We start from the raw sequence: 51,755 nt of genomic DNA, 5'->3' as shown, positions 1-51,755 counted from the left end.
GGTACTTTTCCCCTGCTGGTGGAGGATTTCTAGCTTGCTGCGTTCGATTATGCTAAGATGTGTGTAGCTCATGGTGGATTCTCCTTGTGTGAATGTTTGTTGTGGTGACTTCATTCTACACGAATCCGGCCATGGGCCATTTTTTATTTATTTCCAGTAGGTGTCGCACTTCATATTACAATCCGTCATAAAAAAAGAAGCGATGATATTTGGTTAGAAATCATTTCATTTATATTTGTTAACTGTTTTGGATTTAAAGAGTTAGATATATGTGAAGATAACTTATGCTATATGAAAGAACTTAGTACTAAATTACATCTTATTAATAAAGACAATCAAAAACATGGGGAGATTATTGGTGAGGAAATTTTAAGTGTTGTTTCACCATTAATTAATACTAGGGAAGAAATAGACATCAAAAAATTGGTTGAAGATTATCTTATTATTTTATCTGAATTGCCTAATTTAAGCAAAAGCATCCTTTGCATGAAAATATTTGATGATGACTTTTTACAAGATTTAGAATATGAAGTACTTAAAAGAACTGAATTCCCCCAAATAAATCATGAAACAACAAATGAATTCAATAATCTTATAGAATTTTGTTTAGAGGGTGCAATTACTTCACAGTCTAAGCCTTACACTAACCACCATAAACACAAATTTCAGCAAACCTTAGTAAGAAAAATATATGATAAGTTTTATCCTAAACAATATTATGTTTTACAGGATGAAATGCATTTAAAACAAGAACTTGAAGAAATTCTTTATGAGAAAAAAGGATTTTTCTCGATCAAAGAATTTGATTTTATGTTTGATAACGATTTCAAAACACATTTAGAATTGATACAAATTAATATACATGACAAAAAAAGAGAGTTTACTACACATAATGACATGAATCTTTTGTACATCAAAGATATAGTAAATTATATTTGCAACCAAATGATGGATGTATGTCCTCAGAACAACATCAAATTCCTGAATACAGATTTAGAGAAATCTATAGAGGTAATTTATAAATGCATGTATGAGAATATCGAAAACCAAATAAGGTCAACTCAAGGAAAATTTAAATTAGTTTTTGATCTAAATGATATGGATGGAAAACAGCAACAACTCTTATCAAAGTGTTTAAAGACTGTTGCAACACCGATGATCAATTCTGGAATAAGGATTGACTCACTTACTTCTGTAATAAAAAAAGTAACGATATCTGATTCTTTTTCAAATAATTATGCTTTAATGCTTGATGATTTAGATATTCAATCATTAACTTTTATAGATACGCATGGACTTGATCACATTGAAAAAGGTGTAAGTAAAAAAAGATTGTTAAAAGATTTTTTTAGTGAACAAAAAGAGAACAGAGAGAAAAATTTATCCTCAGCAAAGCAAGGAATCGACGCAGTTTTTTATCTAAAGAAACTAGACGCTGGGCGTCCTACTGAGCTAGATTATATTGTACCTTTAATTTATGAAGTTGAACCTCAGGTCACTTTATACTGCGTTTTTACTGGAATTGATATATTTAACCTAGATAGCAATCAAGTTAGAACATCATGGGAATATGGTGATGTAACTGCTCCTAAAGCTGTACAGTACCTATTTTCATCTCAGCTAGAGCAAGTTTTAGACAGGAAACTTAAATTTAGTAATGGTAAAAAGAAGATTGTATACCATACACTTAGAAACAACATAGGAGCGTTTTGTGGTATTGATGCTTCAAAATATATTATTCTTAACCAAGAGAGGGTGAGGAAAATACTTATATCTATCCTCATTAGAGAAAAAAATAGTATAGATATTATCCCTAATAAACTAATCAAGGACATAAAAGGTGAATACTATGACAAACTAAAATTTGAAGTTAAACAACTCCTCTTAATGTTTTTTGATAAGGCCTCAATTACAAATTGGAAGGAAATTCCTTGGAACACTGCAAGAGCTAATGCTTCAAGAGTGAATAGTGAACAAAAAAGAAAAAAAGAAAATCAATTAGGCTACTTAGGAGCATACAGGCATAGATGGGACATGATCTTTCAAGAGAGTTATAACGAAATTTTTTCAAATGAAAGATATACTAAGAAATTACTAGAAGTCTTTACTAGCAATCGTGAGAAAGTAGAGTCGGTTCTTATTGCTATGAGAGATAAATTTCTAGGTAAAAACGATGAAATCTATAGTTTAAAAGCAAATTCAGATTCTCATTTCAAAAAACTGTTAATTCGTTTATATGATGGAGAAGAGAATAATCCTTTTAAACCGTCTAGTGTAATCGTGGGTAAAGATACAGATGAATCAAAAAAATATTTAAATAATGTACTTGATTTCCGTAGGCTAATCTCGAAAGATAATCATTTAGATAAATTCGCGGAACTCTATATTTTACGATTAATTGATTCATTACAAGATGACCGAACATCGAGCATAAAAAATGTTTTAAAGTATGGTGAAGGAATTCAAGAGAGTATACTTTCAGCTTACGATAAGGTTGGTCGTATTTTCAATTTTGAAGAGGATTCAAAAGAACATGAGGTTGTTTTTTTTGATATCGTGGAAAAGTTGTTGAACGAAGATAAATAAGAATAACTAAGATCATTTGACATTTATTTAAATTAAATGACAGATTGTCAAATTAAGTGTGACAGTTCCTCTGATAAGGATTAGTGAGCGGGTTTCCAACCTAAACATTTACGAGGTTTGTTATTGATTAAATCAAGTGAGTGGGAGAGGTCTTCATCCTCAACTACAGCAAGATCCATACCTTTCGGGAGAACTCTCAAAGTGACCCGTTCATATTCTCATTGGATCCCATTGCTAGGGATGAGTGTGGATCAGCAAAAAACGTCCAGGTCTGAGTGGATTCCACATTTGCATAGCAAGTAAACTCTTTGCCACGGTCTGCTGCCTTCGGGTACTTTGATATGGCTACACCGAGACCGCTTTCCATCGACAAGTCTGTTCGATCTGGATGAGTATGACGGTAGATAGATGTGTCTTTCGCTCAATGAACGTGCCGATGCATCCCCTACTTTTTCCACAACTCAAAACCATCGTGTCTAGCTCCCAATGTCCAAATGTTTCACGAGATCGAATCTCTTAGGGACGCTGAGCAAGGGTTTTCCAATCCTATATCTACGGGAGTTTGAGCCACTTTCTGACGCTTTGCTTTGTTACAGAGTACTGAAGCAAACCACACATTAGTCGGCCAGTGTATATCCATCGATAGATGGTTTTAAAGGAAACGACTGGCAAGCCGTCCCTTCGAAAACGTGCCATGATTTGCTCTGGAGACCACGTCTTGTGAAGTTTTTCCTCCAGCGAAGTCTAGACAAATTCCCTGTGGGTACCGAAGCCTTACGCCCCTCATGGTAGGCTTGCTGGGCTTGTTCTGCGTGGCACTCGGAAGCTGCTGTACGTTCTAACTCCCGGCAGATCGTCGAAGTATATCTACCGAGTTCCTGGGCAATGGCTCGTGAACTTTTCCCTGCTGATGAAGGATTTCTAGCTTGCTGTGTTCGATTACCCTAAATGTGTATAGCTCATGTTGGATTCTCCTTGTATGAAGGTGTATTGTGGTGACTTCATTCTACACGAATCCATCCATGGGCCATTTTTATTTATTTCCAGTAGGTGTCCTTTTCATATTACAATCTGTCTTATAGTAATGGGAGCCAGTAATACTTGTACCCTTTTCAGTTTATTTTACTTGGTAGATAATTTGAGTATCAATACTATAATACTATGTTTGCAATCCAGTGGCTAAGATAAGTAGCATATGGTCATGTATTTTGACGAGTATAGTATTGTCATATGCTTAATAGAACGCGACAATGACATTCTAAACTATTAACTTCATTATAAATATAATTAAACTAGAATTTTAAGCAACGTTGAGTCACAGGTTTCTATTAATTTTTTAAAGGATGATTCTGATGAAATTTCCAAGTGAACAAATTGAATTACTTCTACAAGAAAAGAATTTCGACGAAGCAGAGAGACTTTTGTTAGATATCAGAAAGAAGGACAAGAATAACTCTGCTAATAATTATTACTTGGGATTGCTGTACTCTAATTATTCTAATCCTAATGAATCGGAAGAAAAAGCCAAAGAATATTTTATAGATGTAATAAGTTCGGAATATGTTTATGAATATGCATATATTTACTTAGAACAAAGGGAAAAGAACAAGAATAAATCAATAAGATTACTAGAGGCAGGATTGAAAGTTTTTCCGAATAGTATTGGGCTCAATGAGAGGTTATTGTATCAACTAGACTCTGAAATAAAAGAAGAATTCTATAAGAAGTTGATGGCTAATGGAATATCATCGAATGAATTACATTATGTTATGGTGGACTATTATTATCGAAATGGTAAATATATTGAAGCCATAGATGCATCCAAAGAGATCATTATTAAGTTTGAAAATGATAAATTATTTATCGATTTACACAATTCATATTGTTTATATAGGATGGGAGAAATCGCAACAGCAAGTGAGAATCTTATTAATTTGATAAATATAGATTTAAAGCACGATTTGGACTATGCTCCTCATATTGCTCTTATTCTATGTTACCTACATGAGAATAAAAATAAAAATGCTTTTGAAATTTTCGGGGAAATTCCTGAAGATCATGAAATTGATATAAACATAATGTCTTATCCACATTTTATAATTAATTTCGAGACAGAGTTTAATGATGCCCTTTTAAAACTAGAGATGCTGAATAGTGACAGGTTATTATTAGCTAAATTGAAAGGACTACGTGGCTTGTCTCAATCGAGTTACCAACATAATAAGGCTCAAGAAAAAAAGATAATTAAAGATTTAGAATTCGCTCAAAAACATCTGAAAAACAATCTAACTTATACACAAAAACTAAAAGAGTTTGCAGAATTATCAAATAAAAGTTTGGAAGCTTTCAAATTTGCTATTTATACAATACGCCATGGATATGAAAAATATAAAGAGGATCTAGAAAGTAAATATTATTGGGAATTTATAAGTGACTGTAATGAAGACGAGATATTAGGTATGAAAGAAAGTCTAATTCAAGTTTTGAGGGAAGTGGCCTATCTTAAAGATGACTTCTCAGGGGAAATGCTTACACAGTTGATTGAAAGACTTTTTGACTTTGAAAAGTTTAAAGATATTACTGAGATTGCTGAGGAGTTAGGATATAAAAAATTAAACAAGTACATTTTATTTGAGGTAGCATATTCTTATTCCAAAATTGGTGAGATTGAGTTGTCTAAACAGTATTATGAAAGATACGAAGAGGAGAATGGAAAAACCAATGCTTCTTCAAATAACATTGGAGTCATTTTTGAAAAAATGGGATTGCTCTACGAAGCACAGGAAAGATATAAAATGGCAATGGAATTAGACCCACAAGATAATACTGCATCAGAAAATTATAGAAGTACAACTAAATTGATAGGTGAAAAAGAGCATGAACAAGAGGTCTTAATGAAAGCTGCTCATCAGTTTTTAAATGAGAACGCATGGATAAAAGGTAAACTCTTTTCTTTCTCAAAATATCAAGATAATAAGGGTTTTATCATATGTTCTTATAAAAAATTGCCTAATCTCTTAAACGTTTCTGAGATTAAAGCTAATGAATTAATGAAAAGTTTTCTGGAAAATAAGTATTTATTTAAAATTACTGACCACAATTTGAATACGACAAGTTCAGTTTACAGGATAAACTCAGATATTGCTCTCATATTAATGGATTTAGAGAAGGAAGGCGAAAAAGAGAGTGATTTGATTGAAATTGCTGAGAATATTACGTTAAGTAGTTTTCGAAATTTAGGGTATGATGAAAAATTAATATCAGCACTTGATAAAATTTCTAATCCGGTTCTAAAAGGTATGTTGGAACGAGATTTAAATGAAAATGTCTTTAGTTTAAGTACAAAATCATTTAAGTCGGCTTTAATATTGAGTGGTAGCATAATTGAGGCTATTCTCCTCGATCATATTTTAGCGAAAAATATTACTCAATATACTATGGAAAATGGGAGAAACAAGAGAGTGGCTCAAATGGATTTAAATGAGCTCCTCTACGTTTCTAATCAGGAGAACTTTATAGATATACAATTATATTATTTATCGCATGCAATACGTGGGTTTAGGAATTTAATACATCCTGGTGTTGAGCAAAGAAAACGTGCGGTAATAGTGAATGAAGAAAATGCAATGTTGGCATGGAGCATTGTGAAAAAAGTTATTCATGAGATTTAACAAAAAATTTTTTCTCAAGTGAGTTGTTAAAGGGAATTAGAGTGAAAAGGGCAACTTTATTCGTTCCTGATTAATTACACTTCGAGATTTGAGGAGACTATGTTCAATGAGTTCCTTGAAATAAGTGATCTCGCGTTTGTTCTTCGGGAGGGCGCATTGCAATTTCATAAAGCGCCTGCAGTCCTGTATTTTTGAAAGTGCAAAAATCAGACCCGAGTGTTGAGAACGCTTAAATGAACATGTGTTCCTATGATCGTCTAAAATCAAAGTGTTCCTCAAGCCAACGTAAATACCCGTCAGCGTCTTTGACTTGTTGCACAAGCTTGCGTTCGTCAAACGTTAATGCGTCAATCATTGTGTCGCGAACCGGATGGAGACGTTTTCCATTTTCAATTATCGCTTCGCCAGCCACACCTTCATATGTGTTAGTTTCAGCGATTAGCGTTGGGAGAACGAATGAAATTATAATGAAAAAAGCGTGAAATTTGAACGCATGTTTTTTGTGTTGATGTAACCGTTAGAAATGATATAATAGTTAAATCGTGGTAAGGTTTAGGAGGGAGGTGTAACCCTCTTTGACGACAGAAACGATTATAACTTTAGTTTTCGTAGCAATGACTTTTGTAGTAAATCTGTTTAATGCATTCATCAATCTTATAAATATAAAGAAAAAGTAGTCGACCCCGTCCAAGGAAACGACTACTAATTTAGAGCAGTATTCATTTAGAGATTGAAACCTTACCACGATTAACTTACTGAGTCTGAAAGTTTGTGTTTTAGACTGATTGTCAATCATGATTTACATTTTATTTTACACCTGTGTGTTAAATGGTTCAAGTATTATATTTGTTTAATTGAAACTACCCGCTCGGATTTAATCTCCGTTAGCGGGCTTTTTGTCGTTACAGGGATAATCACCAATTTCGAGGGTTCCAAATGGGGGGGATTCCTCCAGCTTGTTCCTCAATATAGCTGAAGAGCGTTATACATCATGTTTGAACGCTCGTTATAGTTACTCTTTCTTTTTCTTATCTTGTTCTAACTTCTCTTCCCAAAACAATCCCGACAGTATATCTATAACACGTTGGCGTTTCTCACCCTCAATAGGAATCCCATCAAATAAAACAGGCTGCTCATCCTCAAGCATTTTTCTAAAATCAGCTATATCTTCTTTGGTTGCCCATTCAGGGAAAGATTCATTTCGCATGTTATTGTTCTTATCATCATTTTGACGACCTAACAAATAATCTACACTCACATTGAAGTAGCCAGCTAGTTTAGAAGCGACATCAGATGTCAACGTACGTTTTCCAGTTTCAAGATTATAAAAAAATTGAGGAGAAATTCTCAAATACTGAGCTACTTCAACTCCGCTCTTATGTTGAGATTTTCTGATCTCTCTTATCCTATTAGGATAACTCGACATAATGAATAAACGCTCCTTTAAACTAATTGATTAATTAATCATATCAACAAATAGATTAAGCATCAAACATCAAATGGATTAATTACGAGCAAATGAGCGAAATAAAGAGTAAAACAATTAATCTATATGATTAATCTTATAATTCGAGTGGCTTTGAATCTATTTGGTTAATTTTTGGTTTGATTAAATTAATCAAATAGATTAATATTTATATCAGAGGTGAGACAAATGAATATTTCCGAACAGATTAAACCACTCATTAATGAGAAGGGAATAAATCCATCAGAATTAGCTAGTTTAGTCGGGTGTTCTCCTCAATATATGCATAATTTGCTCAAAGGAAGCCGTCGATGGAATGAAACAACTTTATCCAAAACTTGCAGGGCATTAAACATAGAAATCAAGCTAATGCCTAGAAAAAGTAATGAGGTGGAAAATGAGTAATCTTATATCCATCAACCTTGATGAAGATGAAGTGAAAAAAATCTGCCATGAAAAAATTGCTGATTTAATAAAAGAAGTTGATAACGAATTAATATTTTGGGATTCAAAACAACTAATGCGTCGTACTTGCCTAAGTTGGAACAGCATTCAAGCGTTGTTCTTTTTTGACTCAAGATTTCCTAAACACAAAGTAGGTGGTAAATGGTTGTTTCCAGCTAAGGAGACACGTGAATTCTTAGAACAATGGCTAAGGGAACAAAAATAAAATGATTGTCTATAAATTTTATTTGGGAGGTACTCTTATGGGAGCTGCATTTGCAATTCAAGTTATGACTGGCAAAGAAAACAATGTTAAAAAACTGATGGAGTGGGCTTTCTCTAAGTGTGAAAATGCACAGAAATGGGTCAAAGCCATACATAATGTCACTGAGTCTACGGTTCGTGTTTTAAGTGAAGGTGGACTTGGGAAAGTCAGAGAACGTGCAATCATGCCTGGGTACATCTTTTTGGAAATGAATTATGATGTGGATCAACATAACCAGTCAGCAGCCATCCCAGCAGATATATGGCATCTCATCAAGAGTATACCCGGAGTATTGAAGCAATTTACAAGTTCAGGGCAAGTTATCAGTGCCGATGAGTTTCAACAAATGCTTGGGCTGGAACCAGAAGAGCAAGTTGAGGTTGTCGTTTCTACGGATGAATCATCTATTGTAGAAACGGAAGCTACTCAGGTCAGTGAAGCAGAAGGCGCAGTGCAAAATGCGCTACATCAGGTGAATACAGCGAAGACCGTCGAAGAACGAGTAGAAGCAGAGAATGTTCTGGAGTCAGCCGAGAAAGAGCTGGAAAGCATGATTGAAAAATCATACGAAGAGTCAGTGGGTGCAACAGCTGTAGCATTGAGACGGATTCAAAAATCAGCTAAGGGATCATCTGAAAAAGGAATCATTGCATCGATTAAGGTTATGATCAAAAACGGCAAAGAACGGATATGTTTTCCCAAAACACTATTGGAAAAAATTATATCTTGTAACATTTCCGAATGCAAATCATCTCCTAACAACGTAATTAAGTTACTGTTGAAATATGTACGTCAGAAGATAGGCATAAGCTAATGGAGAATCGTGCTTTAGAGTCAAGTACGGGGCATATCGTGTATTACCGCTATCCTCGTGATGGAAATCTGACGGAGGAAAATGATTTTGGTATTGCTCAGTGGTTGCCAGAAGACAGTAATGGGGCTTTTACAATAAAAGGTTCACTTTTTGGTATGCACAAAAATGAGCGAATCAGAGTACATGGTACGTGGGAGACACACTCCAAACATGGTAAGCAATTTTTAGTCAGCCATTGGGAACGGCCATTACCTGAAACAAAAGATCAAATTGTATCCTTCCTCAGCTCTAAATTTGTAAAAGGCTGCGGGAAGAAAAAGGCTGAGCTGATTGTACAGAAGCTTGGTGAGCAGACATTGGAACGAATCATGAATGAGGGCGTAGTCTGTTTGACGGGGATCAAAGGAATTGGCCCTAAAAATGCAGTTAAGATTGCAGATAGTATTAAGGGCAATTTTGAGATTCAGCAAATGATGATGGCCCTGCTCCCCTATGGCATTTCTGCCGATACGATAACCAAAATGTACAAACAATGGGGGGCTGAGTGTGTAGACATTGTACGTCGTAATCCATATAAGCTCACCGAGATTCGTTTGATTGGTTTTCTCAAAGCAGACGAGATTGCTATGGCGATCGGCGTCAGTCCAGATTCGCCATATCGTCTGAATGCAGCGTTGCAATATGTTCTTAACGATATGTGCTACAGTGGCGGCCATTGCTTTGTACGTAAAGATGAGTTGATGAATCGTATAAGAGCACTTTTGAATGGTGTTCCAGAGCAGGATATTCTGACTGAATTACAATTGATGTCTGCTCACGAACAGGTCATTTGGGAAGAAGACAAAGTGTATCCGAAACACCTGTTTGTCTATGAAAAGAAACTTGCTTATAAACTGGCTTGCATGGCAAACCGGGGCGGCGGAGCTATGCCTTTTTTGGATCAGATGATTCGAGAATATCAGCTTCAACAGGGAATTGTCCTTGCTGAGAAACAACGTGAAGCCATTAGAGAGCTGTTTATACAGCAACTTGTCATTGTAACAGGCAATCCTGGCACAGGGAAGACGACTGTCGTTAAGGCTATGATAGATATCTACCGCAGGCATTATCCTGACTCAGCAATTGGATTATGTGCGCCTACAGGACGCGCAGCTCGCAAGCTGGGGGAATTGACGGGATTGGAATCCTCAACCATTCATGTGATGCTCGGCTTCCGTCCTGGCGCTGAGCCTGAGTACGGTGATGAGATGCCATTGCCATTTGACTTGATTTTCACGGATGAAGTTTCTATGAAGGATCTACAGCTTGCGTATCATTTGTTTCAAGCCATCGGACCAAACACAAAAGTGGTACTCATTGGGGATAGCGATCAGCTTCCGTCTGTGGGGCCGGGAAATGTACTGCATGATCTGATTTCTGCTGGCATCCCGCATGTTCGGCTAACTGAAATATTCCGTCAGGCGCGGGAAAGCCAAATTATTATGAATGCCCATCGAATTAATCGCGGTGAGCAGGTCGTTATGGATAAGAGTAAAGACGATTTCTTCTTTATTGAACAATCTGATCCGAAACGAATTGCCCATCTCGTAGTGCTCAGTGTACTTCGTTTTATGGATAAGGGGTACAAGCTGGAGGACATTCTTGTGCTGTCTCCCATGAAAAAGGGCATTATAGGCACGGAAGAGTTAAACAATGCGTTACAAGGAGCCGTAAATCCTCCAGCAGAGGATAAAGCCGAATTGACAGCAGTGGGACGTGTTTATCGCCAAGGAGATAAAGTAATTCAAGTTCGAAATGATTATAAGAAGAAGGTGTTGAATGGGGATATTGGTGTGGTCGTGGGCACTGCTTTTGTGGAAGATGAAGAGGGTGAGGAGACGAATGAAATCGGACTCGCTTGCCAGTTCCAAGGCAAAACCATTGTCTATAGCCGGCACGAACTCAAAGACCTTCTTCTGGCTTATGCCATAACGATTCACAAGGCTCAAGGTGGACAAGCTCCTGTGGTCATCATGCCTGTTTCAAGCACTCATTACGTGATGCTGGCTCGGAATTTGATTTATACAGGACTGACGAGAGCTGAGAGGGTCTGTGCCATGATTGGGACTCGAAAGGCTCTTCATGTGGCCATAAGTAATAATAAGCTAGTACAACGGAATACGGGACTAAAGGAACGAATCGAACATAATTTACGTGTCTATCAACATGATCAAGGAGTGAAGAAACATGTTAACTTATCCTAGACCGCCGTTTCTTCCTACGCAGCGAACACCTATGAGACAGGAGGTGTCTTTTTACGTTGTAGTGCTAAAAATTCAACGGACTCAAACGGTGTATTACCTCGTTGACACGCAACTGAATATATCACGTTCGAGACGTGATGCTATGATTTTTGCTGAGTACAGCTTAGCGAGTTCATTTGCGAATAAGGTTGAAGCGAGGTATAAGACCTTCTTTTACAATCCAGAAGCATCTGGACATGCGGAAGCCGTTCATCATTACAATATGTTTTAGGGATCAGAGCGAGGTTTAAACTATGGAGAGAGTTATGAAATTAAAGCAGACTATGCAAAAGGCTGAATTAGAGGCCAAGAGACGGTTAGAAATTGACCTGAGCACTGTAAATATGGAAGAGACCAAGGCCAATGAACAAGGATTTATGATTGTCCGAAAAAAACAGAAGCCTTCAAACCAGACTAGGTTTTCTCAAACCATTGATATGAACATATCGTATTTGTGTCAGGCACAGTATCTGACCAGTGCGGAGTTTAGTTTCATCTTCACACTTGCTCCTATGCTAAAGATAGGTGTAAATGCGATTGTGGACCCTCGAACGGGGCAATATTGCTCGGTATCCGAAATCGCCACATTCTTGAAACGTAGTCGGCAAAAGACAAGTGAAATGATCTCTGCATTAATTGAAAAAGGGATTATGTACGAGTTTGCGAACACGCATGAACTGAAAATCCACGGTCGCCATGTTACTCGGCGGCCGTTTTTCTTGAACCCGGAAATCCTTTGTTGTGGAGACAAAAATAAGTTAGAGAGCGGGATCACCCAGCTTATGATTCACTTCAATATTTTAGAAAAAGCCGGGATCAAGCTGCCAATCAAAGCAGTTGTTGAACCTCATAATAAGTATGGGAAATTGGTTAGGCGAAAGACGTACTTAGAATTGCAAAAGAAGTGGAATAAAAAATAAAACAGTTTGAGAATTCCTAGGTGTTGTGTGAGCAGGGGGTGTCACCAAAAAAGGACACCTGTGTCACGAAAAGGTGACACCCAAAAACGGCTAAAAAACGTTATGGGTCAAGGGTTTATGGTGTTTTGCTCGGTGGTCTTTCTTCTTAATCTATATAAATTACGAAGACGTTGGTGTGCTTACTCATTTGTCTGCTTCGAATACTGAGTAGAAACAGAGGGGATCAAACATGGAGATGACCAAAAATGTACGCATCTATTTCAGATTTGGTGAACCGGATATGGATGATGAGGATATTCACGAAGTTGATTTACAGATTTCTTGGAATGAAACTGCAGCTGGGCAATCTGCATTGCCATTAGATACAGCTATACAGAACTGGGTTCAACAGAATGTGAGCTATCATTGGGAAGAAGTCCAAGAGGAAGAGTAAGTAACAGGCGTTTATGGTATGCGCGTGCGAAAGCTAATCAGCTAGGAAGCGCCGGAAGTGGATGTTGTTACTATTGGTGAATGGGGCTGAAGGAATTGGGGAGAAAGATCAGAGACGGGAGCAGAACGCAGAATAGGGGCATCGCTTAACATGAAGCTATCCATTCTCCTGTTCCGTCAGCCCCTTTGCTCAGCGTAAGTCTGAATCTAACGTTCATTTGAATTGCCTGTGTATATGCAAGAAAGGGTTAAGGTATTAGCGGTGCAAGAACGATAAATATTTGAATTCCGAAAGTCTCTGCCATGATAAATCAGGTAGGGGCTTTGGCTTTCTATAGTATGAGGAAGGAAAAGTGAATGAAGGGGGAGCGTCGAAATGAATTTTGTAGATACTGAACATCAAACAAACTTTGAAAAACTTGTACAAAAGTTTAATTTAGCAAAGAGTAGTCCTGATTATAAGTCTGTATGTTATATTGCTGCTCATCCTGAGATATTTAAGTGCTTCAAGCTGGAGATGCAGCAGGAAAGTCCTTTTGATTGGTATTACGAATATCTGGACGATCCTGATACATTTCAGGAGCGTTGTGATAAAGGAAAGACCACAGGGAGTATTCATTCATTAAATGAGTCTATGGTAGCGTTGATTGAACTAGCGCTAAGTCTGTGGACTGGACGTGGGTTTGATCTTTCCCATGGCATTGATGTATGGATTGAGGAACTTTATGAAGTTGCGGTCCAGGCCATTCAGTTACGACGAAAAAGTTCGAAGGTACAGTATTTAGATCAGCAAGAGCAACTGAAATTGATATGACATCAAAGAAAATACAGTCATGGCAAGGCATTGACGTAGCTTTATGTGAAGTAATAGGCTGTATCCTCATCTCTCAGCCCAATGTACAGATGATGAACTTAGAATGTCGTTATTTGAATAATGGAGAAGGAGCGAATTACATGAAGGAGCAGATAGAAAAGGAACTTAAGGCACTACTTCCTCGAATCCAGCAAGTCGTAAGCATGATTAAAGAGTCTGAGGAGAACTGGACAGCAGACTACGACCCAAACGACCCGGACGAGCAATATTTGCGCTGCATGCTTTATAAGGCTAGCGATCTGATGAACGATGCAACTCGTGTACTGACACAAGCATTCGCCGAGGTGCGCGATGAGGGGTATGTTCAGCGGAACTCAAGCGGTCGTTACGAGTTAAACGGAAGAGAGTTGTTCAGCAGTTCCAATATTGAATTTCTGGCTACTGATTTTGACCCGCCACGCTGGGTAGCTGCTCGCGTTGAACATTACGATGGAGACTATCGTTTGGTCAATCATCGTGAAATTCCGCTGGATGGTCTACGTGCACGTAATAAATGAACTCGCTGAGATAGTATAGCTGGCTAGATAATCCTAGCCAGCTAACTAAATTCTATTACTGAAGCATGTCGCAATAACGAGGAGGACCGCCTAAACTACAACCTTGTGGCTCAATAGGATCTAATGGTGCTGCTGAGATAAGCGAAGACATTGAAAGAGTCAAGACAGTAATCATTCCGAGTACAGTCAATTTCTTTTTCATACGTTCACCCCCTTATTTGCAATCATTGTACCATTTTTTCGGATAATAAAAGTAATATAATGGGAGTTTTGAGAGGTGGTTTTGTGAATCCTTTGCTAAATAACGTAGAATACAAAACGTCTGCTTACCTCTTTGCCGCATTCGGAGGGGCTACCGCAGGGGCGATGCGCACCAAGTGGAATACGGCAATATGCTGTACAAGTTTAATGGTGTTATACACCATCGACAGCGATCCGACTAAAAGCAGAAATCACGACTTGATTACAGGCGAGGAAACATCGGTCTCCATGGATTTGTTTGAGCGTTGGTAGTATGAGGCTTGGCACAGTAACGAACCGCCTGAGGATCGGCAGGAAGAGAAGGGCAATGTTCTCCTGTTGACAGCTGCCGAAGCTGAGGTGGAATATCATTCGCCCTGAGCTGGGTCAGGATGAGGTTACAGCAATCATTCATTTGGAAGTACTAGGGATGAGGGGCATGAAGTATACGAAGGTAAAAATCTACTAGCTAGGTGTACAGCAGCTGAATGTGCTGATAAAATGAGATTTTCGATAAATACATTTACTGGTTGACAATGCCGACTGCAAAAAGACGGTTTGTTCAGGCAAAAACCCTCATAGATACAAAGTTGCTGTCGTGATTGGCGATTACGATATGGAGGAATAACACATGAAAGTACCACGCATCCTGCATTCCAATACTGCGAAATTGATGAATGTCAACATTATAAATTGGTATACAGCAAAAGTTATAGTAATTCAGAAGCCGCATACATGTGACGAATAACCTATATGTTAATATTTATATCAAATAAAGAACAAATGTTCTTGTCACGTATTGATTTATGGTATATAATTGAAACAAACACAGATGAACCGCACTGACTCCTGAAATGGGGTTATTTTTATTTTTAGAGTATTCTCATGTTTTAAATTTTATATATTTTTTCGAAGCCTCTGCCTAGATGTCTTATTCTGGGTAGAGGCTTTTCTCTTTTAAAAAGTGAGGGCTTTAGGAGCCGCGGGGAAAATCTCGTTGTAGTCTCATAGTCCAAACTATTTGATATTGAGGAGGAACGTAAATGTCTATTATTCATGTATCTCAAGGAAAGAAAGTAGTTTCCGAGAGAAAAATTTTGAAGGTGTCTGCAAAATCAAAAGTTAGTTTTTTGGCAGGGGCCATTGCTTCCAGTGTGAATACTAAAGACCGCACGGTTGAAATGCATGTAATCGGAGCAGGAGCTGTTAATCAAGCTGTGAAAGCTATCGCTGTAGCTCGAGGTTTAGTTGCTCCAAACGGGCAGAGCTTGATTTGTGCACCAAGTTTTTTCGATATTGTGATTGATGGACAGGAACGGACTGCAATGAAGTTGATTGTGGAATCTGTTGGTTAGGTTATTCCATGTCAGAGATCACTGAGCCAAAGATTGAGGAGTTACTGCAAACATACATTCAAGTGGATGAGCAAGAGCAAGAAACACGCTTTATCAAAGGCCAGCTTCTGGATGCTATGCTGACCGCAGGGGCCAAGCAAAAGTTCCTATCCTCACAAATCGGTGTGAGTCCTGCTCAGATCAGGGAACTGGTTCATGTATATCGAACGTATCCTACGGCAGCCTCACGCATTCCTTCATTAAGCTGGTATCACCATCGTGTAGCCAGTCACTCAATCTCACCGACCAAGACGTTGATTAAAGCTAGTGATGAGGCCATGAGTACACGAGAACTACGGAAGCTCATTTTGGAGCAGGAGGGAGCGAAGCAACTTGTCCAACACGAGGATCAGGAGGAACGGAAAAAGGCAGAGCGAGTTTTGTCATCGGTACAGAAAGTTTTGGATTCCGGTGGTGAGACCGCCAAGTGGATTCAGGATGAATTAAAACGGATATTGAAGGAGGTTGACATGTGATTTTGAAAAACGTGCTGGATATGTTAGACCCGGAACATGCTAAACGTGTGAGCTTGCTTTCGATGGATCTCGCACGCGCTTTGAATCTCAGTGATCAAGATGTTGAACGGATCGGTTTCGGAGCAAATTATCATGATATTGGGAAGATTTCGATACCAGCATCCATTTTGGAGTCGAAAAGTCAGCTCACTGAAGGCGAATTAGAAATTTTGAAGCGGCATGTCGAATATGGTCTTTCTATACTTTCTGTTCAAACCAGTGAAGAAATGGATGCTGCGAAGGTTATTGTGGGAACTCATCATGAGCGCTGGGATGGAACTGGTTATCCGAATCGTTTGATTGGGGAGGAAATTCCGCTCTATGGCCGGATTGTGAGTATATGCGATACCTTCGATGCGCTGACTACGGAAAGGTCATACAAGTCAGCTTGGCCTTTGAGTGAGGCTTTAGCATATATCAACAATCAGAAGGGGAAGGCGTTTGATCCTTACTTGACCAAAGTGTTTTTGCAAATGATGCAAGAAGGTGCTTTCGTATGAATGGCGTTTCACACCTTATAGGAGGTATAAGTGCTGCCGTTGTGCTTGGTGTCCATTCTTCGTCTCAGCTTGCTATGGTCGCGGTTTCTGCCTTACTGCCAGATATAGACCGCCCTAATAGTCTACTAGGAAGGTTTATTCCTGTGGTGCCAAGTCTCTTAGAAAAGATACCTGGAAAGAGGACCGTGACTCATTCGCTTATTATGGGACTTGGATTGTGGCTGCTACTCAAAGGGATTTCCCCCGAACTGGCGATAGCGTTTATGATCGGGTACATTTCTCATCTAATCCTTGATTTATTTACAGGATACATCGCTTTCCTCTGGCCCATTCCATGGAAAGTAGGTGTACCCTTATTTGGTATTCCACCTGTGTTTGTCGAAACGGCTGCCGTTGCTCTCTGGGGAGTCTGGATATTGCTGGACGGTTATACGTATTTTCTAAATCTTTTTTGAATGTACATTGCCTCTGCCGAATTAGGTAGGGGCTTTTTGCATTTTTATGAGGAACAAAAGAGAGGAGGGGTGTAGAAATGTTTGCTGGATGGATCAGTGAAAAACATCGAATAGCATGGTCAGTTAGTGTTTTTCGGGAAAACAAAAGAACTGGATTTTTGAAATGAGGAGGACCAACATTGCTCAAAACATGGAAGGTTATTGTGATGATTATGGTTTGCGTGTTGGGGCTGCTCAGTGTAACTCAGACTGGGGATGTTGCTCATGCCCAGACCATTAAGGAAAAGATTAAGGCAAGTCAGGGCAGTGGAGGTTCTGCTACAACTGAGCTGGAAAAGAAGGTTGATGATTCAACAACAGCCGGGGTCGATATAGCTCGACGTATTTTTGTGACAATCACAATCGTTTTTGGCTTATGGCTGGCTATTTGTTACTTGAGAGCCGGTTTTTCGCCAGAAACCTTACGGGAGACCAAGGGCAGAATCATGTTTTTCGTTCTGTTTTTGATTTTGTCATTCTGGACGGAATCCATTCTCGGCATGATCTTTAAATTCCTTGGTATTGATCTCAGTAAATTGTAATGAGGTGAGAACATGTGGGGGCAATATCATCCGATACCGTACAAAAGCAGAATCAAAGAAAAGTTTATTACGTTGTTTGGCATAGGGCTGAGTTTTAGCCAAGCAGTTTGGTGGAGCATAGGAGGGTACTTATCAGCGCAAATGTCCAAAGTTATTCCCCGCATTGGAACCGACTGGTTGTATTCCAGGATACACTACGCCATCCCCTTCTTGATCTGCATGTACCTTTGCTATGCAAAACATACCGGGACGAATCTCCCGGTATGGAAATATTATTTTTTCACGATACGTTTGCATCTGCGACAAAGAACATTTTTATACAAGAAAGGTGGCTCGTAAAATGGCAGGTTTATTTGTCGTGGTGCTGGCGCTAGTGGCAATCTACTGGTTCTGGATTCGAAGCAAAAGGACGTTTAATCGTCCGCTGACTGTACAAGAAATGATTGGAGCAGCATCCAATGTGGAATGGGAAGGGCTTGCCCAAAATCAAAACCAGTATCGCTTAGTGGTTGAAGTGGAGCCAATTAATTTGGATCATGCATCTGTAGATGAGAATAAAACGGTGTGGATCAATTTTCTGAGTCTGATTAATACGATTTCACTACCGTATAAATTGATTACTCAATCTCAGTTATTTGAAATGAAAGATTACATGGATGACTATCAGCAATCTCTTCAGGAACTACCTGAAGAGTATACGTTATTGAAAAAATCGGGTGAGATAGTTAGTGATTATTTAATGGATAGTATGAATCAGCAATCCATTCGAAATCACCATGGTTACATTATTTTCGAGTACAGTCCAATGACATCAGGTGCAAGTATTCAGGTTGGCTCAAGTAAACTAAATGGATTATTGGACAAAGCTGCGCCACGAAAAGAGCATTTATCAGTGGAAGAACGATCGGATTTAGCTATGCAGATGCTTGAAGAAGCGGAAGAACTGTTGTACGGATTCTGTGAGCAAGTTGGCATGAGGTATCAGCGTTTGGATAAGGCTGGAGTGTGGAATTACACCTATCAAACTTTACAACGTGAGCTGGCCCCACAAGCACGTATGATTGATGCACTGCACATGGATAGCTTTAATCGTATGAAGCATTCGCTGACTATGATTGAAATCCAGTCAGAGAGCAATTTAGTATAGGGTAGAAGGTGAATTTGTGAAGTTTAAAACGATATGGAAGAAAAGACACGGGAAGGGAGGAGCTAAACGTGAGCAACCTCTACTTGATTCGGGGAAAGCAAGTGGGACTGACTTCGCAGCACCTTCTTTTGTTCGTGAAACCGTTCCGGGGGATATCACTGCAAATCAGGTTAAGATCGACGATTATGCTGTAGAGATCGGAACAACGATTACGCCAGCAAGATACTTCCGTAGTTTTTATGCTGAAATTTCTTCGGGGAATACTTGGTCGGGCATGTTGGATTCCTTGATCCGTGGAAATTATGGGCAAGGAGATGTAGACTTGGCCATTCATGTTCATCCGACTTCCAATAATGAGGAACTCGATGAAATCGGGAGACGGATTGCAGGATTACTTTCGGATTTAGATGATGAAAAAGATGTACGCAAAGTAGATGCGATGCGTGATGAAATCGCGGACTTAAAAGAACAACAAAAGCGTATTCGTTTGAATGTGGAGAGAAGCTTCCGTGTATGCGTGCAAGTCACTGTGAGCGCTCCTGAATGGAAAGAGCTGATGAAGTTGTGTCGTTCGCTGGTACAGCGTTTTGCAGGCAAGTCCATTTATCTCCGCGCTGCTGACGGACAACAACTCTCAGCGTTGAAATCACTCATTCCTACAGCATCTGAAGATGCGATTTCCAAAGAACATGTTTTGTCTCTTGAAAGTTCAAATTTGGCGGATCTCTTTCCTTTTGGCGGTGGCAGTTTAAATCACCGATCAGGCATTATTTTGGGTAAGAACAGAAGAGGTCGCCCTCTATGGTTAGACAACTGGCATCCCGAACTCGCAAATTATAACATGTGCGTTATTGGTCGTTCAGGTGCAGGCAAGACGATTACGACGATGTTAATTATTCATCGTTCTGCTCATATCGGCAGGCAAAGTGGCATTATTGATTGGAAGGGTGAATATGGAGACTTTCTTCGCGCAATGGGATGTCCCTATATTGAATTTCATGAGCATTCCAAACATCGAATCAATCCCTATGATGTGGATATTACCGAGCTGGCAGATGGAACACGGTACGTGGATATCGAAGAAGCGGCCAATGCGGTACAGGCATTAGCTTTTAAAATGATTTCTGTTTATGATCGTGCTGCGCTTACTGGAGAGGTGAAAGTCTATATTGGACGTGCAATTCGACAGCAGTATTCGGAATGTGGTATTACGACCTCTCCTGAAAGTCTATACATCAATCCCGTGGCGCAAGAAGGCGTGTTTAAAACAGGTAAAGTCAAAAAGACGATGCCTGAGTTGCTTGGTTTATATCAGAAGATGAGTACACATAAAAGCGAAGCCATTCGTAAGGCAAGTGAATTGCTCCAGCCTTTTACTCGTGAAGGTGAAATGAGTTCATATGCTATTTTTGATGGACAGTCTACGATTGAACTGAAGAATGCACCTATCTTTGGTTTTGGGATAAATCGACTTGATCCTGAGATCATGCGTCCCATTGGCCTATTTGTGGCAGAACGCTGGATGATGGAATGTTGGGCCAAAAAGCTTCCAGACATTCAGAAGTTGTTGGTCATCGAAGAATGTCAGAACATTTTTCTGGATGAGGACTTTGGTGCGGTATGGGCAGAAAGTGTTTTCCGTGAAGGTCGTGCCACCAATACGGGAATCGTACCTGTTACACAAGGGCTGGAAGTGTTTACGCGTTCTCAGGCAGGCATGGCAGCGATTAAGAATAGCCCGATCAAAATCATCGGCATTCAGGAGGCACTGGATATTGAGGCAGTACGGGACAAGCTGGCCTTAACGGAAGGGGAAGCTGATTTTCTGGTTTACCAAGCCCGTAAAGGAGATATGTTGGTGAAAGTGGATAATCAGTCAGCGATTGTGCATGTTGACGCTTCTCCGTTTGAAGAAATGTTATTTACTACTGATCCGAATGACCCACTGTATGCGGAGCGGAAACGATATATTAAAGAGCTAGTCAATAATGAGGTGAGCTAATATGCGCCGAATTGCTGTCTTCTTTTTTTTGGTTCTTTTTTTTGTGCAAGCTTTAGCCGTTCCTGTATATGCTGAACAAGCAAAACAGGACGAGAAGCCAGTAGATACAGGTATCATTGGTAAGCAAGTGAATACGTATTATGAAGACGAAGATAATAAACCCGGTTTGCTTGAAAGAACCGTATCAGATGGTATCATCAGTTTTGCGAATTTTTTAATTAAATCCTTTGATATGCAAGATGTAACATTACTTGTGTTCGGAAAAAATCCGGCCCCGACAGACGATGGATTTCTGCAAGGAGGAAACACAAACACGGATACGCGGTCAGGATTATATTTGGGTGTATTTACAGAAGGTATGATGAATGCCATTAATGCGCTGTATTCTACATTTGAGCATTTTATGCCTTATCCTGTCATGCTGGCTCTTATACTTATCGCGTTTTTGTTGCTATGGCATGGGGCCTTTAGTAGTGAGGGAAGATCCAAAGGAAAGGATTATGCCACAGCATTTGTAGTCGGGTTATTATCTTTCCGATTTGGTTTTTATATTTGGAAATTCATTGCGGATATTGTGCAATTCGTTACAGATTTGATATGGGCGACTATGGTGGATGCAGGATTAAATCCAGGGTTATTTTTGAATACGGTGTGGGGCACAGGCTCAGCAGGATATGAAAATATGGTCAGTTACCGTGGATTTGTGGTTGCCATTCTCGTTCTCTTGGCAGCACTCATGACTGCAAAATTAAACTATGACTACACCATGCGATTGATTAACTTGATGGTGTTGATATCAACCTTCGTGATTTGCTGTGTACTAACCATATTCCCGAAATACCGTAACGCCTTACAAACGTGGTGGGATCAATTTGTTAATAATATGATCCTACCTTGTGCCCACGCTCTTGCGTTAGGGCTATTTTTTTTGCTGCTTTACTTTAGTAATGATGGTGTTTCGAATTGGGTCATTGTCGCCTATTTATTTGGCTTTTCTTCCATTCAGACTTTAGTACAGCGTGTAATGGGCGTGGAACAGCCAGATTCCAGAATGGGGAGGGCGCTTGGTCTAGGTACTATATTTGCGATGAGTCGGATGCTCTCTGGAAAAGGTGCTGGCTATGGGAAAGGGAGCAAAATGAAAGATCGTCAGGAGGGACGGACAGGAAACGGAGCTGGATCAACGGATATAGTAGGAGAGGACATGGCTTCCCTTGGGTCGGTAGGTTCGTCAACGAGTGCGTCTTCTTCTAAAGCCAGTCTTCCCGTCCCGAACTGGAAAAATAAAGCGTCTAAAGCTGGGAAACGTGTAGCTGGCTTTGCATTGAATCAGGGCACTAAGGGAGTTGGAATGGCTTTAGGAACATCGGTAGGGTTGATGGCGGGCAGACCCGTTGAAGGTGCACTCGCAGGTGGATTTATCGGTGGTCTAGCTGGTAAAGGGATGGCTTATGCAGGAGTTGGAGCCAAGCGAGTAGGCAGGGGGGCAGTTCATCTCGGAAGAGAAGCCTATGCTGGGATTCAAGAGCGCTTATACCCTGAACGAACAGGAGAGCAGGAGGGACTGGAAGAAACAAATCGGATGTCGCCATCCTCCGGGGAAATGGTTTCAAGTTCTAGCGCAGGCGTAGGAATTTATCAGGAACAACCCACGATGAAAAGAACCATTCCAAAACAGACGGAGCAACCTTTTAAATCTACATTCTCAGGAGACAGCCAGACAGCTTCAGTTAGGAAATCGCCTGTTACTGCAAGCAATGTGATGTACACCAGACCTTCTATGGAAAAATCACAAGATTCTCGCACAGAAGAAAGTATGCAGACTAGACCCAATCGAAATTCAATGAATACAGGTGTTGTTAATCGCGGGATTCAGATTAACGGAGGCACTATTCAAGGGGATGTCACTTCAATAAATAATGAACCTCAAAGCAGATTCTCTTCTACCAAAAGTTCAGCTAACCATGTGAATCAAGGGATCAAGATTAGCGGAGGGACTATCAAAGGAAATGTTACATCTTCAGATGGTAACGTTACGATTACAGGAGAAACAACGAATGGTCATAGAGTTGATCCAAAGGGAGAACGATCTTCAGCCAGTAACAGCCCAGTTCCTTCATCCGCATCAAACCCTAATCAGCAGCCACACTCTCCAAAACCGGGTGGAAGGCATTACAACTATCATGTGTGATACGGAGGGGAGAAACACATGGATCAATGGATGAAGCAGGGGATCAAACGAGCAGGAAGAAAAGCAGGTCTTGCATTGTTAAAAGTGCTTACGCCATATGTCCTGACCATCGTTGGTTTTGTTCTGGTCCTGATGTTAGGATATTTCATTATTTTTGAAATGCCGAAACAAGCGATTATGGAGACATATGAACATACCAAAGATCAGGTGGCTGGATTCTTTTATGGAACGAAGGAAGAAGAGGATCAACAGATTTTTGAAACGTATCAGCATCTGGCCGAACGTTGGCGTGAGGGGCTAACCGCCGAAGAAGAATTTCAAGTGGAACCCTATACCTTCAATTGGGAGTGGCTGGCGCAAGTGGATCGTTCGTTGAACGATCCTTCTTTTATAAACACCATTTTGGACGATTATACGAAAGAAGTCGTACTGAAACCAAAGGAAACCTTTGAAGAAGTACGTCCCAAGTTTAAATGGAATGACGCTGAAATCGTGACTGTTAAAGAAGTCTGCGTGCAGGAAGAAGGGAAGGAGGGGGAGGTTCAATATGCGAAATCAACCGTGACGGAGCGGCAGCCTGTACGCTTGTTACAGCAGGCGAGAACGATTCAAAATGTGTACAACTACACGTATACTTCGGAGACATTGACGGAGTCGGTATCCTCCCCCTGCGGTACGCTGACAACGAAGGTGACGCAGGACAAGTTAGAGCAGATCAAGCCGACACACAAGGAGGATTGGGAGCCTTTACGAGAGATTTTAATCGCCCATGGTGCTAAACGGTTAGAAGATCAGGATTTCCTTTTAGAATACTGGCTGTCCTATCTCTCGGATTATGATGGTGAGGGCGGAGGTTTGAACGAAGGGTGGACACCTATTTCAGGAGATTTAATTTGGCCCACCAAGGGTGATCGGATCACATCGTCATTTGGTTATCGGATTCACCCGATTACAGGGAAAAAGACACTTCATGCGGGTGTAGATGTGGGTGTGCCTATCGGCACGCCTGTTTATGCTGCAAAAGCAGGTAAAGTTATTTTTGCGGATTATATGGGTAAAGCAGGAAATGCCATTATGATTCAACATGAGGATATGGAAACGAGATACTACCACTTGAACAAAATTAAAGTCGAAGCTGGACAAGAGGTGCAAGCTGGTGAAGTAATTGCGGAGTCAGGGAATACGGGTGGCTCCACAGGACCACATCTCCATTTCGAGGTACGTGTGAACGGGAACCCGGTGAATCCGCTTCTTTATTTTGGTTACACCGTAACAGCAGATATTTTAACCTATCGTCCGCTTAATATTTCTGTCATGTTGGAATGGTTAAGCAAACGAAATTCAATGTTGGCTACAAAAGAGATTTTAACCATGATTGATGATGCGGCGAAAGCACAGGGGGTTGATCCATATCTGCTTATTGCTATTACAGGTGCAGAGCAGGGATTTGTACCGAAATCGAACAAGTATGCCAAACAAATTGTTAAGAATCCATGGAATGTGTTTGGGAGTTGGAAAGAGGGAAAAGGGTCCACACTTACAACGAAAGAAGCCGCTGAAATTGCAGCCAAAACGATTGTGAAGTTATCTAAAGGCAGACCGGCTACAGTGAATTCAATTGCCTGGTTAAGTGACCCGATGAATCCAAGTGGTGTATATGCTGAAGGTGGCGATTGGGTTGGGAATGTATCTAACTTTTATCAGATGTTATCGGAATTAAGAGATTGACAAATAAGGATTATCCCGGTAATATCAATTTTAAATAGGTCGAACAAATGGCGAAGCTTTACGATAAAATATGTAAATAAATACCAACAAAAACAACTCTCTAAAATGAGGGTTGTTTTTGTTTTGCCTGAAAGCAGAGGAGGTCAGCAATGAAATCAAAAATACAGATTTTGTTTTTCATTCTTATGTTAGGTTTGATGATGATTCCACAACATCTCATACATGCTGGATCAAGTGAGACATCCTCGGTGACACAAGAAATAAAGAAGGGTTCCCAAACATTTAACCCTGAAGAAGTAGGCAGCCGCATGGAGCAAAAAGGGACCGAGCTATTTGGAATGGTTCGTTCAGGGAGCAAGCTATACATTTCGGTAGCACTGATTATGTTTTTCCTTCTTTTATTCGGAGGCATGATTTTCAAGAAGTTGTTAACCTGGGCCTTTATTTTTCTATTCGTTGCTATTCTAGGTTTTCTCATTTTAAATTATTGGCCACAGATCATAGACGTTGTTTTAGCAATCATTTCATGGTTCTTTGAAGGGGGAGCTAAGGGTGAAGCTACATCTGGTGTTTGAGCCTTCCATCTTAACAACTCTTGTACAGGCTCTGCATACTCAAGGTTACTCGGTATCAGGAACTGATGTGACACTGGAGCAGTTTGCTATTGCGGCAAATGCTAAACAGATTGATGCAGATGTGGCTATTGTGGATGGAAGTCTTGGTGTACTGCGCAAGCAAGAAAGTGTCGGTTGGCTCAAAGAAGTGCGTATGCGCATACCCGACATGCGAATTATTGTTGTTTTACCAGAGACGGATCTCGATTGGCAGCGAAGTTTAGGCATGTATGGGATATATGATGTATACCTAGCGGAACAATTTCGTTTAGAAGACGTGCAGTATTGGATACAGACAAAGAAGACATTAGCAGATGTTCCGCAGTTTCACGCGACCGTTGCTGGAAACAAGGCTGAACATAAAGTGGGCTTCTCTTTAGAGAAAAATAAAGTCAAGATACAGGCGATTTTGGCAGATTGGACGAAAGGGTTTAAACGTGCTGATCGAAGGTCCGGGCCCACGGTTGAAACGACTCCAACATCAGAGGAAGAACGACTAGCTGAAGAACAGGGAACAGAGGAATTGGAAGCACCGTCTGGACCGTTGGAGGTTCAGGAAGCAATGGTTGAACGAACTGAGCATCAACCAGAACAAACTCCTGTGCTACATATTCCTCAGCCCTATATCGTCGCTGTAGGTGGTTTGGCAAGTAGGAGTGGCAACACACATACCGCAATTCAAATTGCTTACGAAATCGCCAGTCAAGGGATCAAAACGGCATTTATTGAATATCGTAGTAAACCGAAACCCTCGGATATCGTTAGTTTTGCAACCGACTTTGATGGCTTGCAATTTCATCATCAGGGTATCGACTTTTTTCCAAATCGAAGCCCAATGGATGTAGCCGAAATCTATACGCTAGAGTACGAAGCCATTGTACTTGATTTAGGGGTTATGGTCGATGAATTGGAAAACAGACTTGAGCTAAATTCGGCAGCGCAAGAGTTTCTGCGTGCTCCCTTCCAGTACATGACCGTTTCGGCAGCACCGTGGGATTTGCAGTTTATTGTCCAAAACTCAAGTCAACTTGCGATGCTCATGCGGAAAGCATCTTTGGTAATTAACTTCGCGGACGAGAACATGATTAAGGAGTTTAGAGAAATGTTCCCAGCGGTGACTTCTATCTTAAATCCGTTACAAGCCAATCCTTTTACCTCTGCAGGTGGATTGGCCCACTGGTTGGAACGTCCGAAGGAAAAAAGAAAACGTTGGTTTGTTCATTAACCGAAGCCTCTGCTCTTTGCTGAGCAGGGGCTTTTTTTGTCTAAAGAATGAGGGGGAAGTTGTTTGCCTCTTTGATCATGATGCAGAAAGGAGAGAGATATCGGTGTTATTTGGAAAGAAGAAAGAGAAAGGATTGGTGAATCCGGCTAAAGGCGTAATGGTTGCGCTGTGGAATCCGGCAGGAAGTGATCCGACCTTGCTTCTCCAGCGTCTTTTGAATCTGGTGAATAAACAGGATGAGACTGCTGTTGTCGTAGAGCTTCCATGTCTTGGTTTACCACGAGTGGCGTATCGCTTGGGCATTTCGGAGCTGAAACACGGACAGACAGTGGACCAGCTTTTAATCGATTATGATCGGGGAATGTTAGCAGGGGTTCATGATTACCTGCAACATTTTGAGGGGTTTGATGGATTACTGGTTCAGCCGAAAAGCAAAGTGGATAGTCCTACCTTGATTAAGCTTCAGCAGGACAAGACGTTGAGCGAATTGCCAGCATCTTTGAAAGTTCATTTGTCAGGGTATCACTATATCTTCGTTGTGTTGCAGGGACAGTTAATTCATCCGATGAGCTTCTTTACATTACGAGAAGCGAATCATGTGGTATTAAACATGAATGAGCCTGTTGAATTAATTCGTGCATATGCTGCGTTTAAAGCATTACGTCAAGATTATGCGGTGCAGAGCATTCAATTGTTCAGTGAGTCGAAGAACAGTGACTTTAACGAGGAAACCATTCTTCATCGGCCAGAACAATTGCTGTTAGCATGGAGGGAGGCAGATCATGGTAATCGGAGTAATCAATCCGGCAGAGTACGTGCAGTACCAACGACCTGAAATCAAAGCATCAAGCGCTCGTAGTAAAGGTGATGATGAAACCCTGAAAACGTTGTTGGAACGAACTCAACAATACCTTATCACCAATTACAACGATGAATTTGTACGAGCAATTATTGATGAACAGGCGAGAAATCGGGTTAGATATCACATCTCAGACTACATCCGAGATCAACGGGATTTAAAGTTTACGATGGATATTGGGGATGTTATTGACTACATCCGTACAGAAATTACGGAAATGGGTGTGCTGCAACCCGCGCTGGATGATCCAGCCATTAGTAGTATTGAGATTAACGGACCCGCAGAGGTCATTGTTGAACAAAACGGTTTTCCTGTTCATATGACAGAAATCCGTTTCCGGGATAATGACCATATTTATCAGACCATTGATAAAATGCTCATGCCGATTGGCAAAACACTCACTGCTAATGAGCCGGTTATTGATGCGAATTATCGTGGCTTTCGGATTAACGTCATCATGGATGTAACTCGGGGTGGCGTAAGTACCCACAGTCCGATCATTTCCATTCGTAAATTTCCTCCAGATGTATTTTCAGATGCGGATTGCATTGCCTATGGAAACATGTCGGATATGATGGCACAATTCCTTGAAGATATTTTGCCGTATGGAGCCAAAGTTATCATTGCAGGAGGAACGAATAGCGGTAAAACAACCCAGCTTATCCGATTACCACAATATTATGATCGACTGACCCGATTTTTTTGTATTGAAGATTCGGAGGAAATGTTGCTGAAATCGAAAACGACCTATCAGGACTATCCCAACATTGCAAGTGTCATTGTTAAAGAGCATGAGGACGAACGAAAGGCTTATCTGATCCCAAAGCTGGTGAAGACAAGCTTACGCCAGAATCCAGATGTTATTTTGATCGGGGAAGTTCGGGACGAATATGCAGCCAGCCAAGCATTGGTAGCAGCCAATACGGGGCATATTGTACATCTCACCATTCACGCGAATGGAACGGAGGAAGCAGCGGTACGCTTCTTACAACTTTCTGGTAACAATCCAATGACTGCATCTCAGATCGTAATGTCGTACGATTTGATTGTTTATCAGAAGTATGAAGCAGAGACAGGTAAACGGGTTGTATTTGAAATTGGCGAATTAATCCGTTTTGAAGGAGAGAAGCCCGTGATTCACCCGATTTTCCAATATGATCCTGTTCATCGTCGTTTTAGTCAATCGGGTAAGCTTACGAAGCTCAGACGAAAACTCATTGCTGAAGGTGCTCCTATGGATGTCATATCTCGCTGGTGCGGGGAGGAGTGAGAGAATGCCACTATGGATGAGCTTTGTTTACTTCTTTGTCCTTGCTTTGATTACTCTGGTCCTAGTTATTCCCAAAACAAACCAAAGTAAGAGTTTTTCACTATCCAAGGTACTCGGTTACGAGCGCATACGGAAAGAGGCCGAAACCGTGGGGTGGTCTCTGTCCTTTCGAGAGTTCAGTTTTCTGGTGCTAATCTCTATCGCTTTGATTGGGGTAGTTGCCCTATTTACAGGCAATTACTTCTTCATCGCTTTAGGCACAGTTTTGTGTTTTACAGTACCGAGAACCATTGTACTCAAGGTGAAACGGAAGATCAGACAAAACGTTTTGTTCGATCTTCCTTCTAATTTGCGCCTGTTTATCAGCAAACTCACTGACTTCCCAAATGTGCAGAAGGCATTGGAGAGTGCAGTGCTTGAAATGGATGGGGTGACGAAGCCCGTGTTTGAAAAAGCATCTAATCAACTTCGTGTCGGGCTGCCTGTTGATCGGGTTTTTGATGAAATGGTTGGTGAGTTCCGAATCCGAAAAATGGAGGACTTTTTAGATAAGTTGAAATTGGCCCAAATGGAAGGATTCCATGCTCAGTCGCTGGATAGCCTGAAAGAAACAGTCGAAGAGATTGGTGAGGATATCACTCAGATTCAAGAGCTGGAGCTTGAAGCGAAAAGCAAACGGAGGCAGCTCTTTACGGTTATAGGCATGTCGTGGATGATGCCCGTGATGATGAGTATGATGAACAACGGAAACGCCAACGTATTTCTAAATACGTTGCATGGTCAAATTTACATTGTTTCTTTCGCGGCAGCTACGCTTTATGCGATAGGAAAGGGTGACGATTATCTGTCACTCAATCTCGATAAAATTTAAAGGAGGGATGTTCTTTGATTGTATCCAGTATGTTGTTGTTTATATCTGTGTTACTTTTGACTGGGATTATGATGAAGAGCTGGTTGCCTGACTTTGATCTGGAGAAGCGGTATGCAAACCAGGCATCGGTGTTACAGAAGAACAACAAAGAATTGCGTCAATTGAAGATGGACCCGGTAACTCAGTTTTTTGCAAACCGAATGATGCCAAGGCTTATGAATGTACGACTTCCAGTGTTTAACGGGAAACTTCGGCGTATGTACAACTTACTAGGAAAAGAAAACACCTTTGAGGAAGAACTTGCTGACAAAGTGATGAAATCACTTGCCGGAAGTCTTCCTTTTTTAGTGCTGCCTTTTTTGCTTCAAATGCCTGCATTATTTTTAGTAATCCCATTAGCAACGCTCGTGTTTTTCGTAGCTCAACTGGGTGAGATCACTAAAGCTTACAAGCGAAGACAAGAGGAGATCACAAGGGATTTACCACAGCTTATAAGCAAAATGATGATTGCTCTGGAAACAGGTAAATCGTTTATGACGACAATACATCGTTTAGAAGATACGAGCGGCCCTCGTATGAAGAAGATGCTCTCTCGCTTGAATGCAAATATTCGAATTATGAAGCTTACAGATGCCATCGATTTATTTGCGGCCGAAACGGATGTACCCGTGATGAGGGACTTCGCAGCTGCCGTCAAGATCGGAGTAAACAATGGATACGGTGATGCGAAGAAGTATTTTGACAGCATCAAAGGTGATCTTCGAAAATTACGGTTGGCAGCACTGAAAGAAGTGACGCGTAGACAGCCTCAAAAGATTAAGTTGTTGTACGTTCTCGTAGCGGTTCATTCATTTGCCGCAGTTATTATCGCATTTATTGATATCTTTTCAGAAATCCAAAATTTATAACTATTCGGAGGTCAAGACAATGAAAAAGTTCATGAACAATATGGTGAAAAAAGTAGCTGGTTGGAGACATGGTATGGATTCAAAGGTAGCTTATCGGATCGAGGTTATTGGGCTTCGTTTGCTGCGTCCGTTGCAAAATCAGCAAGGGGCTACTATCTTTGAGATTTTAGGCTATGCGTTACTGTGCGTGCTAGCCCTTGTCGTTGTGTGGGGGCTTATCAAAGGCTGGTTGCCTACGTTTTTCCAATCCATCACAGGCAGATTAGATAACCTGTCTTAATACTTCATACGCGAAGCTATAGAAGGAGGGGAGAGTTTGAAATTCAAGATATGGTTAGCCCCGCTACGGAATAACAGAGGAGCAGTAGGTTCCATTCCACTCATGTTTTTCGTAATGGTGGCCTCTGTCTTTTTCTATCTTGGTATTGATGTATATGGTTATATCTCACAGCAACAAAAGCTGACCATTGCAAGCAATGAATTACTTGAGGTCATCAAAGCTGAAAATGGATTTGATACTGTGAATCGTGAACAATTTGATCGTTTGCTCCAGAAGACCGGAATTGATCCAGCTAAAGTAACCTTAACAGCTACACCTAAGCGTGTAGATCGAGGGAACCCGGTTACTGTGGAAGCAAGTATGGTGTATGAGTGTATCGGGCTGAAGCCATTAGGGAAGACGGTAAAGCTTCCTATACGTGTACAAGCGAATGGCTTGGCCCATACATTTTTCCGATGAAGGAAGGGATGAACTATGTTCCGCAATCTGGCGCTGATTTTATTTGGCGCCTTTGCTTTATTTTTTCTGATTGATTTTCTTGTGGTGTACAACGCCCATTTAAAGATTGAAAAGGCAGTGGAACAAGCACTGGACGGAGCAATCATAGCCAGCACACAGGAAATCGAGAATCAGCGGGGACGTTTAGAACTGAACGAAAATGTAGCAGTTGGAGTGGTACACAATATTCTCAAAGACAATTTAAGGCTGAATGCAAATCTGATGAATAAGCATTTTTCGGATAGTGTATTGAAGGCCACTGTGACGTACTTAGGAGTAATCCCAAGAATCGAAGCTCAATTTGATACCAAGGTACAACTAATTGCAGGGAAGATTTTTGGACTAGACTCGTTTCCATTGACGATTACACGTCATACGCCATATTTAGGTGAATTTAAATAGGAGAGTGGGAGTCATTGAAAAAACTGTGGAATAAGGCAACACGCCGAATTTTTATAGTGGCCGTTGCTTTGATATTGGCCGGAACAGCCGTAGTTATTCAAAGCAATATCGTCAAACGTCAAACAACAACGGAGCTTATTTATGTGGCAAAAGAGAACTTGCTTCCTTATAGCTTGGTTGAAGGGATGTTTGTTCAGCGTAAGGTAGTGCAAAGCGAGATTCCAGATGATGCGATTCGAGATCTGACAGAATTGAAAGGAGAGGCATGGGTAACGGCAGATGTTGGTATCCCGGCTGGAGTGCCGGTATCGAAATCCCTTCTCGTCCCAGCCAAGGATAGCAAATATGGTGAAAGTCTGGAATTGAAGGATGGAGCGATGTTTGTGGGGGTTCAGACCGACCAAGTAAAGAGTGCCGGTGACATGATCAAGCCAGGAACGGTAGCGGATGCTTATGTTTACATCGAAGGTGCAGATCGGGAGCCTGCACGTCTAATTACTCCAGCAGATGATCCTCTTCTGAAGGGGCTTCTCATTAAAGAACGACAAAATCAAAACGGTTACGAGCCACAAAGAGAAGGAACAGGAAATCAAAATCCAATTCCATCCATTGCTGTAGTAGAAACTACCGACTCTAAAGTTGCAGCAGCCCTTATTCGTTATCAGGAAGAAGGGAAAGTGTATTTTACACCGACTGGAGTAGCGCTGGATAGCAACATGATAAATAAAACGGATGATAAAGGTTCTGTCGAATGACAGAGCTTTTTTCATGACATTTTGATAGGAGGAAAGTGAATGTTCAGGAAAACGATTAATGTATTTCTGTCATTTCTCGTGGTAGTGTCTTTGTTATCTGGAACAACTACTCAAGTGTTAGCGGATGAAAACGTGCAGATCAGTATTAAAGCTGATCCAAAGATTGATGTTGCTCTTGCCGTTGGTAATAACTCATGGTCTTTGAGTAACTTCAATCAAGACTTACTCAGTAGACTCGCTAACAAAGGCATCAATACTGAACAGATTCAAATACAATCTGTTCAAACATCTACAGTATCCAGTAAAGATGCTGATGCCGCTACGATCTTTAATTCGTGGCAAAAGTATCCTCTTAATTCAGGAGATATATTTAAAGCAAACTGGCAACTAAGTGGGGATGAGATTTATACTACAGCCAATGTGCATTGGACAGGCTTTTGGGATTCGACAAAGCAACAAACAACGAATCAAACCATTCAATTTTCTACAATGTCAACAGATCATGATCCATGGGGATTCACGTTCCGTATGAAGCAAACGGGTTCAGATAGCTATTCGTTTTATGCTCTGGAATGGGACCCAAATCATAAGATACTAGCTTTAGCCAAAATCACGAACTGGACCCCAAGTGCAAGTGATCCCATGCACGGCGGTCCCTTATATCATGGCGTAGTTAATGCATCCGACGGGTACTATACTGGAAGTTATTATGAGAACGGATACGGTGGTTCGTTATCGAATGCAAGTGGCAAAATATTAAGTAGAGTCCCATATGCGGTAACATCAGGACAGTGGGATAACGCTAAGATTATAGCGAATGGAAACAATACTCAGGTCTGGGTGAACGGAACAAAATACATTGATTATACGGATACGTCTTCTCCATTCTTACAAGGTTCTTTCGGACCCTATGCTGCAAGTAACCCGAACTCACATTTTAAGAATGTAAGCATTACGACTGAAACCGCAAAAAAATTCACTGAGGTCATTCGTCAACCGATCTGGAGAGAAGGCTCAAATCGTTTTCTCGTGAATTTAGAAAACAATGTGGTTTCAGACTTGGATGATGCTCAAGCTTCAGCAGAAATCCTGACCCGTATGATCAGTAATGAGGTTAGTTATGTTGGGCTGGGAACAACTACAAACCAATCACAAGTGGAACGCTTGGTAGCGCGTAACAACGGCAATGGAATATTCGTCAATAACAGCGTATATAGCTCGGCTATGGATCAATTGGCAGACTACATTGCTTCTAAGGTTAGAAGAGTTGGAAATGAGCAATACATGATTTTGGATGAAGACAACCATCTTGAAGTCAATCCTTCCTCCTTACAACAGAACACTCAAACTGCGGATCATCCTGAAGGACGCTGGAAAATAGAACATGATAGTACGTACTTTGAGAACGGCTTAGGTCAAGTTCCATGGAGCGGGAAATGGCAGAAGGATTTACCTTTAACGTTTGACAAGCCCGGCAGGTATGAATTGTGGTTTGGCACGGATCATCCTAATCCACAATTTCTATACGTTCACCGTAGGCCAGTGGCAGACTTTACTTTGAAGGTCACCAAAGGCTCTGCTAATTACTCCATTGATGTTAAGGACCAATCCTATGATCCAGATAAAGAATTTTCATCGAGCAAGGGTATTTCACAAACGGAATGGAAGTGGAGAGAAACAACGGCAACTACATGGAATGACGAATTAATCCCTTCCAATCTCCCCGTAGGGAAAGATTACTTGTTACAGCTTCGAGTTTTAGATGAACAAGGGGCTTGGAGTCAGCCTGTAGCACGTTACATCTCTACAGGTTCTACTGCTCTGAAGCCTATTGCAGACTTCAAATTGCCTACTCAGGTGACAACGTTTAAACCTTTAAATGTTGAAGAGCAGTCCTATGATCCAGGGGGTAGAGTGATTACTCAGAAAATCTGGAGCATAACGAAAGATGGCAATGAAATGTACACGGGTTCCACGATGATTAACGATTTTCGGAATTTGGGATCAGGGAGCTATACAGTATCTCTTAAAGTGTTAAATGATAGCAATCTGTGGTCAGACACGTTCCAAAGAAATGTCACCGTCACGGAGGATTTAGCAGCACCGACGATTTCATTCAGCCCTTCTAAGTTGAACTGGACAAGTGAGCCCATGGATATAACCCTTACCTATTACGACGATAGCGGCATAGCTAGTACATGGTATAAAGTTTCTTCATCCGAAGAGTCTCCTTCTTCATGGGATACGGTAGGTTCCGACATTCAACATGTTACTTTAAATCGTGAAGGGCAATGGTATATCCACGCTAAGGCACTAGATTTGGCGGGTAAAGTGACTACATCCGTTGGGGGACCATATCAAGTTCAATTTCAACTTGAAAAACCTAAGTTAAAGGTAAATCAAGTAACAACCAATTCTGTTGATCTTGGCTGGACATTACCTTCTACAACGACTACAGATGGTATTCAATACGAAATCATCAATCAAACAACGAAAGAAGCTTGGACAGTAGATTATCCAACAGATCAGTTAACAGATAAGAAGTTAGAAGCGGGCACGGAATATAACTACGTAATTAAAGTGAAAAATCATGTTGGCGAGACGGTGGGAGACTCCTTTAAAGTATTAACTCTTCCTAATAAGGTGGATGGGATCAAGATCGGATTCGAAGATCATCAGAGTGATAAAGCAACAATTTCATTTGATTCCGTACCTTCAGCTACGGGGTATCTTTTTGTCTTGTATGAGTCTTCGAAAAATGGAATTGTAAAAGTATCTGAGCAGACTTGGCAGGAGGCTGGGACACATGTTATTGGTGATTTGAAAGCCGGGAGCCAATACTTCACTTCACTGGTAGCGAAAAATGAGTCGGGTTACAGTGAAGTGGTTAGCAATGGGTTTATCTCATTGCCTTCTGCGCCGGGAGAGTTCAAGATTGTTCAAGTCACAGATACCAAGGTTGATTTGGGCTGGCTCCCCTCTGAAACAGCAACACATTATCAATTACTGCGTTCGCTACAAGAAGTATATGAAGGGACAGAGTTGAGTTACACAGATGAGGATTTGAATTCAGCTACAGCATATAACTATCAACTAGCAGCTAAAAATGATAGTGGTTTTGGAGACATAGCAGATTTGGATGTGCTCACATTACCGAGCAAGGTAGCTGTCACTGTAGAGAAAGTAACGGCTTCATCCGTTGAGCTTAGTTGGAAAGCTGTTCACGGGGCTGATACGTATGTCGTTATGTTAAAAGGAGATCCCATACTTGAGATTGCATCAGATCAAAATCATGCTACGGTTCAGGATTTAGAAGCAGGCGCTGACCACGAATTATCTGTAGTAGCGCAAAATGAGAGTGGCCAAAGCACTCCTGACGTTCTGCATGTCAGAACTTTACCTGCTTCACCTACTCATATTACAGTGAAAGATATACAGGAAACATCTGTTGTTCTCCATTGGGCTACCATGACTGGAGCGGATAAGTATAAGTTAAAGCTCGATGATCAGGTGTATGAGATTTCGAAACCCGAACTTGAGTTAGAAGGGTTGGTTGGAGATCAGGAATATTCAGCAACGATTCAAGCTGGGAATGAGTCAGGGTATGGGGAGGCCAACGAGTTTAAATTTGTCACCCTACCGTCAGCTCCCGAATTGAAGGTCGATAAAGTAACATCCAATACTATGACCGTAAAGTGGAGCAAGAAGCCCAATGCGACGAAGTATAAGATTTATGATGAAAATGAGAAGAGCATAGCTGAAACAGAGAAATTGAGTTTCACATGGGCTAAGCTTGAAGCGGGTAAAACGTATACTTTTTATGTTTCAGTTGTCAATGAGAGTGGAGAAGGGGTCAAGACTAAGGTAACGCAACAAATGTTACCTGGAGGTTGGGGAAGTACAGACAGAGAGCTTAACCAGGTAGTGCACATATCTGATGTTACTTTGGACTCCGTTGTAGTGAGTTGGAAAGCAGCCTTGGGTGCGGAACAGTATAAAATTGTAGATGCCAAAGGCAGCTCACTGGGGCGCGCTGCGACTCCTGCAATATCCTATACGGTGTCTGGACTAAATAATAGTACGGATTATTCAGGATGGGTCTTAATTCCACTCAACGATGCTGGCGAGGGCACTGCTGCGCCTGTTCCTTCGTTTAGAACCTTAACTCCTTATTATGGTGGAAATGAGACTGTCCCGGTTACGAAAGAGGAACCACTACAGCCAAAGCAAGAACCTTCTAACGAGACTCAGCTCCCAGTAAAGGGTACACCTACATTCGAGGATATTGATCGGTCCTTTGCGAAAGAGGCGATTCTTGCGCTTTTCGAGAAAGGTATCGTGAGAGGTGTCTCAGATAAGAGATTTGAACCAGAAAGACAAGTCACTCGTGTTGAATTTGCATCTATGCTAGTGCGGGCTTTGGAACTGCAAGAGACTTCGGATGCTAAACTTACTTTTGAGGATGTGCAACGAACAGCATGGTACGCTCCTGAGCTGACAGCAGCGGTAATGAATGGAGTAGCTCATGGTTTCAGTGATAAGGAGTTTAGACCGTTCGATATGGTTACCCGCGAGCAAGCCGCTAAAATGATTTCTAATGCAGCATATGATCAAGTACCTATGGCCGAAGTGAACTTCAAAGACAGAAACTTAATTGCAATTTGGGCTAAACCAGAGGTTGCGGCACTCACTGTAGAGAAGATCATTACTGGCTATCCTGACGAAACATTTAAACCTAAGCACAATCTGACTCGTGCAGAGAGTTCCGTATTGATATACAGAGCACTCAGTATATTCTCTAAATAGTCATTTCTTTTGAGGAGCCGTCCTGTTGAGGGGCGGTTTTCCATATTGTAATGTAAAAAAATGTTGGGAGGAAAAGGTATGTCAGATGTTACGGTTAGGCATTGGAGACGGGTCAATTACTTTGTAATGTGCGTACTTTTGTCTATAGGGATTGGATTGGCAATTCCTTCTCTGAAAGAATTCTATATGGAAGCACCAGACGAATTTTGGAGTCGTATTACAGTATTATATTCTTCTATCGCATGTGTTGCTTTTGGAATCTATACAATTCTCTTATTTGCGCTTCAAATAGAACCGATACCGCTAATAAGAAAAATATTCCTAACTTTGAGATTTACTTTTCTGGCTCCATTTGTGCTGATATCAATTCTTTGTCTGTATGAGTTTTTGTGGCTAACAGTAATTCTATTGTTTGTATTAATTAGCATGTGGGCACAAGTTTATGAATCCCTCCATCACGGGATATGGAAGGACCTCTTCTTCAGTATTAAATATGGAGTGAAGGTAGCATGCTTCTCTTTTTCACGCTTACGTTCATTCAGGAAAGTTGAGAAGATTGAAGATGAGGAATAATTAATGAAAAAACGAACAAAAGTTCTTGATACTTCTTGATTCTGGAAGTATAATGGAGTTAGCCCAAAAAGTAAATCCTACCAATTTCATATATTCTAGTTTAATAACCCCTTAACAGGGGCTATTTTTAGTTTATAGGGATATTTTGGATTTGCTTTGTTTGGCGCATGCAAGTAGAAGAACACTGGTTAAAGCATTTATTCTTAAAATACATTGATGAGGTGAAGAATATGTGGAAAAAGAAAGTGTCTATTGCGTTTTTGTCAGTAATGATGTTGTTTGGAACTACTGTCTCAGTATCGGCAGCTCAACAAAATGTGAGCGTAAAGGTCGATAGTAAGCGGGTTTCTTTCCCTGATGCTCAACCTTATTTTGAGAGCAGCAGAGTCATGATTCCAGTACGATTTGTGAGCGAGTCTCTTGGGGCTAAGGTATCTTATGGCAAAGAGTCTTCAGGTAACAAGGTTAATCGTGTCGTGACGATTAAGCTGGGTGACAAGGTGATCTATATGACGGTAAACAGTTCGAAGGTGCTGGTTGGAGAACAAATCATTACGTTGGATGTACCGGCTCGTTTACAGGAAGAACGTGTATACGTTCCATTACGGTTTGTATCTGAAGCGCTAGGAACACAGGTTAAATGGAATCAGGCTCAGAAGCTGGTGAGTATTAGCACGGGAGCTGAGATCAAGGAGCCGGAACCAGATACTGAGGTTGACAACATGTATGGTGATTTTCAGTTCAAGGATGGATTTGATGATCTTGCAAAAGCATTGTTCATAAATAATACTAAGGTAACTAATGGGAAATTGACCTTTACTGTTCCTAAGGGGGCAACCGCTACCTATTGGACAAATGATATGGCCAGTACAAAACTTGTTTCTGGTAAAACCTATACGTATGCTCTGGGAGAAAATAAAGGTTCGATTTCAATTAACTTGGTTTACCCAGGGAAAAACGAACAAGAGGGCTATTCTCTTTTCTTAGATAGTAAAATAAATGCTGATATGGCCGCCAAGTTCGGTTCAATTACAGATGATGCTATTGTAGCTCTCGCTACAAATAAAGGGATTGGTGCTACAACCTTAACCAAAGTTATCTTAGCCGCGAAAGAGTTGTAACTTTATCAATAAACAAATCAATAATGAAGGGTCTGCATATTATGCAGGCTTCTTTTTTTTAAGGAGAGGACAAATGAGAAAGATTAAGATTGTAGTTATAACCGGAATACTATTTCTTTCAATTTTTACTGTAGCTTTTGCAACTAATTCACCGATGATTAAAAAGTTTGTTCCAGCATTGACCTATGATTCGTCTGGGAATCATTTGTATGGGTATATACCAGTTATAGGGCAAAACTTAGAGCGTCCATGGCAATTATCAAGATGGACCGCTTCTTTTAATTTCTCTGATAAAAGTGAAACGTTAATTGGAAATTATGATGTTTTTAATGTGAAACGTAAGCCTGATGATCCTAAATTCGATAAGGATAATGGATTTGGGCTTACTTACAGAAGTGAAGATGGGCTGGGTGCACTGTTTGACGCAATAATGAAGGATCAGTCAATTGACAGTAAACAACTCAATTATTATAGGAAAACTTTCATCTCATTAGCTAGCGATTATAGCGGAGAGCATCCGTATCTCTACACACTGGAGAACAACATGCAGTTAGTCAGAACAGCAGGGATCGTCCAAAGAATGGGAGCACAATTTGATCACAACCAAAAGTTATCAGAGGAAAATTATGTTGCACATTTCAACGTTTCCAGATGGCCGGAACTCAGCATCACTCAAGGTAAGCAAGTTGTCATAAAGTTGTCTGCCTATGGATACACGGAGCGTAATGTCCGGCTGGTCGCTGTGAAAAAGGGAGACTTTCCCGAAATGAGCAAAGTTGTAAGTCTCACGGATGGGAAACTACTTCGGGCGAGTGATCCAACCTATACTGATACGATTAAATTCAACGCTAAGGACATTGTTAAAGTGTTGGGTACAGAAGTGGATATCATTCTCGAAGACGGCTATGGTCGAACAGCGATCAAGTCTGTGACCTTACCAAAAGAAGATCAAAACATGGACTATGTGCCGACCAAATTGACACTTACCGATGGAGGGCAGCTCTGGGTCAAGTATAGATACAATGGAGAGGAGATTATTCCATCGGACTATATGAGTGAGCGCGGAATGCCGATGACAGCTAAGGTGAAGATAGGAGGAGCTGCAACTGCTGAATTTTCGTTGCCATCCATGAACGAAAGCATTCCAAAGAGCCTTAAAGACGGACAAGAACTGAGCTATTTGCTTGGTAAAATAGAAATCAGTGATGATCCAGGCAAGTATTATATTAAAGTGGATGCAACGATCAACAATCCTAATCATCAGGATCGGGCGTTAGAAGCGCCTTCCAAAGCGTATGATAACAACAGTATTCATGGTGAGTGGCGCATCGAACGAAAGGGAGCAGAAAATGACCTCATTGCCCAATCCATTACCGCCAGCCCATCTGCACTAACATTAGGACAATCTTCCACCGTAACGGCTAAGGTGAAAAATGTTGGAGGTACGGACGTTTCCAATGTCTTGATTCGATTTATTGAAGATGGCCAGAAGACGATTTATGAGACACGTAAGACCATGCCAGCCAATACACCGATTACTGTAGGCGGTTTTAAATGGACAGGAGATGTTGGAATACACAGTTTAACTGTTGTGGTTGACCCCGATAAAGAGAAACCTGATAAAGACCGTACAAACAATGTTGCCATAACAGGCTGCTCAGTGAGTAAGAATGGTGGCGATGCCTATTGTGATACGACCAAGCCTACAACAAGTTGGGACGTTACTTACCCGCTTATTACGGGATACCCAACCAAGACACGAACCGTGAGCTGGACAGATTCAAAGGGAAATACGAGAACAAGTAGCGAAAGTTATGTCGATTACAGCGATCCGATTTGGGAGAATCGGAAGGTGACGTATAACGAGAAATTGACTGTTAATGCAGAACTGGATACAAAGCAAGGAATTGCTACAGACCCTAAAAAACCGAAAGACGAAGATCGGGAGAGTCGTGGAAGCTGGGAGATCATCCCTTGGGCAAAGGAGAAGAAGCTGAATCCTAATGAGGTTACTCGTGCCGGTTATGGTGTTGAAATCAAAGTTCAAACAACGTATACCACGGACTGGGAAACGAAAGTGCCTAAAGGTTTGGAAGGAACCGCAAAGCCGATTGGTGGAGAACTAAAAGGTCCAACAGAAGTGAGAGCATATATTTGGGATAGTCGAGGGAAGTATGTGACCAGCATCGGTCTGGTAAAAACCAGTGGAAATGATAAAACAGCAACATGGGAACTGCCAAGGGAGCGTTTTAAATCGAAGTTTTTGGATATCTATGAGCGTAAATTCTATACCGATGTGAAAGCTCCTGATGGTGAATACACATTTAAAATCGTTGCAATGCATGCGGGACAGCATGATCTTTCTTCATGCTTCACGAAGAAGATCACGATATTCGGTAGTATGTACGATGATTGGCAAACCAAACGGGATACATCAGCGTGGTATTAATACAAGCAGTCTAAGGTTTTTACAAGAGGCTGCAGCTATAAAATAATATTGCATGTATGATTTTTCGTTTGTATAATAAGAATATAAGAAAGGGACGGTTGCACCCGTCCCCTGCAACAGCCGCTTCTAAGGGCGGTGGCTGTAAGTAGGTAAAAGAAATAGACTTATCTTACCAGGGGCGGTCTATTTCTTTTTGTTTTGATTATTCAATGCAATGACGATGGTTACGATCAGTCCAATCAGGGTACTGTAAACCCCGCAAAACTAATCATCAACGTCAGTACATCTTTCATCTCCACAGGCATCACCTCTCTTCAGGGAGACTAGCCGACCGCCCTTATGCCATTCTGTTGCATTTCCAATTATATCATAATCATTTATGAGCAGTCTCTTAGGAGGCTGCTTTTTTTATGCATAAAGTAGAAACAATTTTAACGAAGAGGAAGGAGAGAAGCATTGGAACTGTTGTGGATTGACTTACCGCTATTCGTGATTTTGATATGGGCAACGTATACCGATATAAAGAGCCGGATAATTCCTGATAGATTGGTTTTTAGCGGATTGTGCTACTTCCTTGTAATAAGGATAGGGTATGCTGATCAACCGTATTTTCATTACTTGCTTGGTGTGATTGCAGGAGCGGGCATCTTATATATCTGTGCATTAATTCGACCGGGTTCCTTTGGTGGCGGGGATATCAAGTTGCTGGCCGTTGTCGGGGCCGCTTTGGGGTGGCATGAGAGCCTAATTTTCCTTTGCTTATTGTTAGGCATAGCCGGGTTATTTGCTATAATTGGGCTGCTAATTAGTAGAGATAATAAGAGACAGATCCCGCTGGCCCCATTCTTCCTGACAGCATTTCTGCTCATATATCACTTCAAAGTCAATTTATAAATGTGCTATAACTACTGTTGATTTCAAAATTTTACAAAACTCTGTACAAAATAGCGATCATGAGATTATATCGGATGGTAATATATAACATAGATGGGGCCTCGTCAATGAATTCAAAGGAGATTGGATGATGTTAAAAAAACTTAGTTTTTTGAGTATTGTTCTATTAATGTTTGTAGTCACTGTACTACCTGCATCTTCTTTTGCTGATTCAAGTTATAAGCACATCACAGTCACAGAAACTAAAAGTACAGTACCTATTGTAGTTCCTACAGAAAATTATAGTTATGCCGAGTATGAGATTGTACTTGATAGAGAATTGGAAGCATCCAATCACAGTAGCAAGACTTCGGATAGTATTATATCTCCAATGAGTTCTTCATTCGGGACAGTGGTTGTAACCTGCAGTAATGATAGACAAAGGGATGTAAAATGCGACTATTCTGTAAGAGCATTCAGCGGTTATATGTCATACGCAGATATATCTATTACTTTTCCCGGTCATGAAACCATTGGTGGGGGAACACACAGAACTACGTATCAGTTAGGCGGTGTTAAATCATTTAATGGTCAAGAAGTGAATACGTATTTTGCACCTGGTTCATATAGACCTTACTTGTCGGGAAGAATCCTAACTCATGATGGATGGGCGACAATCACACAAGTATTTGCAACAGGTTATGTAGATATTAGTTAGTTTTGTAGCGATAGTGCCTCTTTAGGCACTATCGCTAGATCTTGTTAAAGGAGGACATGTAGTGAACTGGTGTACTAAGGATATTCAAAAGCATACCTTTGTGGAGTTGAGGGATAATGAAGAGTTATCAATTGATCGCGTTCATTCTACAAGTACATTAGATGAAATTTCATATATTTCGCAATACTACTGTTTGAAATCTCTGTCAATGGGGAAAAATGCATTCCTTCAGATTCCGATACATGATACCGAATGCTATGAAACTGTAATGGGACAAATTGTTCCGCATTTTAGTGATGTGAGAATCGTAAAATATTCCAACGAAATTACTGAAGTGAATTTAATGTCTATTAAAGAAAGCACTGTAAACATGATAAATGTTCTAATTGAGAACAATAACATAAATTCAGTAGCGTATGATATGTTTGGAGATAATTTTAACAATAGTGATCTCCCCAAAGAGATGTTTAATCTTGATTGGTATACAGTTAACTTACAAAAGATAGACAGACTCAATATGGACGAAAAACTACTGGATTTTTCTGTATTTCTACAAAAAACACATTTGGTAAATTATGATAGTTTTGCTGTTCAAGTTAATGATTGGTCCTTTAACGACACATTAAAGGATAGAATAGCTTTTAGATTCTTATGTACTTTGAGTCAAACGGTTCAGCTTGGAGTTGATAAAAATAATAAAGTGATAGATGTGCGATGTTTTTAATCAATCAGGACTACTTAGATAGAAATGAATCAAGCTCTCATCAAATTGATGAGGGCTTTTTTTATACAAAGAAGTGAGGGAGGGAAAATTAATGGCCTTAATGACTAGAGAAGCTATTTTAGAAGAGCTCTTAAAAGCAACCATTGCGAATGAAAATATGATGTGGATGCTTGCGGCTCTAAAAATGGCAGATCGGCCCGTCCAGAAAGAGCAATTGCGTGACGTCACCAATGAGCTTTATAAAAAGATTCATCCCGAAGTGGAGGAACTACCCATCCGATCAAGGCATTTGCTGGATGAAGCCGCCGCTATGTTGGAAGGGGCAGCACTCGTTCATGTAGCTGAAGTAGCAAAATCTAAGCGATATACACTGTCGCTACTTGGACAAGAAGTGCTGAATTACAGGCATGAGCGAAATTTAAAGGGGAAGGAAGTTAAACAATGAACATTAGCTTGAAGTATGGATTCTGGGGACTGGGAATGGGAGGGACATCCATTGCACATGCCTGTGCTGGTATTAAACTATCTGCTAAAAATGCACAACGTCCGTATACGGCTTTACTCGTTAATAGTAATGAGATGGATCTCCTGAAGCTGCCAGATTATCCGAACACCAAGAAGATGATTTTGCTGGGATATGAGCGTGGTGTAGGTCGAGATATTCATCTCGGACAAGAAGCCTTTAACACTCACAAAGTCGTCATATCGGAAACGGTGCAGAGCTACTTTAGTGATCGTGACTATATTTTTATCTCTTGTGGCCTCGGCGGTGGAACTGGAACAGGAGCAATTATTGAAGCGATTCGATTATTGCACACAACTGGTTTTGCAGGGCGCTTTGGTTTGCTACTTACCTTGCCACGCAGAAATGAGGGCCGGAAGGTATTAGACAATGCGTTGCAACGTCTGCAAGTCATTAAAAGAGCAATGCAGGGACTTGGAGCTATTGTCGTCGTGGATAATGAAAAGCTATTTCAAACTGGTTTGAATAAGAATCAAAGTGTGGAGGATTTCATGAGGTCCAGCAACCGTCATGTGGCTCGGCTACTCCATGATCTGAATACGGTGACTGCCAGCCACAAGCCATATGGCAGCTACCACTTCGATGCCTCAGAGTGGTTGAACATGCTCAAGACAGGAGGGTGTTTGCATATCGGGAAATGTACACTATCTGCCCAATCGGTTGACTTAGCATCTCCTGTGACTTATATGGATGTGTTAAAGCAGAGTGTGCTTCATGGAGAACTCTCGACCGGGTACGATCTGCAAGGGGCGACTAGCAGCGCAGTGAGTATCGTAGCCGATAGTTCAGCAGCAAAGAAATTGTTTACGCACTCTTTTGTAGAACAAATTCAATCCTTCCTTCATGAATGTACACCGATTCTGGACGAGAACCCTGTAGCAACCTATGTCGGGGATAAGCCAGGTCAGGTGACGATTTATACCGTATTTGCCGGACTCAATTTCCCGAACAGCGTAACGGAGCTGACAGAGGAGTTGGCAGAGCTGGAACGAAAGGCACAAGAGCGTAGCCAGCAAACAGATGAGATTGCGGTAGCTTTGGCTGGATTTAAGTCACAAGGGAAGAAAGAACAAGTTGACTTGGAAGCTTTGCTGTCGGATGAAGCCACTTCCTCAGCCCCTGACACAGATAATCCAAAAGACCCGTTCAGTTTTTTAGACAATTTGAAGTGATACGCTTCAACAAAAGACATGTGCGGCAGATACAGGGTGTTTACAAATGGAAGTTTTTAAATGTCCATAAACAAGTGATGCACATAAAAATTATAAAGGAGAATGGAGTGAAGCAGATGAGTCATATTCCAGACGAGAATGTAAAGTCTTCGGTTGATGAGATGTACAGACAGTACCTAAACATTGAAACCATAGAAGAATTGTACCGCCAAGCAGTGATGATGTCTCATGCATTGGGATGGGAACTATCTGAGCGTCGTCATTTATTGCCTGATCGGGAAGGGAACAATGTCGATCCATTAATCTATCCTCCATGTCATTTTCAGGAGTTGAGTATCGAAGGGAATCTAGTCTATCAATTTAACTATGAGGGAACACTGCCACTCTACATGAAAAACAAGCCGTATGAAGATAAAATCAGGTCTTACTATCAAGGTGCAATGATCGAAGCTCTTGAGGGACGAAGTGTATTGAAATTTGACCAGGCATTTATTTATGTATGTCATTTCTTTAGTAATTTACAAATTAGAGACTTGGATAATCGCAATCGAAGACATCTGATTAATGCAATACGATCAGCACAAATTATCGAAGATGATAGATGGGAATTCGTAGAAATAATGGATTCGGGTTATCTCGATCCTCAGAAACGGAATCGTATTGAACTATTCATAACAAGCCGCGAGAACGCAATGAATTTGGTTAAATATGTGAGGGATAAGATGAGAAATAATCCTGAAAATTAGGTGGTATACAACCCGATAGACGAGGTGGAGTAAAACCACCCAAAAAAGAAGTTGTTGAACAAGGGAGAAAACCTTGCTGTTATTGAGTTTTTCTTGATCTAAAGCCGGGCCAAAATGGGAAAAGTCATGGAGAGGCTACCGCACAACGCAGTTGAAAGGTAGACTCGGAATGACCGTCCCCAGCACGCCGTCTGAATCCAAGCCAAGCCTGGCTAAACAGAGCCAATACCCCAGAAGTAATTTCCAGCAGAAAGGAGGTTATCACATGCCAAGGCAACGTGAGTGGACAAAGCGGGATGTAGATATATTGTACGAATTGTACAAAGTGAGAGAGATGACAAAACAGCAGATTTTGCAGTCGTACTTTGAAGGGAACGAACGCTACGGGAGTAAGAGGCTGTATGTTCTACGAGGGGAAGGACTGGTTACATCCGAAATTCATGGAGGAAATGGACAAGGGGGAAAGCGAGTTCGAACTGCGTACTATCGTTTGGCAGCACGCGGACTGGAATTGCTGAGGAAGAAGGGAGTCGTAGAAGAAAGTAAGTACCGAGCGCGGGATCTGGAACTTACGGCTCAGCAGCGGCAGTACATCATTGATGCGAATGAACTTCATATACGCTTACCGGAAGTGGTTTATATGGACTCGCGTGTGATAAAACGAAAATATAAACTGAATCGAGGTAATTTAACAGTCGGTGGTTTCAGTAATGAACATGGCGATTATATGATCTTCATCCTGAACGCAGATGCGAAGGAAACGACATTGCAAAAAATTCTAATGGAAATCAAGGCAAAGAAGTACATTAGCGGGTATCTCGTATATTACAAGAGTCCGTCCGTTAAACGAGCTTTTGAAGCACTCTGTCATGAGCAGGCATTAGTGACTGGGGGCGTGCCGTTGTATATGCTTCCGTTTGATACGAAGGGGATTGAGATAACACGGCGGTATATTTTATCAACAAACGCATTTTCAAACCTGCAAGAGCTGTTGTCTTCACATGGCACGCTGACCAGAGTTAAAGAGGGAAGTAATAAGCACGGATTCCTATATGGAATGCGAAGAGAAGAGGGACTGATGACACCATATGTTGTTGAAATGATCACGGGCGACATCATGATTTTGAAACGCTGTTTACGAAATTACAACGTAGATGCATATCAGAGGGAGGGGCGTAGAGTCCTTCTTTTTTGTTATGAAGACGAGGTGCAGCGGTATAGAGACGAACTATTGAGTGTGACCTATGTGGACGTTATTGGCGTTCCGAAGATGGTTCTGGAAAGTTCTTTTGAAGGGCGTGATGCTATAACGTAATTCTGGGTTTAGACAAGAAGCATTTAAAAGGAGTTTTAAACTATGATTCGCTTCATATGGTTCTTGCTTACCCTCAGTGGGTGGGCTTATTTGTATTGGCGCACGCCAGAGTTGTCAGCATTTTGGATGTATTTTCCGGCTGGTATCAACTTTATTATGTACATCTATGGCTGGATGCTAGAACGAAATAACAATCTTATGTATTTCTTTGGAGGGTTGTTGTGGACGGGGAATGGTCTGAGCCTACAGCTTGGAGAGTATGTTCTCACATCAAAGGATTTTCCATTTTCAATGAGCGGGATGGTTCATACAGCTTTGATCGGTACGATGTTTATCGCAACTTTCCTCACATTCAGCAATTATAGGCTCGCACAGAGCTTGTTAAATCGAAGGGGGAACGTCAGTAAACAGCAACTCGTCCATGTCCGTCCGACAGCTAAAGATTACTATCTAAAGTTTAAACGTCTGTTTGTTCAGAATGAGGAGATTGTACTAAATCTGGGCGAAGAAATTCCAATGAAGGATTGAGGTGAGTGCATGATCAAATGGGGTGGGAGTGATATGTTTACCCATATGCTGGCGGTAGGTCCGACTCGCTGCGGGAAAACGGCGACTCTTCTCAAGCCGATAATCTATCAGCTCCTCCTGATGAAAAAGAAGGGTATCCCCTTAGGACTATCTGTTGTTGAGCCGAAAGGTGATGTCGCAGACATGGTCAATGAGATGTGCGGTGAAATGGACATGTCCTGCGTACACGTTGATCCTACATCTGATCACAGCGATCGTTTCCCAGTCATGAAGGGGGACGAGGACGATGTGGCTGAAGCAACGGTAACGGTGTTGAAATCCATGTTTGGCAAACAGGAAGCCTTTTTTGCCACGGTCCAAGAACTGGCGGGTCGTAACATCACGAAATTGTTGAAACGCTTGTACCTAGACGATGTAAACTTGGGGGATGTTCTTCGAACGATGCGAGATCAACGTATTCTGGAAGACAAGGTGCAGGAGCTGCGGTTCAAAGAAGGTGAATCCGATCTTGTCCAATTTTTTCAATCGGAGCTACTTGGAGCACAGAAGGAAAAGTACCAACAGTTTGTCATTGGTCTTCGTGCGCAGTTGGAGAACTTAACTTCTAATCGTCATTTGGAGCCGATCCTTATGGGACAGTCTGATTTTGATATGGACAGACATTTTGAAACAGGTGGTGTGCTGGCTGTTAATACAGCGATGGGGAAATTACGTAAAGCAGGTGATGCCTTTGGACAGTTTGTGGTCATGCACTTACAGAGCGGAACGTTTCGCAGACCAGGAACCGAGCGCACGCGCGTACCCCATGTGATGATCGTGGATGAATACTCCAGATACATTAATCCAGATGTGGAGTTATTCTTATCCATTGCAGCAGAATATCGGACAGCCGGAATATTTGCTACACAGTCCCTTGGCCAGCTTGAGGTGGAAGCAGGAAAAATCAATGCTAAAGCCATGAAGCAATCCATCTTAACAAGCTGCCGAAACAAAATTGCTTTTGGAGGCCTTGCTTATCAGGATGCGCTTGAATTCAGCCGGGAGTTTGGTAAGAAGCAGATTATTAGCAGACAAAGCACGTTTAAACAGCAGATATTACTACCGAACTTATTACCTGAGAATTTTAGAGATACGGAAAAAGAGGAAGATCGAATTTTTTATACACAGATGATGGATGGTTTACCCAAATTTCATTACGTAGCAAAGCTATTGGATGACGGAACTCCGTTGCCGCCCAAGATTGGAAAAGGGTCATTTGTTCCTCGTGATTGGAAGGAACGCCGGGAGTGGGAGGTACGAAAGAAGTTGTGGGCGTTTAAATTTGATTTTAAACGCAAGCCTAAAGTTTCAGATTCAAATCCAGAGCAGTCTGGGGTGGAAGACAGCATTTCTTCGAAACTGAAGTTTGTTCTTGCGGACTTGACTGACGAAATGATCCCCGACCCTCCTAACCCACATCTAGAAGAAGCGAAGCCAGAAGGTGGTTCTTCTCAGGATGAATCAATGCATGAACATGAAGATGATCTTGATCCGTTTGAGTAGCACCCTCACTGAATGTCAGTGAGGCTATTTATATTGCGAAAATGAATGCTATGGAGGTTATATACATGAGTGAAGAGTTGAAAAGAGTATTGATTGAAGGCTACAACGAAGAGAAACTGGAGCGAAACAGTTATGACGAAGGCTGGGCGCAGATTTATAGTGCGAAACAAAATGACTTGATTTTACAAGCTGACATGGTTGGTGTGGAAGTGAAATTGAACAAGTTATGCGGCGTAGTTCAAGTCGGTGATGTCCGAGGATTCATTCCGCAAGAATTTTCGGGTACAACGGATGCTCATGCTTTTCGGCGTTTGCTTGGTGAGCCAGTCGCTTTCAAAATCGTAACGTATGATCGGGACGGAGATACGTTTATCGCTTCCCGTCAAGCAGCGATTGAGCAGATGGAAGGGATGACGTGGAAATGGCTTGAACTAGGGGCGGCAATAACCGCCGTGGTACGTGCTGTTCATACGAAAGCCATGATAGTAGATATTGGTGGTATTGAAGTCGAAATGCCGGTTCAAGAGTTTGCCTATGGATGGACCGATGATTTGCGAGACGTAGTTCAAATTGGTGATCATTTTAAGGTTAAGGTTGTAGAGCTGGACAAAGAACAGAAGAAAGTGGTTATCAGTAAAAAGGCATTGGATAAGAGTCCATGGCCAGATTGCAGCAAGCGTTACAACACTCGTGGGGAATACATTGGAACCGTCTCCGGCGTTGTTGAGTACGGAGTTTTTGTTAATTTGGAACGGGGTGTAGACGCATTAGTACGTCACATGCCTTTTGATAAAGTCAAACGTGGAGATAAGGTGTTTATTAAAGTCATTAGAGTGGATCTGAAAAAACAACAAATCATGGCGAGAATTACTCGGAAGCGATAAGAGGAGGGGACCACATGGATAACATGGCAGGGGATCGGGCTTTGGCTCGTTCTCCTTTTTCTCTGTCTTTTAATTGGACATTTGTACCCACTGTTCTGGAGGAACCCATAGTTGCAGGTTATGCTCCTGTCAGGCTACCAACAGAGGGATTGGGTTTGCAAGCCATTGGACATATTGGTTGTATTGGCAGCGTGCAACTGGCACGTCTGTTTCACTGGAAACGGCATCAGATCCGACGAATGTTGGCTGAACAAAAGCTCGTTCAACATCAGTTGAAAAAGAATAAGAACACCATTCCCATTTTTACACTCGGCCCACGCGGTGTTGATCTTTTTAAAATGGATCAGCCTGTGAATAGCTGGCGGCACTGGAGCATTGAATCGGTATTGTGTAAACTGGTATTTTTTCAATTTTGTTGTGCGTTGCAAGAAAAACAAAAGGGTTTTCAAATACTTCCTGCAGCATGGCCTTTTACTGGGAAGGTGCAAATGGGAGAGCACATACGGTACGTACTTGTACTGCGAGGAACAGAGGATGTTGCTGCGCTAAAAAGAGAGTTACGACATTGCTCTCAACCTATCATTGTCCTCTCGGAAAATCTTGAGAACGTGTTCCCATACAATCATGTACTGATCGCGGCACATTTGTTGCTCGATCAGGATTTAAGAGAGGATTATAAATTTATGCGTCAGCGAGCAGGGGAATGGCAGCGATCTTAAAATACATGGTTGCTTGTACTACTCATAAACATGTGCTAGAATGAAATTGTTAATTTTTCCATCCCTAAACTCCCACATTGCTGGAGACATGGGTCATACCCTACGCTATGATTCTGCACTTCACAAAGTTGCTAACAGTAGGGTAACTTGTATCGAAAGAACAAGTTAAGTAGATTACCTCAACCTACATCTTCGTGCTGAAGACAGTTATGAAGAGAGGAAAAATGTAGGACAAAAGGCAAAGGCCAATGAAGTTCCGTAACTCCCGTTTGCTGGAGAAAAGGAATGAAGAGTACCGAAAGGCTCTTGGAAAAGCATTGTTACTGAGTTTTAAAAGCCGATTTTTGCATGGATTCGTCCGTGCGGAGATCGGCTTT

The 51,755-nt window shown here is 41.2% G+C and carries 47 protein-coding genes and 1 pseudogene; 45 read left to right on the top strand and 3 right to left on the bottom strand.

Annotated elements, in window-relative coordinates; translation table 11 throughout:
• The first annotated feature begins 291 nt into the window (after window positions 1–291).
• Window positions 292–2,586 carry a hypothetical protein gene (locus DFQ00_RS12815; RefSeq protein WP_110896860.1) on the top strand — a complete coding sequence of 765 codons (2,295 nt, stop codon included), beginning with the start codon at window positions 292–294 and terminating at the stop codon, window positions 2,584–2,586.
• Between the two features lie 80 nt (window positions 2,587–2,666).
• Here DFQ00_RS12815 and DFQ00_RS30320 read toward each other — a convergent pair.
• Window positions 2,667–3,549: pseudogene (locus DFQ00_RS30320) on the bottom strand (IS30 family transposase).
• A gap of 389 nt (window positions 3,550–3,938) precedes the next feature.
• Between DFQ00_RS30320 and DFQ00_RS12805 the strand changes: the two are divergent.
• Entirely contained in the window at window positions 3,939–6,257 is a 2,319-nt protein-coding gene (locus tag DFQ00_RS12805) for a tetratricopeptide repeat protein (protein WP_110896859.1), read from the top strand.
• A 1,012-nt stretch (window positions 6,258–7,269) separates the two neighbouring features.
• On the opposite strand, the gene DFQ00_RS12800 is transcribed toward DFQ00_RS12805, so the two are convergent.
• Window positions 7,270–7,683: a helix-turn-helix domain-containing protein gene (locus tag DFQ00_RS12800; RefSeq protein ID WP_110896858.1), complete on the bottom strand. Its 414-nt coding sequence runs from the start codon at window positions 7,681–7,683 to the stop codon at window positions 7,270–7,272.
• A 228-nt stretch (window positions 7,684–7,911) separates the two neighbouring features.
• On the opposite strand from DFQ00_RS12800, the gene DFQ00_RS12795 reads away from it, so the two are divergent.
• From DFQ00_RS12795 to DFQ00_RS12755, 8 genes are all read left to right on the top strand, one after another.
• Window positions 7,912–8,127 carry a helix-turn-helix domain-containing protein gene (locus DFQ00_RS12795; protein WP_110896857.1) on the top strand — a complete coding sequence of 72 codons (216 nt, stop codon included), beginning with the start codon at window positions 7,912–7,914 and terminating at the stop codon, window positions 8,125–8,127.
• Window positions 8,120–8,392 carry a group-specific protein gene (locus tag DFQ00_RS12790; RefSeq protein ID WP_110896856.1) on the top strand — a complete coding sequence of 91 codons (273 nt, stop codon included), beginning with the start codon at window positions 8,120–8,122 and terminating at the stop codon, window positions 8,390–8,392. Before DFQ00_RS12795 ends, DFQ00_RS12790 begins: the two co-directional genes overlap by 8 nt.
• Before the next feature lie 37 nt (window positions 8,393–8,429).
• Complete coding sequence (locus tag DFQ00_RS12785) at window positions 8,430–9,245, top strand: transcription termination/antitermination NusG family protein (RefSeq protein WP_167433695.1); 816 nt, start codon at window positions 8,430–8,432, stop codon at window positions 9,243–9,245.
• A complete protein-coding gene (gene recD2 / locus DFQ00_RS12780) occupies window positions 9,245–11,488 on the top strand; it encodes an SF1B family DNA helicase RecD2 (protein WP_110896854.1) in 2,244 nt (747 codons plus the stop codon). Before DFQ00_RS12785 ends, recD2 begins: the two co-directional genes overlap by 1 nt.
• A gap of 305 nt (window positions 11,489–11,793) precedes the next feature.
• Window positions 11,794–12,447 carry a hypothetical protein gene (locus tag DFQ00_RS12770; protein WP_110896852.1) on the top strand — a complete coding sequence of 218 codons (654 nt, stop codon included), beginning with the start codon at window positions 11,794–11,796 and terminating at the stop codon, window positions 12,445–12,447.
• A 229-nt stretch (window positions 12,448–12,676) separates the two neighbouring features.
• The gene (locus DFQ00_RS12765; protein ID WP_110896851.1) at window positions 12,677–12,880 is read left to right on the top strand and encodes a hypothetical protein; all 204 of its coding nucleotides are present in this window, start codon (window positions 12,677–12,679) and stop codon (window positions 12,878–12,880) included.
• A 375-nt stretch (window positions 12,881–13,255) separates the two neighbouring features.
• A complete protein-coding gene (locus DFQ00_RS12760; protein ID WP_110896850.1) occupies window positions 13,256–13,693 on the top strand; it encodes a DUF2538 family protein in 438 nt (145 codons plus the stop codon).
• 140 nt (window positions 13,694–13,833) lie between these two features.
• Complete coding sequence (locus DFQ00_RS12755) at window positions 13,834–14,250, top strand: DUF5348 domain-containing protein (protein ID WP_110896849.1); 417 nt, start codon at window positions 13,834–13,836, stop codon at window positions 14,248–14,250.
• A 55-nt stretch (window positions 14,251–14,305) separates the two neighbouring features.
• Here DFQ00_RS12755 and DFQ00_RS29165 read toward each other — a convergent pair whose 3' ends face one another.
• Entirely contained in the window at window positions 14,306–14,452 is a 147-nt protein-coding gene (locus tag DFQ00_RS29165; protein WP_167433694.1) for a hypothetical protein, read from the bottom strand.
• An 83-nt stretch (window positions 14,453–14,535) separates the two neighbouring features.
• On the opposite strand from DFQ00_RS29165, the gene DFQ00_RS12750 reads away from it, so the two are divergent.
• The 35 genes from DFQ00_RS12750 to DFQ00_RS12575 all read left to right on the top strand — a co-directional run bounded on the left by DFQ00_RS12750 (window position 14,536) and on the right by DFQ00_RS12575 (window position 51,378).
• Window positions 14,536–14,763, top strand: a complete 228-nt coding sequence (locus DFQ00_RS12750; RefSeq protein WP_110896848.1) for a hypothetical protein — start codon at window positions 14,536–14,538, stop codon at window positions 14,761–14,763.
• A gap of 770 nt (window positions 14,764–15,533) precedes the next feature.
• Window positions 15,534–15,845 (top strand): stage V sporulation protein S, encoded by a 312-nt coding sequence (locus tag DFQ00_RS12745; protein ID WP_110896847.1) that lies wholly within the window; start codon window positions 15,534–15,536, stop codon window positions 15,843–15,845.
• An 8-nt stretch (window positions 15,846–15,853) separates the two neighbouring features.
• Complete coding sequence (locus tag DFQ00_RS12740) at window positions 15,854–16,360, top strand: hypothetical protein (RefSeq protein ID WP_110896846.1); 507 nt, start codon at window positions 15,854–15,856, stop codon at window positions 16,358–16,360.
• Window positions 16,357–16,899, top strand: a complete 543-nt coding sequence (locus tag DFQ00_RS12735) for an HD-GYP domain-containing protein (protein ID WP_110896845.1) — start codon at window positions 16,357–16,359, stop codon at window positions 16,897–16,899. Before DFQ00_RS12740 ends, DFQ00_RS12735 begins: the two co-directional genes overlap by 4 nt.
• Complete coding sequence (locus DFQ00_RS12730) at window positions 16,896–17,354, top strand: metal-dependent hydrolase (RefSeq protein WP_110896844.1); 459 nt, start codon at window positions 16,896–16,898, stop codon at window positions 17,352–17,354. The genes DFQ00_RS12735 and DFQ00_RS12730 overlap by 4 nt, the downstream gene beginning before the upstream one ends.
• A 179-nt stretch (window positions 17,355–17,533) precedes the next feature.
• Entirely contained in the window at window positions 17,534–17,935 is a 402-nt protein-coding gene (locus tag DFQ00_RS12725; protein WP_110896843.1) for a hypothetical protein, read from the top strand.
• A gap of 340 nt (window positions 17,936–18,275) precedes the next feature.
• Window positions 18,276–19,082 carry a hypothetical protein gene (locus tag DFQ00_RS12715; RefSeq protein WP_110896841.1) on the top strand — a complete coding sequence of 269 codons (807 nt, stop codon included), beginning with the start codon at window positions 18,276–18,278 and terminating at the stop codon, window positions 19,080–19,082.
• 16 nt (window positions 19,083–19,098) lie between these two features.
• Window positions 19,099–21,084 carry a VirB4 family type IV secretion system protein gene (locus tag DFQ00_RS12710; RefSeq protein WP_244213815.1) on the top strand — a complete coding sequence of 662 codons (1,986 nt, stop codon included), beginning with the start codon at window positions 19,099–19,101 and terminating at the stop codon, window positions 21,082–21,084.
• A gap of 1 nt (window position 21,085) precedes the next feature.
• Complete coding sequence (locus DFQ00_RS12705) at window positions 21,086–23,275, top strand: hypothetical protein (protein ID WP_110896840.1); 2,190 nt, start codon at window positions 21,086–21,088, stop codon at window positions 23,273–23,275.
• Window positions 23,276–23,293: 18 nt separating this feature from the next.
• Complete coding sequence (locus DFQ00_RS12700; protein ID WP_110896839.1) at window positions 23,294–25,003, top strand: M23 family metallopeptidase; 1,710 nt, start codon at window positions 23,294–23,296, stop codon at window positions 25,001–25,003.
• A 149-nt stretch (window positions 25,004–25,152) separates the two neighbouring features.
• A complete protein-coding gene (locus DFQ00_RS12695) occupies window positions 25,153–25,578 on the top strand; it encodes a hypothetical protein (RefSeq protein ID WP_110896838.1) in 426 nt (141 codons plus the stop codon).
• Window positions 25,556–26,842 carry a DNA-binding transcriptional response regulator gene (locus DFQ00_RS12690; RefSeq protein ID WP_110896837.1) on the top strand — a complete coding sequence of 429 codons (1,287 nt, stop codon included), beginning with the start codon at window positions 25,556–25,558 and terminating at the stop codon, window positions 26,840–26,842. Before DFQ00_RS12695 ends, DFQ00_RS12690 begins: the two co-directional genes overlap by 23 nt.
• Before the next feature lie 103 nt (window positions 26,843–26,945).
• Window positions 26,946–27,677 (top strand): hypothetical protein, encoded by a 732-nt coding sequence (locus DFQ00_RS12685; RefSeq protein ID WP_110896836.1) that lies wholly within the window; start codon window positions 26,946–26,948, stop codon window positions 27,675–27,677.
• Window positions 27,625–28,971, top strand: coding sequence for an ATPase, T2SS/T4P/T4SS family (locus DFQ00_RS12680; RefSeq protein ID WP_110896835.1), 1,347 nt, complete (start codon window positions 27,625–27,627; stop codon window positions 28,969–28,971). Before DFQ00_RS12685 ends, DFQ00_RS12680 begins: the two co-directional genes overlap by 53 nt.
• 4 nt (window positions 28,972–28,975) lie before the next feature.
• Window positions 28,976–29,842, top strand: a complete 867-nt coding sequence (locus DFQ00_RS12675) for a type II secretion system F family protein (protein WP_110896834.1) — start codon at window positions 28,976–28,978, stop codon at window positions 29,840–29,842.
• A gap of 14 nt (window positions 29,843–29,856) precedes the next feature.
• Window positions 29,857–30,750, top strand: a complete 894-nt coding sequence (locus tag DFQ00_RS12670; protein WP_110896833.1) for a hypothetical protein — start codon at window positions 29,857–29,859, stop codon at window positions 30,748–30,750.
• A 19-nt stretch (window positions 30,751–30,769) separates the two neighbouring features.
• A complete protein-coding gene (locus tag DFQ00_RS12665; protein ID WP_110896832.1) occupies window positions 30,770–31,030 on the top strand; it encodes a hypothetical protein in 261 nt (86 codons plus the stop codon).
• 36 nt (window positions 31,031–31,066) lie between these two features.
• A complete protein-coding gene (locus tag DFQ00_RS12660) occupies window positions 31,067–31,489 on the top strand; it encodes a DUF4320 family protein (RefSeq protein ID WP_110896831.1) in 423 nt (140 codons plus the stop codon).
• A 15-nt stretch (window positions 31,490–31,504) separates the two neighbouring features.
• Window positions 31,505–31,930, top strand: coding sequence for a hypothetical protein (locus DFQ00_RS12655; protein WP_110896830.1), 426 nt, complete (start codon window positions 31,505–31,507; stop codon window positions 31,928–31,930).
• A 14-nt stretch (window positions 31,931–31,944) separates the two neighbouring features.
• A complete protein-coding gene (locus DFQ00_RS12650) occupies window positions 31,945–32,685 on the top strand; it encodes a CpaB family protein (RefSeq protein ID WP_110896829.1) in 741 nt (246 codons plus the stop codon).
• Window positions 32,686–32,724: 39 nt separating this feature from the next.
• Window positions 32,725–37,491 carry a fibronectin type III domain-containing protein gene (locus DFQ00_RS12645; RefSeq protein WP_110896828.1) on the top strand — a complete coding sequence of 1,589 codons (4,767 nt, stop codon included), beginning with the start codon at window positions 32,725–32,727 and terminating at the stop codon, window positions 37,489–37,491.
• Window positions 37,492–37,569: 78 nt separating this feature from the next.
• Entirely contained in the window at window positions 37,570–38,064 is a 495-nt protein-coding gene (locus DFQ00_RS12640; RefSeq protein WP_110896827.1) for a hypothetical protein, read from the top strand.
• Window positions 38,065–38,231: 167 nt separating this feature from the next.
• Window positions 38,232–39,185: a stalk domain-containing protein gene (locus DFQ00_RS12635; protein ID WP_244213814.1), complete on the top strand. Its 954-nt coding sequence runs from the start codon at window positions 38,232–38,234 to the stop codon at window positions 39,183–39,185.
• Between the two features lie 73 nt (window positions 39,186–39,258).
• A complete protein-coding gene (locus DFQ00_RS12630; protein ID WP_110896826.1) occupies window positions 39,259–41,634 on the top strand; it encodes a CARDB domain-containing protein in 2,376 nt (791 codons plus the stop codon).
• A gap of 456 nt (window positions 41,635–42,090) precedes the next feature.
• Window positions 42,091–42,528 carry a prepilin peptidase gene (locus DFQ00_RS12625; RefSeq protein WP_110896825.1) on the top strand — a complete coding sequence of 146 codons (438 nt, stop codon included), beginning with the start codon at window positions 42,091–42,093 and terminating at the stop codon, window positions 42,526–42,528.
• Between the two features lie 130 nt (window positions 42,529–42,658).
• Complete coding sequence (locus tag DFQ00_RS12620; protein ID WP_110896824.1) at window positions 42,659–43,225, top strand: hypothetical protein; 567 nt, start codon at window positions 42,659–42,661, stop codon at window positions 43,223–43,225.
• A 61-nt stretch (window positions 43,226–43,286) separates the two neighbouring features.
• Complete coding sequence (locus DFQ00_RS12615; RefSeq protein ID WP_110896823.1) at window positions 43,287–43,949, top strand: hypothetical protein; 663 nt, start codon at window positions 43,287–43,289, stop codon at window positions 43,947–43,949.
• Between the two features lie 91 nt (window positions 43,950–44,040).
• On the top strand, window positions 44,041–44,394 hold the full coding sequence (locus tag DFQ00_RS12610; protein ID WP_110896822.1) for a hypothetical protein: 354 nt from the start codon (window positions 44,041–44,043) through the stop codon (window positions 44,392–44,394).
• Complete coding sequence (locus DFQ00_RS12605) at window positions 44,391–45,644, top strand: FtsZ/tubulin family protein (RefSeq protein ID WP_110896821.1); 1,254 nt, start codon at window positions 44,391–44,393, stop codon at window positions 45,642–45,644. Before DFQ00_RS12610 ends, DFQ00_RS12605 begins: the two co-directional genes overlap by 4 nt.
• A gap of 116 nt (window positions 45,645–45,760) precedes the next feature.
• The gene (locus tag DFQ00_RS12600; protein ID WP_146236161.1) at window positions 45,761–46,390 is read left to right on the top strand and encodes a hypothetical protein; all 630 of its coding nucleotides are present in this window, start codon (window positions 45,761–45,763) and stop codon (window positions 46,388–46,390) included.
• A 265-nt stretch (window positions 46,391–46,655) separates the two neighbouring features.
• Window positions 46,656–47,705, top strand: coding sequence for a replication-relaxation family protein (locus DFQ00_RS12595; RefSeq protein WP_167433693.1), 1,050 nt, complete (start codon window positions 46,656–46,658; stop codon window positions 47,703–47,705).
• Between the two features lie 42 nt (window positions 47,706–47,747).
• Window positions 47,748–48,233 (top strand): hypothetical protein, encoded by a 486-nt coding sequence (locus DFQ00_RS12590; protein WP_110896818.1) that lies wholly within the window; start codon window positions 47,748–47,750, stop codon window positions 48,231–48,233.
• Window positions 48,234–48,242: 9 nt separating this feature from the next.
• A complete protein-coding gene (locus DFQ00_RS12585; RefSeq protein WP_110896817.1) occupies window positions 48,243–49,775 on the top strand; it encodes a type IV secretory system conjugative DNA transfer family protein in 1,533 nt (510 codons plus the stop codon).
• A 65-nt stretch (window positions 49,776–49,840) separates the two neighbouring features.
• Window positions 49,841–50,659 carry a S1 RNA-binding domain-containing protein gene (locus DFQ00_RS12580; protein WP_244213813.1) on the top strand — a complete coding sequence of 273 codons (819 nt, stop codon included), beginning with the start codon at window positions 49,841–49,843 and terminating at the stop codon, window positions 50,657–50,659.
• A gap of 14 nt (window positions 50,660–50,673) precedes the next feature.
• A complete protein-coding gene (locus DFQ00_RS12575) occupies window positions 50,674–51,378 on the top strand; it encodes a hypothetical protein (protein ID WP_110896816.1) in 705 nt (234 codons plus the stop codon).
• Window positions 51,379–51,755 lie beyond the last annotated feature (377 nt).

Source organism: Paenibacillus barcinonensis (assembly GCF_003217495.1).
GTDB classification, from domain to species: domain Bacteria; phylum Bacillota; class Bacilli; order Paenibacillales; family Paenibacillaceae; genus Paenibacillus; species Paenibacillus barcinonensis.
The sequence above is the reverse complement of the archived record's forward strand: the minus strand, read 5'-3'. Positions and strand labels throughout refer to the sequence as shown.

Excerpts from the sequence above, each read along its gene's own strand:
- DFQ00_RS12680 (WP_110896835.1), top strand. The coding sequence starts at position 27,625 with ATGGTAATCGGAGTAATCAATCCGGCAGAGTACGTGCAGTACCAACGA.
- DFQ00_RS12765 (WP_110896851.1), top strand. The coding sequence starts at position 12,677 with ATGGAGATGACCAAAAATGTACGCATCTATTTCAGATTTGGTGAACCG.
- DFQ00_RS12740 (WP_110896846.1), top strand. The coding sequence starts at position 15,854 with ATGTCAGAGATCACTGAGCCAAAGATTGAGGAGTTACTGCAAACATAC.
- DFQ00_RS12790 (WP_110896856.1), top strand. The coding sequence starts at position 8,120 with ATGAGTAATCTTATATCCATCAACCTTGATGAAGATGAAGTGAAAAAA.
- DFQ00_RS12575 (WP_110896816.1), top strand. The coding sequence starts at position 50,674 with ATGGATAACATGGCAGGGGATCGGGCTTTGGCTCGTTCTCCTTTTTCT.
- DFQ00_RS12585 (WP_110896817.1), top strand. The coding sequence starts at position 48,243 with ATGATCAAATGGGGTGGGAGTGATATGTTTACCCATATGCTGGCGGTA.
- DFQ00_RS12785 (WP_167433695.1), top strand. The coding sequence starts at position 8,430 with ATGGGAGCTGCATTTGCAATTCAAGTTATGACTGGCAAAGAAAACAAT.
- DFQ00_RS12815 (WP_110896860.1), top strand. The coding sequence starts at position 292 with ATGAAAGAACTTAGTACTAAATTACATCTTATTAATAAAGACAATCAA.
- DFQ00_RS12675 (WP_110896834.1), top strand. The coding sequence starts at position 28,976 with ATGCCACTATGGATGAGCTTTGTTTACTTCTTTGTCCTTGCTTTGATT.
- DFQ00_RS12600 (WP_146236161.1), top strand. The coding sequence starts at position 45,761 with ATGAGTCATATTCCAGACGAGAATGTAAAGTCTTCGGTTGATGAGATG.
- DFQ00_RS12715 (WP_110896841.1), top strand. The coding sequence starts at position 18,276 with ATGGCAGGTTTATTTGTCGTGGTGCTGGCGCTAGTGGCAATCTACTGG.
- DFQ00_RS29165 (WP_167433694.1), bottom strand. The coding sequence starts at position 14,452 with ATGAAAAAGAAATTGACTGTACTCGGAATGATTACTGTCTTGACTCTT.
- DFQ00_RS12665 (WP_110896832.1), top strand. The coding sequence starts at position 30,770 with ATGAAAAAGTTCATGAACAATATGGTGAAAAAAGTAGCTGGTTGGAGA.
- DFQ00_RS12645 (WP_110896828.1), top strand. The coding sequence starts at position 32,725 with ATGTTCAGGAAAACGATTAATGTATTTCTGTCATTTCTCGTGGTAGTG.
- DFQ00_RS12655 (WP_110896830.1), top strand. The coding sequence starts at position 31,505 with ATGTTCCGCAATCTGGCGCTGATTTTATTTGGCGCCTTTGCTTTATTT.
- DFQ00_RS12590 (WP_110896818.1), top strand. The coding sequence starts at position 47,748 with ATGATTCGCTTCATATGGTTCTTGCTTACCCTCAGTGGGTGGGCTTAT.
- DFQ00_RS12805 (WP_110896859.1), top strand. The coding sequence starts at position 3,939 with ATGAAATTTCCAAGTGAACAAATTGAATTACTTCTACAAGAAAAGAAT.
- DFQ00_RS12795 (WP_110896857.1), top strand. The coding sequence starts at position 7,912 with ATGAATATTTCCGAACAGATTAAACCACTCATTAATGAGAAGGGAATA.
- DFQ00_RS12620 (WP_110896824.1), top strand. The coding sequence starts at position 42,659 with ATGTTAAAAAAACTTAGTTTTTTGAGTATTGTTCTATTAATGTTTGTA.
- DFQ00_RS12705 (WP_110896840.1), top strand. The coding sequence starts at position 21,086 with ATGCGCCGAATTGCTGTCTTCTTTTTTTTGGTTCTTTTTTTTGTGCAA.
- DFQ00_RS12730 (WP_110896844.1), top strand. The coding sequence starts at position 16,896 with ATGAATGGCGTTTCACACCTTATAGGAGGTATAAGTGCTGCCGTTGTG.
- DFQ00_RS12770 (WP_110896852.1), top strand. The coding sequence starts at position 11,794 with ATGAAATTAAAGCAGACTATGCAAAAGGCTGAATTAGAGGCCAAGAGA.
- DFQ00_RS12605 (WP_110896821.1), top strand. The coding sequence starts at position 44,391 with ATGAACATTAGCTTGAAGTATGGATTCTGGGGACTGGGAATGGGAGGG.
- DFQ00_RS12695 (WP_110896838.1), top strand. The coding sequence starts at position 25,153 with ATGAAATCAAAAATACAGATTTTGTTTTTCATTCTTATGTTAGGTTTG.
- DFQ00_RS12630 (WP_110896826.1), top strand. The coding sequence starts at position 39,259 with ATGAGAAAGATTAAGATTGTAGTTATAACCGGAATACTATTTCTTTCA.
- DFQ00_RS12595 (WP_167433693.1), top strand. The coding sequence starts at position 46,656 with ATGCCAAGGCAACGTGAGTGGACAAAGCGGGATGTAGATATATTGTAC.
- DFQ00_RS12635 (WP_244213814.1), top strand. The coding sequence starts at position 38,232 with ATGCAAGTAGAAGAACACTGGTTAAAGCATTTATTCTTAAAATACATT.
- DFQ00_RS12755 (WP_110896849.1), top strand. The coding sequence starts at position 13,834 with ATGAAGGAGCAGATAGAAAAGGAACTTAAGGCACTACTTCCTCGAATC.
- DFQ00_RS12800 (WP_110896858.1), bottom strand. The coding sequence starts at position 7,683 with ATGTCGAGTTATCCTAATAGGATAAGAGAGATCAGAAAATCTCAACAT.
- recD2 (WP_110896854.1), top strand. The coding sequence starts at position 9,245 with ATGGAGAATCGTGCTTTAGAGTCAAGTACGGGGCATATCGTGTATTAC.
- DFQ00_RS12640 (WP_110896827.1), top strand. The coding sequence starts at position 37,570 with ATGTCAGATGTTACGGTTAGGCATTGGAGACGGGTCAATTACTTTGTA.
- DFQ00_RS12700 (WP_110896839.1), top strand. The coding sequence starts at position 23,294 with ATGGATCAATGGATGAAGCAGGGGATCAAACGAGCAGGAAGAAAAGCA.
- DFQ00_RS12580 (WP_244213813.1), top strand. The coding sequence starts at position 49,841 with ATGAGTGAAGAGTTGAAAAGAGTATTGATTGAAGGCTACAACGAAGAG.
- DFQ00_RS12610 (WP_110896822.1), top strand. The coding sequence starts at position 44,041 with ATGGCCTTAATGACTAGAGAAGCTATTTTAGAAGAGCTCTTAAAAGCA.
- DFQ00_RS12745 (WP_110896847.1), top strand. The coding sequence starts at position 15,534 with ATGTCTATTATTCATGTATCTCAAGGAAAGAAAGTAGTTTCCGAGAGA.
- DFQ00_RS12760 (WP_110896850.1), top strand. The coding sequence starts at position 13,256 with ATGAATTTTGTAGATACTGAACATCAAACAAACTTTGAAAAACTTGTA.